Genomic DNA, 57,671 nt, shown 5'->3' on the forward strand with positions numbered 1-57,671 from the left:
GGGAACGTGGGAGGGCAATTTGGAGCAGATGCGCAGTCTATGAATGAGCCGTTAATTTTTGATACCTCTGTTTGGATTGATTTTCTCAACAAAAAGGAAACACACGAAGCGAGGTTATTGGAAGAATATGTTTTAGCTGATGACGAGGTGCTGCTTACTCCAACCATCCTACAAGAAATTCTCCAAGGGATCCGTACAGACAGTACCTATATTGACGTTAGAGAAACACTGTCGTATTTCCGATTATTAGAATTGCCAGCTTATGAAGCTGCCGTTGGGGCGGCCGATTTATATCGCTCGTTACGAAAGCGAGGGGTTACTATTCGTAAAAGTAACGACTGCTTAATTGCTTATTATGCAATTTGGTTTTCGACTCCGCTTGTCCACTCGGATCGCGATTTTGGCAAAATTGCAAATTATAGCGAATTGGAAATGTGGAAATAAGTGTGATAATGCGACGGCTGCTTTTACAGCCACAGGGTGAGATCGGGTTGACACTCACCGAATACTTTTTATTGAAAAAGGTTACGAGTTGAAAGTTATGTACAACACGCTGAGACTTGTCTATAGCGAAACAATTTGAAAGATATATACAACTATTTGCTGTGTCAATCAACGATTGATAGGCGTTACTGATCTCAATTTGAAGGGTATATACAACCCGCTTAGCGTTTAACAATCATTTTTAATGTTGTTACAGACCACAATTTGGAATTTTAGAGGCTGCTTGTACAGCCGTAGGGTGCGGTCAGGATGACACTCACTGAATACTTTTATAAACAGAGTCTCGACTGCGAAAAAAAAAGGTTTATGTAATGTAAATTGGTTTTCTTCCTTGGATAAAATATTGTTGCCGTCCCAATTTGAAAGGTATGTACAAAAGGTTGTAGTCTTCTAATGAGAATATTAATGGTATTACTGACCACAATTTGAAGGGTATATACAATTAAATGTCAAATCGATGCTAAAAAGCCGGTGTTACAGACCCCTAATCTGAAACGTATTTCAACCTTCCATTCCTTCATCGCAAAAAAAGTTAATGGAATTAAAGTATTTAATAAAGATAGAATTTCCGGAATTAATTGATGAGTATCCGTGCTTCGGCAATAGCCGCAAGTGCTCCTTTCCAAAAGTAGACGCATCAATGATATTTTGAATGAAAAGCGAGCTTTCGGTTCTTGCCAGTTTAGTCATTGTTTTTTTCTAAATCAGTCAGTCCTGGGTAGTACTGCCTCAACAGATAGCGGTAGGTTTTCGGGTTGTGATGATAATAAGGCCCTTGTTTTGCAAGGCCCCGGAATTCGTTGAAATATGATTCGTTGACAACCAAGGTTATGGGTACTCCCGGCCGGACAAAGTAGGTGGTGTTGGCGGTTTCCGGAAGGGCCAACCCGGGCACAAGGTTTTGGATGAGCTTACCCGTGTAACCTCCGAGGTACCTCTGGTAGGCTTCAGACGATTTGGCCGCTGCCTTCCGCATGCGGTTGAATGCACGCTTCAATACGATCCGTTTGAAAAAGGGTAGGTCATCAAAGCGCTTCATGAGGGCGAGGATGGGGTTCGGCTCATTCATGTCTACGTCTACCTGTTGCGTAGTAAGTGGCATTTCCGGAACAGCGTCGGCGGTGTTTACGATACTGAACGCCCATTGCGAGCGCATAATATTGTCATAGTCGTACGCGAAATACATATTGCCTACCTTTGGTGCTGCACTTGCGTAGGTTTTCACCCGAAGTCCCGGATATCGGCCGTTCTTTTCGAGATAGTACAACCACGCGCTTACATAATAGCAGAGCGATCCGCCCTGACTATGCCCGGTGACCAAAAAATTGCGATAGCCTGCGCGGTATAATGAGTCGACTTTCGGCTGCATGTCCAAGGCAGTATAGCCAAACCCAATCAAAAATCCGGTATGCACCGCGGCTTTTTCGTGCGCTGCCAACTGATAGTTAAAGGTATCTGTTGTCGATAACACCAATTGGCCCCGTGCCGGCGACATCGCGCAGAAAAAGTCGGCAAGTATAGATTTAGGGTTTGCGGTAGTCCCCCTGAGCGTGATTGCCACAATTGAGTCGGTCCTTATCCAGAGGTCCCAGGCGTTGTCCAGCCCGACATTTTCAGACCGATAGACAAAGCGATAGCCCGATAGGAAGTGCTCAAACCGATTCCCTTTGACTGTATCCAGAAAAGCGGCATTCAACTGTAACAGGTCGTCGCATTCCCGCGGGTCAAATCCGGGCTGGAGGTGATGGCTTGTGCCAGATTGGGCGGAAGATACCGAAACCCAGAATAAATGCCATACAGCCAAAGCAATAACATGTTTCATACACTTATGTCTTTATTTGTACAACCGTGTAATGCAACCAATGTTTATTTCGGCACGGTATTTCCTTGATAAGCTATGCGACCAAATTCCGTCACAGCACGGGATAGCTGACGCTGTCAATCTTTTCAGTTACATGCTGCTGTTTTACCGCCAATTAATTGCAGGGCAGGGCAGGTTTTGGTAGCTTTGCAACTTGATACCAAAAAGTTATTAGCATGTTAAAAGGATTTTTCAACGTTCCCCAACCGGTGAATGAGCCGGTGTTGTCATATGCCCCCGGCAGCAAGGAGCGCAAGCTGCTCCAACAGGCACTTCAAACAGCACTCGAGCAGCAGCGGGATATACCGATGTATATCGGAGGGGAGGAGGTGCGTACGGACAAAAAGGTCACGATTCGCCCGCCGCATAAGCATAAGCATGTACTGGGCTACTACCACGAGGGAGATGCGAGCCATGTAGAAGATGCCATCGGTGCGGCTTTGGCAGCAAAGGAAGCATGGGAAGGCTTGCCTTGGGAGCAGCGGGCAGCAATATTTCTGAAAGCAGCCGATTTAATCGCTGGGCCATACCGTTACCGGCTCAACGCCGCCACCATGCTGGGGCAATCGAAGAATGCATTTCAGGCGGAGATCGATTCGGCTTGTGAAATCGTGGATTTTCTGCGCTTCAATGTCAAATACATGTGTGAGATCTACGAGCAACAGCCTCCAGTGTCTCCACCAGGTAACTGGAACCGGGTGGAGCAGCGACCACTGGAGGGGTTCGTGTTCGCGCTTACACCGTTCAACTTTACCGCAATAGCGGGCAATCTACCAACGTCGGCCGCGATGATGGGCAATGTAGTGGTGTGGAAGCCCGCTAATACACAGATCTACTCGGCACACGTACTGATGGAAGTGTTCAGGGAGGCAGGTGTGCCGGATGGTGTGATCAACCTGGTATACGTTGATGGTCCGACAGCGGGCGACGTCATCTTCAACCACCCGGACTTTGCGGGGATACACTTCACCGGCTCGACAGGGGTTTTTCAGCATATTTGGAAAACCATCGGCAATAACATCCACCGGTACAAATCTTATCCCCGTATCGTCGGCGAAACCGGAGGTAAGGACTTCATTCTGGTACATCCGTCGGCGGACATCAAGGCCTCCGCTACAGCTATTGTCCGCGGCGCATTTGAATATCAGGGCCAGAAGTGTTCTGCGGCATCCCGTGTGTATATCCCCAAGTCGCTTTGGCCGGAGCTGAAAGAGTTGATCGTGCAGGACATTAAGTCGTTCAAGATCGGCCCGGTTGACGATTTTAGCAATTTTATCAATGCAGTAATCGATGAAAAGTCATTCGACAAGCTGGCAAAATACATTGACGCAGCGAAACAGGACGACGACGTTGAAATCATTGTAGGTGGCGACTATGATAAGTCAGAAGGCTATTTTATCCATCCAACGGTCATCGTTGCCAATCGTCCGGATTATGTGACGATGTGCGAGGAATTGTTTGGTCCGGTTCTAACGATATATGTATATGATGATGGTCAGTGGACGGAAATGCTGGATGTGATAGACAAGACGTCGATCTACGCACTGACAGGTGCTATAATTTCGCAGGACCGCTACGCCATCACCCAGGCCACCTATGCACTGCGCAATGCTGCGGGCAACTTTTATATCAATGACAAATGCACGGGTGCGGTGGTAGGCCAGCAGCCATTCGGCGGCGCGCGAGGCTCAGGCACAAATGACAAAGCGGGTTCGATGATCAACCTGCTGCGATGGGTGTCGCCCCGAACCATCAAGGAAACGTTCGATCCGCCCAAGGATTACCGTTATCCGTTTCTGGAACAGGATTAAAAGGAAAGGGCATCCACTGACGGATGCCCTTTCTTATTGATTAAATAGGCAAAAATTATGCGTATGCAAATACTTCTTTACCCAGGTCTTCGCTTTTTGTAGCGGCGATATCCAAATTAACGATCTTGCCCGTTGCAATATCGATCACTACCCCATGCACAGCGAGATCATCGCGTTCTTTCCATGCATTTTGTATGATGGAGGTGGTGCATAGGTTAAATACTTGCTCGGCCACGTTGAGTTCCACCAAGCGATTCACTTTTTGCTCCTCGTCTTCGATAGCATCAATTTCCTCGCTATGAAACCTGTATACATCCTTGATGTGGCACAACCAGTTGTCGATGATGCCGAATTGTTTGCGGCTTAAGGAAGCAGCCACGCCTCCACATCCATAGTGTCCAGCTACGATCACATGTTTGACCTTCAGTACGTTGACTGCGTAGTCTAATACACTGAGCATGTTCATGTCCGAGTGTACGCACATGTTGGCGATATTCCGGTGAACAAACACTTCACCCGGCAAGGTATTGGTGATTTGGTTGGCCGGTACGCGGCTGTCGGCACAGCCGATCCATAAGATCTCCGGGCTCTGCCCTTTGGCAAGTTGCTGGTACCTGCCAGTGGTGTCCTCGGATACCAGTTTCATCCATTCTTTGTTTCCTTCTAATATTTTCTCAAAGCCAGCTTTTAACACAGGGTTTTCTAATTGTTTCTTGTACATAAGATATTAGTTTATTTTTCTAGTTCTATGGTTTCAGATGTTTGTTTAGTCGCTTTTTTGTTCAACGCATCATTTTTAAGAATGTTTTGCGTAAAGCGTTTAATGTTCGGTACATTCTTCCTATTCACAATGCCTACCAACTCAATGCTTTTTCCTTTGGCTACGGCATTTTGTTCGAAATCCTTGATCACCTCGATGACATCTTTGTCGATAAAGCGGCTATGTGAGCCGTCGATGACGATCTCATTGATACGCTTTGGCAGGTCGTAAAGTGCTTTCTGTATCGCCGCTTTGTTCAAGAATGTTACTTCTTCCGCTAAGGTAAACGTTATTTTGGCTCCATCCTCGTTTTCCACAATCTCGTATTCAAACGCATTGGTGAGGTTGTTTTTGAGGATGTAAAACATCGCAACCAATAGCCCAATTCCGACACCGGTGAGCAGGTCAGTGAAGACCACTGCTAAAATCGTCACAACGAAGGGGATGAACTGGTCGAATCCTTTGTGCCACATTCTTTTGAACGAGGCCGGATTCGCCAATTTATAGCCGGTGTGTAGCAGGATTGCCGCCAAACAAGCGAGCGGTATGAGGTTGATGATTTGCGGGATGGTCACTACGGCCAGCAAAAGCCAGATGCCGTGCAAAATGGCGCTCTGCCTTGTACGGCCTCCAGCATTGACGTTTGCCGACGATCGCACGATGACCGCAGTCATCGGGATACCGCCCAATAAGCCACTCGTGGTATTACCAATGCCCTGGGCGAAAAGCTCGCGGTTTGTCGGCGATACCCGCTTGAAGGGGTCGATTTTGTCGACAGCCTCGAGACTCAGCAATGTTTCCAGACTGGCGATGATCGCAAGGGTAGCTGCTATGATCCAGACATCCTTATTCAAGATCTGGGTGAAGTCTGGAAATGTGAACAGTCCCAAAAACTCGCCGAACGATTGTACGACTGGGATCAATACCAGGTGATCGGCACTCAGCGCAAGCGCTGTGCCTTCAAAAGCCCGGCTCAAACCTACCGCTAAAAAGACCACGACCAAAGGTGCGGGGACCACTTTCAGTTTCTTAAACTTTGGCCACAGGATCAGTATCGCCAAGGAAAGGAGACAGATAATGGTAGCTCCATAGTTGATCGCGCCGAGCGCGTTCTGCAGTGCAGAAAATGTATTCTCCTGGTTTTGCTGCAAAAAGCTTTCCTCACCGAAATAGGCCGCATCGTAGCCGACCGCATGCGGCAGCTGCTTCAGTATGATGATCACACCGATACCGGCGAGCATCCCGATAATGACCGCTGATGGGAAATAGTTGCCGATCATTCCCGCCTTGATGACACCGAGGACCAATTGCATCAGTCCCGCAACCACTACGGCCAGCAGGAATGTTTCATAGGCACCCAACTGCTCGATTGCACCTAATACAATGACGGTCAATCCCGCAGCTGGCCCGCTGACACTCAGCTGAGAACCGCTAAACGAAGCTACGACGATACCGCCGATAATGCCGGTCAATAATCCTGCGAACAGTGGAGCACCCGAGGCCATCGCAATTCCCAAACACAACGGCAGAGCAACGAGGAAAACTACTATACTTGCCGGAAAATCATATTTTAAATCCCGCTTCGATAACTTAAAAAAAGCGGATGTACGTGTACCAAACATATGGATAACTGTTATAAACTGTATTGAATTAGTTGATTCATTAACCACGGCATATACTTGCTCCAGGCAGTGTTCCTGAATACTTTCGGACACGCGAGAACAGCACTCAAACGTCGATTAATTTCCACTTCCGATGAGAAATCCCATCGGACAATAGATCACGTTATTAACAGTTAGGAGGGGGGGTAGGTACAGCTGGATAAAATGCGCGGATATGCCGTGCATCGTCCGCAATGAAATTCAACTGGATAATACGATGAGTAGGTGGCTGAAGACCGAAATATGCGGTCGACTTAGAGTAATCCTTGGCAAAGATATCCTTGACCTGATCACTGCCGCCGGATTTGCCGTTGTTATTTTCGATTTCGAGCTGCAGCACGACCTGTAGCAACGCATCTCGGTCAAATTGATGACCAAAGACAGGCGCAACGGAAATGAACATCTTCGCAAAGAAGATGGCAAAAAACAATTTTGCAAATATTTCCCTCGTTTCTTTAGTTGACATGCCTGTATCTTGACTGCTGAAGCAAAATAAATAAAAAACAGTTGAAAATTGTAACTATTTGCCAAAAATGTTACAAAAGGTGTTCCTAATATAACGTTATGTTAACAAATTGACATTTTTATGATTGTAGACGTCGCGGTATGGGTGGTAAGTAAAAACTATGAAACAGAAACTGTGAATTTTGTCCATATATTCGTCAGTGAAGATTGCCAATAGGTACATACAAATAGTACATACAATTTCAATCACTTTAAGCGTTAACTCTTTATGAAAAAACCAAAGAACATGAAGCATGTGTTATTATTGCTGGGTTTGGCGTGTATGCAAACCGGACAGCTTACCGCGCAGCAGCAAGCCAAGGCTGATTGGCAGCCGGTTGGCGACAAGATCAGGTCGTCGTGGGTTGAAAATATGGATCCGGCAAAGCCGCTTCCTGAGTATCCGCGGCCACACTTGGTGCGTGATGGCTGGCAAAACCTCAATGGCTTGTGGGAATACGCCATTGTGCCGGGCAAACTCGGAACTGCACCATCAGACTACGAAGGGCAAATACTTGTGCCCTATGCTGTGGAGTCGGCGCTTTCCGGCGTGGGTAGAACCGTCGGGAAGGATAGCTCATTATGGTATCGCAGGACAGTAGCCGTTGATAAGGCGATACGCAAGCAACGCTTATTGCTTCATTTCGGAGCTGTCGACTGGCAGTGCGAGGTCCATGTGAATGGCCAGAAGGCGGGATCTCACAAGGGCGGTTTCGACCCGTTTTCCATCGACATTACTCCTTACTTAGCCAAAGGCACCAACCAGGAGATTGTGGTGGGCGTGTGGGATCCCACCAACGAGGGCCCTCAGCCCAATGGCAAGCAGGTAGTAAATCCGCATGGCATCTGGTATACCCCCGTGACCGGCATCTGGCAGACGGTATGGCTGGAAGGCGTGCCTGAAACTTACCTTGCAGCCACAAAGCATACCCCGGACATCGATCAGCGGCGCCTGCTCGTACAGGCCTCAGTGGAAGCCGCCAAGGAAGGCGACCAATTGCGGGTTTCTGCGTGGAAAGGGCGGGAAAAAATCGCTGAAGAAACAGCGGCTGTCGGCACAAACGTATTGCTAACAATCGACGACGCTGAATTGTGGTCACCGTCGAATCCGTTTCTTTACGACCTCAAGGTTTCGGTGATGCGCAAGGGGAAAGTGGTCGACGAGGTGTCTTCGTATTTCGCAATGCGCAAGATCTCCATGGAGAAAGATGCCAAAGGCATACAACGAATGCTCCTCAACAATGAGTTTGTATTCCAATACGGCCCGCTGGATCAAGGGTGGTGGCCCGATGGCCTATATACAGCGCCTACAGACGAAGCCCTGCGCTTCGATGTGGAGAAAACGAAGGAAATGGGCTTCAACATGATCCGTAAACATATCAAAGTGGAACCCGCGCGGTGGTATTATCATTGCGACCAGCTGGGGCTGCTGGTGTGGCAGGATATGCCCAGTGGCGATCTTGGGGGCAATCATTGGGATATGCGGCCCGGCATCACTTCGGGGCGCAAGCATGACAAGGACCGAAGCGCCGAATCAGAAGCCATTTTCCGCAAGGAATGGAAAGCCATCATGGATGCGCTGCACAATTTTCCAAGCATCGTCGTATGGGTGCCTTTCAATGAGGCGTGGGGGCAATTCAAGACGAAAGAAATCACCGAGTGGACCGTCGACTACGATCCTTCGCGGTTAGTAAACAGCGCAAGCGGGGGCAACTTCTTTCCCACAGGGCACATCATGGATATCCACAACTATCCGGATGCTGTGATGCCACGGCCCGAACTGTTCGGCGATAAGCAGATACTGACGCTGGGCGAGTTCGGGGGGCTGGGACTACCGGTAGAGGGGCATACCTGGCAAAATAAAGACAATTGGGGATACCAGAGCTTTAAGAGTGTAGATGAGCTGAAACGCCGCTACCAAGGCTTAGTGAACGATTTGGCTCGGCTTATACCGCTGGGATTGTCGGCTGCCGTTTATACTCAAACCACTGATGTGGAAGTGGAAACCAATGGTCTGATGACTTATGACCGTAAGGTGGTAAAAATGCCAGAAGAAGAACTGAATGCGTGGCACCAGGCGCTCTACCAAACCAGCGTGGATTAACAAACATTATAAGGGGGTGTCAAGCCCCCTTATTTTGCGCCATGTATTCGCTTGGAGACATACCAAATTGCTTCTGGAAATTTCTGCCGAAATGGGTCTGCGAGCTGTACCCCACCATGTCCGATACCTCATAAATTTTGTAGTTGCCCACACTCAGCAATTGGGCTGCTTTTTTTAGACGCGCCACGTTGATCAGGTCATTAGGCGTCAGGTCTGATATTGCTTTAATTTTGCGGTACAGCGTAGGACGGCTCATATTCATCTTATCGGCGAGGTGCTCTACATCGAAACTCGTCTCTGCAAGGTGATCGTGGATCACCTCATTCAGCCTTTCGAGAAAGCGTTCGTCTGCTTTGGTGTGCGCCATGGTTTTGATATGGGCCAGCGGCGAACTCGCAAAATATGCACGGACTTTGTCCCGGTTTGACAAGAGGCTATTGATCTGTGCTTGCAGGTACGCTGGCGAAAAAGGCTTTTCAATATAGGCGTCCGCACCTTGCTCTAAGCCCCGTATTTTTGATTGGAGCGTGTTTTTAGCGGTCAGCAGAATCACGGGGATATGGCTATGCTCCACGTCCGACTTGATGAGCCTGCACAGCTCATAGCCGTCCATCTCGGGCATCATTACATCGCTGACGACAAGCTGTACTGGATGGCCGGCTAGCGCTTCGATGGCGCGGTGCCCATTTTCAGCAGTTAGCACGTCATAGTCGTCGCTGAGGTCATCTGCAATGAATTCCAGTAATTCCCGGTGGTCATCCACGACCAATATCGTCGGTCTTTCAGCTTTCGGAGATATCTGTTCCATTTTGAGTTCCGTTTTGTTGTTGTTCAAGGGGCAGGGTCAATATAAATACATTCATGCCGTTTTCCGGCGCGCCCAGCCTCAAGGTGCCGTTATGCAATTGCGCCAGTGAACGGGCCAGTGCAAGGCCCAGCCCTGTGCCCTGTTGGCTGCCCGTTGCCTTTAGCCTGACAAATGTTTCGAAGATCTTTTCCCGCATCTCAGCGGGGATGAGGTAGCCGTCGTTTTTAACAACCACCGTGAAAGTGGTGTCGGCCGGTGTCTGTTTCATTAGCGAGACATAGATGGTCCGTTCGGCATATTTGAGCCCGTTGGTCAACAGATTGCCGATGATCTGTGTCACCGCTTCTTTGTCGACGAACGCTACGCAAGGTTTAGCCGGCAGATCGAGTTTAAGGCCGATCTTTTTCTGTGACGCTACCAGCTTGAAACTTCGGCAGTTTTCCGCGAGCAGCTCATTGATGGAAACCGGAATAAAGTTCAATCGGTAGCCGGTTACTTCGGTTTTCCTGAAATCGAGCAACTGGTCGGTCAACTCCAGCAGCCGCTCGGTATTGCGTTCCATCGTTTGCAGGTGCCGTTTTACCGTTGGCAGCTCTTCTGCCTTTTTCATCACCTTTTCCAGCGGGGCTTTTATGAGTGTAAGCGGAGTCCGGATTTCATGAGTCACGTTCGTAAAGAAATCGATCTTCGCCCGGTATAGTTCCTCCTCCTTACGGTGCCTGATCAGTTCCAGCTTCCGTTTGTTTTTTTCCTTGACCCTGTGGTGGTAGCTTCTGATGCTATACCACGTCGCTATGAGGACCAGTAGGCCATACAGGAGGTATGCCGGGAGGCTAGCCCAAACGGGGGGAAGTACGGTGATGCGAAGGTTCGTCTCTTTTCCTTTAAAACCGCCCCAGCTGTTCGCCACATTTACCCTGAATACATAATCCCCGGGTGGCAGCTTGGTAAAGTAGGCTTTTCGATTGGCGCGGATGTGCGTCCATTCCTTATCAAGCCCTTCCATCTTATAAGCATATTCCGTCATGCGGGGCGAAACGAAACTCAACGCGGCAAAGTCGATGCTGAAAGACGACTGGTTGTGTTTGAGTTCTATATGGTCGGTGAATGTGATGGATTGCCGCAGGGGCGATGCCTTTTTATTGATTTCCAGTTCGCGGTTATACACCTGTATGCCCGTAATATATACCGGCGGCTGGAAACTACTTTCCCGGTAGTTGGCCGGATTGAATCGCACCAGCCCTTTTACGCTGCCGAAATACAGTGTGCCGTCGGGTGCCTGGTATGCCGAATTGTAATTGAACTGGTCGCTCAATAGTCCATTGGCTTGGGTAAACACCTTGATTTCTTCCGTTGCTATGTCAAAGCGTACAAGCCCTTTGGAAGTAGTTACCCAAAGTTTGTTATCGGCGTCTTCGAGCATGGCCAATATCAGATTGCTTGGCATTCCCTGTGCTGTGCCAAACCGCCTGAAGGTGTCGTTGACGGGATTCAGGCGGCATAGCCCGCCTTCGGTGGCTACCCAGATGGTTCTACTGCTGTCTTCGAATATCCGGTTCACGCGATTACTGCCGATACTGCTCGGTTCATCGGCACGATGGACAAACAGCCCCTTTTCACCCGTCTTTGGGTTGAAATAATACAGCCCGTCACGCCAGGTGCCTGCCCATATCGTCCCTTGGCTGTCCTCAAACAGCGTGGTATAAAAGATGTGACCCGGAAAACCGGTAGCAAGACGGAAGCCGTTACCTGCCCCTGCGTATTCGTACAGCCCTTGGCCTGTTGCCAGTAATATTGCTCCTCGGCTGGTCCGGTAGATATTGAATATGAAGTTATTTTTTAATGCGCCTTTTTTGCCTTCCGCATTGAAATGGCGGATGACTTTTCCGGTGTTGATGTCCAGAAGGTCCAGCCCATGTTCAAATGTTCCTACCCAGAGTGTGTCACCCGTGATGAGCAGGCCATGGATATTTGAATAGGCAAGACTGCCTTGATGCCCAGTGGGGTGGTAGCTGATTATCCGACCGTTAGCAATATCCATTTTATTCAATCCGGCATCTTCCGTGCCGATCCATAAATGGCCCCGTCCGTCAGCACATATTTCCCTCACGGCGTTGCCTGAAATGGTGTTCGTACCATCACCCAGCGGAAAAAATTTTTCGAAAAACGTATTATTTAGTGCATAATGATTCAGCCCGCCGAAATATGTGCCTGCCCAGATATTATGTTCGCTGTCTTTGCACAGCGTATAAACTGCATTATCCGACAATGCCCAGGGGTTGCCACGTTGCTTTCGGAGGTTGGTGTACTGCCCCGAGCTATATTGATAAATGAAAATACCCGATTCGGTGGCGATCCAGTATTCGTCGTCTCTGTTTTCGATAATATCCCTCACGAAGATGTCCGATCCATATTCGTCCTGGGTCACCAAATCCCGGTATGTCGCCGTTACCGTATCGAAAGCTTTCAGTCCCTGTTTGGTGGTACCCACCAGTAGGAAGCCGTTATTGCTGCAATGTATCTTTTCCACCCATTGCGAAACCACCGGCGGCGATCGGTCAAACAACGAATGCCTGCTCTGTATGCCATCAATTGGATGGTAATGAATCAGCTCGCCGTGAATGGTGCCTAACCAGACCTCTCCGGTTGCCATTATGCCAAAAGATGTTACAGGTGACTGCAAATCGGAAACCTGTGTTAATCGGTCTGTCGCCGCAGCATACCGATAAAGCATGAGGTTGTCGATAAACCAGATATTGCCAGCACGATCACACTGAATGTCAAGTATTTCATTGGTAATGGACGGATGGAACAGCGAAAAGGTTTCCGATTTCGGATCGAAGAGGTAGATGCCCTGGTCGGTGCCCACCCAAATATGGCCGGTATCGTCGGCAAGCAGTGCCCTGACGAAGTTACTCCCCAATCCGTTGAGGTTGTCCGGATCGCTATGAAATACCTTAAATGAATAACCATCGAAGCGGTTAAGGCCATCCTTGGTGCCAAACCACATAAAGCCCATCTCATCCTGCACACTGCATAACACAGCGTTGTTTGATAGCCCTTGCTCTACCTGGTAGTGCGAGAAGTAAAAAGGCTGGGCAAAAGCAGAGCTTACGGATGCGCACGCACACAAAAGATATTTCAAGACATACGACTTCATCTGCAACAAGGCCCCTGCGGTTATTATCCAAATATAGCGGTAAAATCCGCAAATTTGCAGTATTTGTTTTATATTCGGTCAACCAACCTAATCCAGTTTGCTTATTGCGGCATCACCTGTTATTCAAGCGGAGCGGTTCAACACTGCTAACTACCGCAATCCATTGAGACAAAATAGCTAAAAATTGAAACAAATTGGTGCCGTGCGCTGCGGTTGTAATGCCGTTATTTGTGATGAGGGAGGCCAAGCGCCTATTTGATAACCAATAGATGAGACCAATTACTATGCGTATTTTCAGCAATTTTATTTTTATTTCGTTATTACACATTGTTTTATTAACCAGCTGCGACAATAGCCGTGGAGACACCACCACCGTTTCAGAAAGAACAGTCTGGACGGCCGAAGAGGCTAATGCGTGGCAAGCTGAGCAGGGATGGCTGGTGGGGCCTAACTATAACCCGGCCACAGCTATCAATCAGCTCGAAATGTGGCAGGAAGACACATTTGATCCCGAGACAATCGACAAAGAGCTGGGCTGGGCGGCGGACCTGGGCATGAATACGGCCCGCGTTTACCTCCATGACCTGCCGTATGAGCAGGATTCGGCGGGCTTCATCGCCCGAATAGATCAGTTCCTCGATCTGGCCGACAAGCATGGTATTCGGCCGTTGCTCGTTTTCTTCGACTCCTGCTGGGACCCCTTCCCGGTGGCGGGCAAACAGCGCGAGCCCAAACCGCACGTACACAATTCCGGATGGGTACAGAGCCCAGGGCAGCATGCGCTCAAAGACAGCACACAGTATCCGCGGCTGGAGCGATACGTAAAAGGGGTAGTCAGCCATTTTGCGGATGACGAACGGATTTTGGGATGGGATGTGTGGAACGAACCTGACAACATGACGGGGCCGTCTTATGAAGCCGTCGAAATAAAAGATAAGGTTGCCTATGTATTGCCCCTGCTGGAGCAGTCGTTTGAATGGGCACGGTCGGCCAATCCGTCCCAGCCGCTGACCTCCGGCATCTGGGTGGGCGACTGGTCTACGCATGAAGGACTGAAGCCTATTGAGAAACTGCAGATCGAGCAGTCGGATATCATCAGTTTCCACAACTACGACACACCAGAAGATTTTGAAAAGCGTATTCAGCAACTCCAACGGTATGGCAAGCCGCTATGGTGTACCGAATACATGGCGCGTCCCAATGGCAGCACCTTTGAAGGATTCCTTCCGATTGCCAAAAAATACAACGTGGCGATGTTCAACTGGGGGTTCGTTGATGGCAAGACGCAAACCATTTATCCCTGGGACAGCTGGACAAAGACCTATACGGCTGAGCCACCATTGTGGTTCCATGATATCTTCCGGGGCGATGGCACACCTTACAAGCAAGAAGAGGTGGAGCTGATCAAGTCCCTTACAAAGGCAGAGTAACCAGTAAATAAAGAATAGGCTAAATTATTAACGCTATGATACACCGTATTTTCGAAACAACAGAAAGTGCCTGTATCCGTCGACTCCGCATTTGCGGCGCATGGTGTGTACTCATGATGGTTCTTCATGTAAACGCATTTGCCCAGCAAGTACTAAGCGGACGGGTGCTAGATGAAAACGGGCAGCCGCTGCCCAATGCGACCATCACCGTCAAAGGCACACAGCAAGGGACCGTCTCTGATGACGATGGAAGGTTTCGACTGGAAGTCAAGGACGGCTTTGCTGTGCTGGTCATCACTTACCAAGGTTATTTGCCTTTGGAACAAGTGGTCGGCAATGAGCCAGACCAGACCTTCAGGCTCCAAGTGGATGAGGCGCAGGCCATGCTGGATGAGGTGGTGGTCATCGGTTATGGCACCGTTGCCAAAAAAGACCTCACCGGAGCGGTGTCTGTCATTGATCCGGTAGAGATGAACAAGACGGGAGCCAGTACGATCGGCCAATCTATCCAAGGGCTGGCGACCGGGGTGAGTGTACGAAATACCGGCAACGCGGGAGCGGATGCGAACATCGTCATACGCGGTGTGGGTAACCTGACTAATAATGATCCGCTGTGGGTAATCGATGGAATGATCACCACCGGCGGGGCCGATTTCAACCCGAACGACGTGGAGTCTATCCAGGTATTGAAGGATGCATCGGCAGCGGCCATCTACGGATCGCGTGCGGCCAACGGGGTGATCATCGTTACCACAAAGAGCGGCGGCAAGGGGCCGATGAAGGTAGACGTATCAGTCAGGGAATCGTTTGACTGGTCGCCGAAATATGATCTGATGAATGCCGAGGAATACAAGAAGTACAACGATATGGCCTATCAGGAAGGGATCAATGACGGTGTTTGGAATGGAGGGTTGCAGAACCACGCGGACTTCGATACAGACTGGCAAAAGGAAACCATGCAAACGGCATTGGTTCAGGATTATAATGTTTCCTTATCGGGTGGCGGCGAATCGGGCAACTATTTCGTCTCAGGAGGCTATTACAACAACGAAGGTATGATGTACGGCAACTCGTTTGACCGGTATACGTTTCGTGTCAATACCAGCGGAAAGCGGGGTATTTTTTCATTCGGTGAAACCTTTAATTTTGCCCAGACCAATCGGGACCCCCTGCAGACATCGCCTTATGTTGATGTAATCCGCATGCTCCCCACCATTCCCGTCCGGGAACCTAACAACCCTGGCGGCTATGGCTACGGCAACGAGGCCAATGCCCGTACTTTCGGTACCAACCCCATCGCCCGGGAAGACTTGGAAGCGACCAATACTCAGATTTACCGGCTGAGGGGCACTTTATGGGCTGAGGCACGGATCACCGATTTCCTGACCTATAGGATTAATGGTGGTATTGATTACATTTTTGACGACTACCGCTACTTCCGCGGCGAGGGCAACTGGTCGATGAACCAGGAATTCAGGGATCCGACGGGTAGCAAAAACCGGATCAAAGAAACCAATGAACTCATTGAAAATACACTGAACCTCAACAAAGATTTCGGAAAGCATCACGTCGATGCGGTTGCGGGGCTGACGTACCAGCACTTTTACTGGGAAGATGTCGGCGCGCAGCGTCTCCGTTTTCCGCTGTTGGGCGGGGATTATCTGACGGTATTGAGTGCGGGGCAAGCTAACCAGACCAACTGGAATACGATTGGGGAATATGCGCTCATCTCTTACCTCGGAAGGGCTAATTATGTGTACGATGACAAATATTACCTGACGCTGACCTACCGGCGCGACGGCGATTCCAAGCTGTCGGAACAACACCGGTGGGCCGATTACTATTCCGTGTCCGGCGCTTGGCGCATCAGCAATGAACCTTTTTTCCAGGCGTCATGGATCAACGACCTGAAGCTACGGGCAAACTACGGGCAGCTCGGTAATGCAGCAATCAGCCAGGGAAGTAGCGGCCACTGGGCTTACATGAACACGATCAATTCCAACATCGTTACGGTGTTTGGCATAGACCAGCGGCTGGTCAACGGTGCTACCCAAGTGGCCATTCGGAACGAAGACCTTCGGTGGGAACGGACCGAGCAGGTGAATATCGGAGCGGACGCAACGTTTTTATCCAATAGGCTGAGCGCCACTGCTGAATACTACCGCTCAACCACCTCCGATGTGCTCACCGCCATGCAGATATCAATGACCACCGGGCATAGCGGCGATAACCCGCTGGCAAATGCGGCCAGTTTGCGCAACAGCGGCTTTGAGCTGTCTGCCAACTGGCGGGACCGCGCGGGGGATTTCAACTATTCGGTGGGAGCTAACGTGACCACCCTGAGTAATAAAATACTGGCACTTGGCTACGGCAACCAGGTGTTCTATACCGGGCAGACCCGCAGCGAGGTCGGCCGGTCCCTCGGTGAGTTCTTCCTGCTGAAAACGGACGGATTGTTCCGTACACAGGAAGACATCGACAACTATGTGAACTCTCAGGGGCGGCCTATTACGATAGAAGGAAAGCGCCCGCAACTAGGAGACCTGAGGTATGTAGACACCGACGACAACGGGGTGATCACCACCAACGACCGGCAGATCGTAGGCGACCCGTGGCCGGATTTCCAACTCGGGCTGACCGCCAGCGTTGCATGGAAAAATCTGGATTTTTCCATGCAGTGGTACGGACAGTTCGGCAACGACGTTATCAATGGGGCGCTGCGTCAGGGAAGGCTTTTCTCCGACAATTCCAATTACATCCGGTTTAGGCCGGGCAATGAGCCTTATCAGGAAAACCCCAACAGCAATTTTCCACGGGTTATTTACGGCGACCTCCGGAATACGCGGGGCGATACCGACCTGTGGCTGGAAGATGGTTCATTCTTCCGCATGCGGAATGTGCAGCTCGGCTATACATTTCCACAAAGCTGGTTGACTAAGGCCGGGCTGAATACCCTCCGCGCCTACGTCAGCGGCAATAACTTAATTACGCTGACCAACTATACCGGGTTGGATCCTGACTTTATCAATACAAGTGTGTGGGACCGGGGTACGGATAACATGGCCTTTCCAAACGCCCGGACCATTATGCTGGGGCTACAGGTTAATTTTTAAGTGATGGAATCTTTAAACATGCAGACGAAATGAAGACGTATCAATTGATAGCACTGGGTGCGGTGATTAGCCTGTTTGCAGGAGCCTGCAACAAAAACCTATTGGACATCGATAACCCCAACGAAGCGCCTATACATACGTTTTGGCAAACCGAGTCAGATGCGCAGATGGGTGTTAATGCGGCTTATAGCAGCTTGTACAAAGAGGGTACATGGATGCGCTGGCTGTCGTTCCGCTATGACCTGTCGTCCGATGAGGGCTGGAGCTCCAGCCCTTGGAACGAATTGGGCGACTGGACCCGGTTTAATTATGTGAACTACAATTTCTTTGAAGGCAATAATGTACACTGGTCCCACTTTTATACCGGCATCTTCCGTGCCAACCAAGTCCTGACTTATGTTCCGGATATCGAGTTCGCAAATCAGGAAGCAAAAGACCATGTGTTGGGCCAGGCGGCTTTCCTGCGGGCATTGTGGTATTTCCAGATCGCAACGCTTTGGGAAAAGGGGGCGCTCGTATTGGAGCCCAAAGGGCCGGACTATGTGCCCGAAGAGGTGCCGGAAGAAGCGATCTGGGCGCAGGTGGAGGCGGACCTCAAGGACGCCATAGCCAAGCTGCCGGACGCCTGGGATAATAATAATGTAGGACGCGCCACCATAGGCGCTGCCAGGGCGCTGCTGGCGAAAGCCTATATGCAACAGCACCGGTATGGCGATGCCAAAACGGAACTGCAATGGCTGATCGACAGAGAGGGGTCAATGTACGGACTCGTAGACAATTACCTGGATAACTTCACGCACTTGCGTGAAAACAATATCGAGAGCGTGTTTGAGATCCAGTTTGACGACGAAAATAAAGGCGGTACCGGCGACGATATTGCCATGGCCACGGGCTTGCAACGCACGCAATTTTATGCACCCGGCGGCATCGGCTGGCAGGACGGAAAGGCCCGTGCTTGGCTGGTGGCAGAGTATAAGAAAGAACAGAACCTCGAGGGCGCCAACGACATCCGTTTGTACCACAACCTGTATTACAGGGATAGCCCAGCGGACTTCCCCGATGAGGATCCGTTGGTGTATGGCCGGCAGTGGAACAACGCCGATTGGGGTAATGACCTGTTTATCCGGAAATATTCAACGGGGTATTACCGCAATTTTGAAGACTATTTTGCGCCCAACAACTACCGCATCATCCGTTATGCGGACGTGTTGCTGATGTATGCGGAATGCATATTGGAAACAGGCGGATCTCCAACCGAAGCAGCTGTGCATATCAACAAAGTGAGGCAACGTCCATCGGTCAATTTGCCGGCTTTGGAGAGCAGTGTGCATGCCACCGCGTTGTCCTCCGGCGAAAGCCTCCTCAAGCACTTGCAGATGGAACGTGCGCTGGAGCTTTGTTTTGAAGGTTGGCGCTGGGCCGACCTCAAACGTTGGGGGCTACTGGACAACCAGGCGGGTATCGATGAGTTGAAATCGCGGGATCCCGATTTCAATAACTTCATTATCGGCAAACACCGCCGCCTGCCGATCCCGCAGATCGAAGTGGACAACAGCGGCGGAAAACTGACGCAAAATCCAGATTATTAAGCCATGCGTTACATGATTAAAACAAAGGCTGGAGCGGTAATGCTGTTGCTGGTGTCCGTCTGGATAGCCGGCATAGGGCAACAGCCAAACCCTCCGGGGCAGGTAGAACGTGCCGAAGATGCGGTCAACCAAGCGTACTTATTTGCGCATATGTTGCACGAGGATTATGGTAGACTGTATTACTCGGTCAGTACGGATGGTTTGCATTGGCACGCGTTGAACGGGAAGAAGCGGGTATCCGAAGCCTATAGAGGACATCCAGATATTTGTAAGGGCCATGACGGAAGGTATTACCTCGCGGGTAATACCAAAGACGCATCACCGGATATCGACATCTGGGTTTCGGCAGACCTGATCAGCTGGGAGAAATACCATACGTATACTCCTGATCTACAGCGCACCCCAGACTATGCAGATGCGCTGCAACGGATCGGTGCGCCCAAGTTGTTTTTTGATGAGGCATCCGAACAATACATCCTTACCTGGCATACGCCGCATAAGGAGGGCACCAAGGAAGATCCGGAGCGCTATTGGGCAAGCCAACGAACACTGTATGTGCTTTCAAAGGACCTGAAATCGTTTTCGGACCACCCGACCAAACTATTTGATTGGAACATAGGTACGATCGATGTGTTCATCCGTCGGGTCGGCGATCAATATTTTGCGGTCATCAAAGACGAGGCCTACCCCACGCTGTATTGGACTACCGGTAAGACTATCCGTATTTCACGGGCGCCTGCCCTCACAGGCCCTTACTCCGAGCCGTCAGCTCCCGTGAGTCCCAATTTCCGGGAGGCGCCAATGCTGATCCCGTCACCCGACGATCGGGCGTGGTACCTGTATTATGAACAATATCCTGGCGTGTCGTATGGTTTGTCCATCGCCGACAACCTGAATGGCCCATGGTACCAGGCGTCAGGGTATACCTTTCACGCAGACTGGGATAAATACAGTTTGCCGGCGTCTGTGCGCCATGGGTGCATGATCACGATATCGAGAAGCGAATACGATGCATTGGTGAACCGGTTTGGCATTGATGACGAATAAATATGATTACCAACGAACAAGTATGTTGACAGTAACTATGAAACCTTTTTTTTTAACGACCCTTGCTATTGCGTTCAGTATATTATCTTGCTCTTCGGGGCGTTCTGATGTCCCCCCGGAAGCATCCACCGATCCGGAAGCATCCAACGTATATTTTGGAGACCCGTTCATCATGCTTCATGACGGTACATACTACGCCTACGGTACTGAAGCCGCAGACGGCATTGCAGTTTACGTATCGGATGATTTGCTGACCTGGCAAGCTGCACCGGATAATCGTTTGGCGTTGCATAAAAACGATTCGTGGGGCGACCGTTGGTTTTGGGCACCTGAGGTATATGCGATCGATGACAAGTTTTATATGTATTACTCTGCGGATGAGCATATCTGTGTGGCAACAAGTGACAGTCCGCTGGGGCCTTTCAAGCAGGAGATCCAAAAACCTATGCTGGAAGGGGAGAAATGCATCGATAACTCCCTGTTTATCGATGACGACGGCAAGCCATACCTGTATTTTGATCGCTTCAATGACGGACTCAACATCTGGGTGGCGGAACTCGAAGACGACCTGGTGACCATACGCACCGAAACGATGGAAAAATGCATCAACGTCTCCCAGGAATGGGAGGAAGTCTGGCCGAGGGTCAATGAAGGGCCGTTTGTGCTGAAGCATGGCGATACGTACTACATGACCTACTCAGCCAATAGCTACGAGAGTCCGTTTTACGGCATAGGCTTTGCCACGGCGCCACGCCCGACAGGCCCCTGGACGAAGTATGCGGGGAATCCGATTTTCCAGAAACCCGGCGATCTGGTAGGGGTGGGGCATAGCGCCATGTTTACCGACAAGGACGGAAACCTCCGTATCGTGTTCCATTCGCATCACAGCGAGACGGAGATCCATCCCCGCATTATGCACATCAGCTCGGTTTCATTTACCGAAAAAGACGGCGAAACCATTATGCAGATTGATAAAGATTACATTACACCGGAGAAAAAATGAAAACGCTGATATGCAACTCCGCTCTGTTAATCTATGTTATGTCAATGCCTGCCATGCCGCTATCAGCGCAGGAAAAGCGGGAGCTGTTTTTTGCAGATCCAACGATCTATGTTGAGGGGGGCAAATATTACTTGACCGGGACCGGAGGAAGCGGGAAGGGGGCCGCTTCGGGCTTCGCGGTTTTGGAATCGAACGACCTTCAAACGTGGGCTCCGCCTACGAGGGCTGATGGCCAGGCGCACATGATCCTAACCAAAGGGGATCAAGCCTTTGGCACCGAAGGGTTCTGGGCACCGCAACTGCTCAAGGAGAAGGATACCTATTACCTAACCTACACAGCCAATGAACAAACCGTATTGGCGCAGTCACAGACGCTGTTGGGTCCATATCGGCAACAAGAAGTTGCGCCCATCGACGGCTCGGAAAAGAATATCGATTCTTACATTTTTAAAGACGATGACGGCAAGTATTACCTGTACCATGTACGGTTCGCCAACGGCAATTACCTGTGGGTAGCCGAGTTTGACATGGGAAAAGGAGAAATTAAACCCGAAACATTAAAAAAATGCTTCGGCCAGACCGAGCCATGGGAAGCCACCCCTGCTTATGAGTCGGCACCCATCATGGAGGGTCCGACGGTGATCAAATTAAAAGATAAATATTACCTGTTCTACTCAGCCAACCATTACCGGAACATTGACTATGCTGTTGGGTACGCGGTTTCTGATTCGCCATACGGACCTTGGGTCAAGCAGAAAAATAGCCCAATCATCCACCGTTCCATTGTCGGCGAGCATGGCGCCGGGCATGGCGATTTATTTGAAGGATTGGACGGACAATTGTATTATGTTTACCATGTTCACTTCGACCAGCAACAGGTAACACCCCGGAGGACACGGATAGTCCCCATAATCAAGCAGTGGGATGGCGAAGCTGGCTGCTATACATTCAGTGTAAATAGTAATGAGGTCATCAAGCCGACGATGACCAATAAAAGATAATAAGCGATGATATTACACCTATTATTTTCCCAGATTTTAGTAGTCCTGCTGGCGGTTGCCGGCTGCGGAAGATCGGCGGATGGCCAGCATCCGGATGATCAACAGCCGCCCACCGATAAGGCTGGTACCTATACTAACCCCGTTTTCGAACCGATCCTTGCTGATCCTACAGTGATCCGGGATCCACAATCCGGTTTTTTTTATGCCTACGGTACGCAAGACGACTGGGGCGATGGGCAGGGGAGCCGGTTGATACCCATTTTGCAGTCGGCCGATTTGGTGGACTGGCGGGTGGTGGGACAGGCGTTCTCCAGCAAACCCGCATGGAAGAACAACGGCGGGCTTTGGGCGCCGGACGTAAACGTAGTAGATGGTAAGTACTACCTCTATTACGCCTATTCTACTTGGGGCGACCCCAATCCGGGAATCGGCGTGGCCGTCGCGGAGAAGCCGACAGGCCCGTTCGTTGATCATGGCAAGTTGTTCACGAGTGAGGAAGTGGACGTACCCAATTCCATCGATGCCTTCTATTTCGAAGAGAACGAAGAAAAATACTTATTTTGGGGTAGTTTCAGCAATGCGCCTACGCAAGGCACTTATGCCGTGAAGCTGGCGGATGACGGGCTTTCCGTGCCCGACTTATCACAAAAGGTAAAGATCGCGGCCGGGGACTACGAAGCGGTGATGATCCATAAACGAGACGGATATTTTTATTTTTTCGGCTCCAAGGGCAGCTGCTGCGATGGCGCCAATAGCCAATATCACGTGTTAGTAGCTCGTTCCAATCACTTGATGGGACCGTACCTGGATAAAGAAGGGAATGCGATCACTGACCGCGGAAAGGGGACGCTATTACTCAAGGGCAACGAAAAGATAGCAGGCCCAGGACACAATGCGCAGCTGATCACTGATGATGACGGAACGGACTGGTTCATTTATCATGGCATCGACAGGTCCCGCGGTAAGGTTTCAAGCGGCGCCAGCCGACGCATGCTGATGCTTGACCGCATTTCTTGGAATGACGGCTGGCCGGAGATAGCGGGTGGCGTGCCCAGTACCACGCCGCAGCAAGCGCCGGTGTTTCGGTGAAACACTTCAATTTGTCAACAATTGCCAGCGGATTATAACCGATATTCTGATGCCGAACTGGTAGATAAGCTTGCCAAAGGAAAGCAGCAGGCACTGGTTGCTTTATATAATTGGATACGTTAGCAGATCTATTGCGTAAAAGACTTTAACTGTCAGAAACGTTAGGGGCAATAAGTAGTTCAGAAAACAGCAAAGTTGTTTCAATGATACTGATGATAAGCCTCCACGGCCATCTTTTGGTATTCATTCCGGTACTGATGCGGCTGTTTTCCCGTTACTTTTTTAAACTGCTTATTGAAGTTGGTGAGTGACTGGAAACCGCATTCATAACCGATACGGTCAATGTTCATCTTGTCTTCTTTGAGCAGCTTGCAGGCGTATTCGATGCGGATTTCCTTCAGGAAGTCCGAAAAAGACTGATTGACACGGGATTTGAAATACCGGCTGAATGACGTGCAGGTCATGCTGGCGATGGAGGCAACTTCTTCGAGGTGGATCTTGCGGTGAAAGTTTTTCATGATAAACTCATATACTTTGTTCATCCGGTCCGTTTCGGCTTCCGTGTTATAGGATTTTGAGTGCGTATCGGTGATCAGATGGCACTCGTCAGACAATGCGATGATATTTAATATTTTAAGTAGTTGTATGATGCTGTCGGTTCCTTTCAGGTCCAGCAGCTCAATCATCAGTTGGCTCACCAACACCTGGGTCTCCCCGGTGATCTCGATACCGCATTGCGATCGTTGAAATAGGTGTTTGATGCTTTCAAATTCCTCCTTATCGTGGATTGTTTCGCCGAGGAAATGGTCATGAAAATAGACGACAACCACCGTGGTGCTCAATCCGCTGTCTTTTTCGAAATAGTCGTTGTGGCTGCGCCATACGTGGGGGAGATAGGGGCCTATCAGGACTAGATCGTTTGCTGTAAACGGCTTAATACTGTCGCCGACAAAGCGGTTTCCATCGCCTTCTATAACATAAGAAAGCTGAAATTCTGGATGCAGGTGGAAGGTCGGATCGAAGTAAGGCTCGATCTGTTTCCGTACGACAAAAGACCGGTTTTCGGGGATGAGTGCCTTCGGTATGACGTGATGTTTCTTCATGATTTGTCTTATGGAGGTTTCAAATATAATATATAATGATATAATTTGACTATAAAGTGATAACATATCGCGGTTTTATTGTAGATTTCCGGCCTAATTTTGCGATCACAACGGTTATAGAACTATATTTATGCGGATCATTTCCTATTTCTCTGTTGCCTTTTTTTGCCTTTTTTTTATTCAATGTACGGGTGTTGACCGTCCAAGACGGGCCGAAGTGCTGTTCTTTGGGAGTTCTGATGCATCGGTTGAGTCAGGGAAATATGCAACGTGGCTTGCCATTGAACTTTTTAAAAACGGAATTAACCTTACCTATACGATCGACGGGGATGATTGGAATGAACGTTACCTGAATCAATACGATGGGGTCATCCTGTTTTCGCAGCTGGATTCGACTTCCAACGGTCAGCGAGATGCGTTGGACGACTTCGTGAGAGGCGGCAAGGGGTTGATTGCCCTGGGAATCGAACCGCCAGTACAAGGCGAAGCATCGCCCGAGAATGCGACCGGTAGTGCTTCCACAGATTCGGCCCGCCGAATGGTAAGGGGCAAAGGGCGAATCTTCCATACGCCTTACGGCACGGATGATGCGACGTGGAAGCAACTTGATTTTCTGAGGTTGGTCAGCAACGGTGTGCAATGGGCCATCGGAGACAACGTGATGGGATTGGTGGCAGCGCTAGAAATCCCCAATGTCAGTATCTACGAAGATACCATCGCTGATTTCACGGCCCGTCATCTGGTGCCGAAGGTGCAGGATCCACTGCCACCCGAGGAATCAATGAAGTTAATGCAGGTGCCGGTTGGATTCGAACTCCAGTTGTTTGCATCTGAGCCGGATATCATGAATCCGATTGCCATGAGCTGGGACGAACGGGGCCGCCTGTGGGTTCTCGAAACGGTGGACTACCCCAACAACTTTGTGGAAGTGAAAGGGGAGCAGAACGACCGGATCAAAATCTGCGAGGATACCAACGGGGATGGTGTAGCCGATAAATTCACCGTGTTTGCCGATGGGCTGAACATCGCGACCAGCCTCACTTTTTCGAATGATGGCGTTATCTTGGCGATGGCACCAGACATCCTATTCCTCAAAGACACCGATGGCGATGACGTGGCCGATGTCCGGGATACGCTGATGACCGGATGGAGAAAGAACGACACCCATGCCGGGCCGTCAAACCTGCAGTATGGATTCGACAACAAGATCTGGGGGGTTACGGGGTATGCAGGCTTCGATGGACACATCAACGGCAAACGCCAGACTTTTGGCCAAGGGGTGTACCGCTTCAACCCGGATGGTACCGATTTTGAATTTTTGGCCACCACCAGCAACAATACCTGGGGGCTGGGTATGATGGAAGACAACAACGTGTTTATTTCCACAGCTAACAATACGCACAGTGCCTATTATTCCATGCCGGAAAAGCTTACCACCCGGAGGATCAAGGATGAAAACCGCAGGCCGCAGGTCAATGCGGTGCAGAAAATCGATGGCCACTATGACGTGCATGCCTTGACCCCCAATTTGCGACAGGTAGATGTGGTGGGCGGTTTTACTTCTGCGGCAGGTCATCAGCTTTACACGGCGCGCGATTATCCAGAACGTTATTGGAACAAGGCCGCCTTTGTGACCGAGCCCACTGTGCGCCTCGTGCATCACGCCATCATCGAACCTGATGGTGCCGGATTTGCCGAGCGGGACGGATGGAACCTGGTAGCCAGTTCGGACGAGTGGTACGGCCCGATCCACGCCGAGGTCGGACCTGACGGTGCCGTGTGGATACTGGATTGGTACAACTTCATCATCCAGCACAACGTGTTTGTACCCGCTCAGGCGCCATCGGATAAAGTGCTGCCGTTTACCGAGCAGCCTCATGGTCCGGGTAATGCCTTTGAAAGTAACCTGCGCGATAAGAAACATGGCCGGGTATACCGGTTGGTCTATAAGGACGCGAAGCATAAAACACCGTTCAAGCGACTGTCAAAAGATGATGCCAGTGGTTTGCTGAAGGCATTGAAAAGTGACAATAAGTTTTGGCGAATGCATGCACAGCGCTTGCTGGTTGAGCGCGGACAGGATGATGTGGTTCGCGACCTGATCATGCTCACGGCCGACAACAAGGTAGACAAAATCGGACTGAATACGGCAGCCATCCATGCCTTATGGACATTGCAGGGGTTGGGATCGGTTCAAACAAATCAAGAGGTGTTTGACGCAGTGGTTGCTGCGCTGCGCCATCCCTCGGCCGGCGTGCGGAAAGCTGCTTTACAGGTGCTGCCGCTGGACGACCGATCACGCGATGCATTGCTTACAAGCGACGTGTGGAAGGATAGCAACTTGAATACCCGGCTCGCAGCGTTCCTGAAATTAGGGGAGTACCCTGCATCGCCGCAAGCCGCAAAAGCATTATGGGAGGCGACAGCCGATCCGGAGAATGAGCGCGACCGTTGGCTGGCGCAAGCTTTATTTGCCGCTGTTGCGCAGCATGAGGATCCGTTTAGGGATGACGCATCCGGCCAGCCGGCCAACAGTTTTGCCGCGCGCATTTTGGAGTCGCTTGCTGATGAGCATTATGTGCTGGGCCGCCGGACGCGGTTGCAGTTTTCCCCGGATGTCGCCAACAAAGAAATACGCATCGAAACTGAAGTGAGCAAGCGGGACAACCAGCCCTATCGTGGGCTGATCGTCGGTCAGGGCGACAAAAACGATGGCTATGCGCTATACGTGATGGATGGGCGGCTTCACTTTGCGGTGTACCAGCATGGGCAATCTACCGTGGTGTCAAGCAGGGGAAGGGTGCCGGACCGGTTCACGGTGGATGCACGTATCTCCGCGGACGCTACAGTTACATTGGCGGTAAATGGTGCGCTGGCCGGCGAAGCCAAGCTCATGCACCTGTTTACGACCCCATTGGGCCTTTACCTGCGCTCGGGTGAGGATTTTAACGATGCTTACGCCTTTACGGACTACGGCGGACCATCGGAGTTTACCGGCAATGTAAGCAACATTACCGTACGGCTGTCGCGCGCCGGTGCACGGCCAGCCATCCATGCGGATGCCGGAGCAGAAGATGGGGAAAGTACGGTGCCAGCTGATCGCATTGAAATAAAAGCAGTGAAGGACATTATGCAGTATGACAAGAAGCGCTTCACGGTGCAGGCGGGTAAGCCGGTAACGCTGGTGTTTGAAAATCCTGACGGCATGCAACACAACCTGCTGATCGTCCAACCGGGCACATTGGAGATCGTGGGCAAGGCCGCAGACGACATGCTGCGCTCGTCGGAAGCATACGACAGGCATTACATTCCGGAAATTCCCGAAGTGCTGCATGCTACACCCTTGGTGGATCCGGACGGAAGTTATACGCTTCAGTTTACCGCGCCAACGGAGCCGGGAGAATATCCGTATGTATGTACCTTTCCAGGTCACTGGCGGGGGATGAATGGGGTTATGACCGTAGTTAAGTAGAGATAAGTTTAAAATGTATACAAAGATGAAACACATGATGAAGCTATTCCTAGGCCTTGCCTTGTTGGTAACGGCTGTTAGCCCGACGGTGGCGCAAACCAAATCGCTTCGGGTGCTGATGGTGGGCGGCGGCTCATCCCACGATTTCGACCGGTGGTACCGGCAGGAAGATGTAAAGACCATTGAACAGGGCGGCGCGTTCAACGTGCGCTACACAGACCGCACAGACTCTGTAGCCCACTACCTGAAGCAAGCGGACGTCCTCGTCCTGACCAACAACCAGCCAATCCCCGATGATGGCAAGCGGGCCATCACCAAGTTCATTGAGAAAGGAAAAGGGGTGGTGCTGCTGCACGCTGCGGTATGGTATAACTGGGAAGACTGGCCGGCGTATAACCTCAACTATGTGGGCGGCGGTAGTAAGAGCCATGAGAAATTTCAGCCGTTTAAAAATTATGTAGTAAATGCTGCGCATCCCATTACGCAGGGTGTACCGAAAAAGTTCGAGTTCGCCGACGAATTGTACCGGCACGTATTCGACCCCAATGCAAAAGGGATCTCTGTACTGGTCATCGGTCAGTCTAAAGAGACCGATGAAGTCTATCCGGTGGTGTACACCGTCAAACACCGGAAAGCGAAGATCGTCGGCATTACCCTGGGCCATGATGAGCACAGCCACGAGCATGAAGCGTACAAGAAGCTATTAATCAATGCCATCAATTGGGTCGCAAACTAATCGAATGTCTAACTAAATACTATTAAATTAAATCAAGTATGTCTAAAATCACAGTCGTAATCGTAGGTATGGGATTCGGGAAGGAGTTTATTCCCATTTATCAGAAGCACCCGGATATCAAAGCCGTTGGTATCTGCACGCGCAACGTAAATACGCTCAACGAATTGAAAGCTAAGTTCAATCTGGACGAAAACCTTATTTTCACGGATTATGATGAAGTGGTAAAACGGGACGATGTCGATGCCATTCATATCGTTACGCCGGTGCCTGAACATGCCCGGATGACGCTTGCTTCGCTGAATGCCAATAAACACACCGCCTGCACGATACCCATGGCTATGACGGTCGAGGATTGCAAAGCTATCGTGGAGGCAAAGCGCCGCGCAGGGAAGGTGTACATGATGATGGAGACTGCGCTATACACACGTGAGTTTTTGTATGGTTTGAAATTGGCCGAAACAGGCCAGCTCGGTAAAATACAGTTTGTACGCGGTTCGCACATACAGGACATGAGCATGGACGGATGGGCAGAATACTGGAAGGGTTATCCGCCAATGCTGAATGGCACCCACGCGATATCTCCGTTGCTGCGTATCAATAACACGATCGCGGAGTCTGTGGTATGCCACGGTTCGGGCAGGCTATCCGACGACCTGGCCAGCCGTTATAACGCGCCCTATGCGGTGGAAACGGCGACGTTTAAGTTGAAAGGCACTGACGTGGTGGCTGAAGCTACCCGTTCGTTGTTTGATGTGGTACGGCAATACCGTGAAAGCTATGATGTATATGGCACCAAAATGTCGTTCGAATGGGAACAACTGCAGGATGAACTCCATGTGGTTTTTGACGGGGGCGAAAATGCTGAGCGCATCGATGTGCCTGATACGGATGAACTGTTGATTCCTGAGATTGCTGATTTTACTAAGCGCGAAAAAATCGACGACCCTAACCACGTGTCGTTCCTCCAGGGCGCAGGGCACGGTGGCTCCCACCCACATTTGGTACAGGAGTTTGTTGCAGCGATCGTAGAAGGACGGGATTCGGCTGTGGATGCGGCTTTAGCGGCAAACTACACGTGTGCGGGTATCTGCGCACATGAGTCGGCTATGAAGGGCGGCGTCCGGATTGAAATACCAAGTTTTGAATAATTTGATAGGGGTGAGCTGATGGATATAGGAGTAAGTACGTTTGTTTGGGTTTCACCGTTCTCAACGGCATCTTTCGACGTTTTGCAAAAGGCCAAGGACATCGGATACGACGTTATCGAAATTGCGGTGGAAGACCGGCAGCTGATTGATTGGCCGGTTTTGAAGAAAACATGCCGCGATCTGGAACTGAACGTGACGGTCAGTGGTGCGTTCGGCATGGACCGGGATATTTCCAATGAACGGCCCGAAATCCGGGCAAACGGGCTTTCTTATATTGTCGACTGCCTGGAGATAGCCAGTGAGCTGGAAAGCCCGATCTTCGGTGGGCCTTTGTATTCCGCGGTGGGTAAGACCCGCCTCGTTCCGGAAGCACAGAAGCAGCAGGAGCGGCAATGGTGCCTGGAAAATCTTCACCAGGCTACCCGCCGGGCGGAGGAATTGGGCGTCACCTTGGCGTTGGAACCGCTAAATCGTTTTGAGACGGACATGGTGAATACCGTTGATCAAGCCATTTCCCTCGTAGACGAGGTGGGCAGCAGCTGGTTGAAGATCGCATTGGATACCTTCCACAGCAACATCGAGGAAAAAAATATTCCCGCCAGTATTGCTAAACTGGGCGACCGGCTCGTACATGTCCAAGCCAATGAAAACGACAGGGGTACGCCGGGTACGGGTCACCTCGACTGGGCTGGTATCCGTGAAGCATTAGATGCGATCGGCTACCGGGGCAGCCTGGTCATCGAGACCTTCGGCGCGCCGTCCAAAGAACTGGCGAGAGCGGCAAGCATTTGGAGACCGTTGGCAAACAGTGCCGATGAATTGGCAACAGAGGGGTATGATTTTCTGAAGAAAACATTTTGCAATTAACTGGAACACGCCTGTGGTTAGGCAGGCGTGCTCCATAACCGATTATCTAGCTTAATTTATGGACGCTACAACCATACAGACTACCCAGCACCCAGAGGGACCCAGCAAAAAGCTTTTTTGGGGATGTTTCATCGTATTAGTCGCTACGGCCTTCGGGTTCGTTTTCCGGTCTTTTTTGATGCCGGAATGGGGCGTTCAGTTCGACCTCAGTAAAACCCAGCAAGGACAGATTTTTGGGGTGAGCTTTTGGCCCTTTGCCTTAAGTATCGTCCTCTTCAGCTTGGTGATTGACCGGATCGGCTACAAAAAGTCCATGATTTTTGCGTTTCTATGCCATGTCAGTTCGGTCATCCTGACGGTATTTGCAACCGGGTACTGGATGTTGTATTTCGGGACCTTCCTATTTGCACTGGGCAACGGCGCTGCCGAAGCGGTCATCAATCCGGTGGTGGCAACTATGTATCCCAAAGAAAAAACAAAATGGCTCAATATCCTGCACGCCGGATGGCCATTGGGTATCGCCGCAGCGGGGCTGTTGGGGATCACATTGCTGCATTTTCAGGTCGACTGGAAAATCATGATGGGTTTTATTCTTATCCCTGCCATTGCTTATGGCGCATTGATTTTTAACGAAAAATTTCCCGTCAACGAGCGCGTAAAGGCCGGTGTGGGTTATTTAGAGATGCTGAAAGAAGTAGGTGTACTCGGGTTCCTCATCATCGTCAGTTTGTGCACCTTTGAGTTGGGCAATCTGTTGGGGTGGTCAACTACCGTAAGTGTGGTACTGATTGTCGTCATCATGTCGATTATCGGTTTTGTGCTGAAAACACTGGGTAAACCGTTGTTGGTCCTGCTGCTGCTCATCATGATTCCCCTGGCCACTATGGAACTCGGGACAGATAGCTGGATTACCGATCTCATGACTCCGGAGATGCGCAAACTTGGGTTTCAGGGAGGATGGGTTTTGGTGTTTACGGCCATCATTATGGGTATACTCCGTATGTACACCGGTGTATTCACGAGCCGGATGTCGCCACTGGCCATATTGGCCATCAGCGCGCTGGTTTCCGCCATCGGGTTGCAGTGGCTTTCCGTATCGGCGGGCTTCGCCATCCTCATCGCTGCAGCGTTTTATGCATTGGGTAAGACCTTTTTGTGGGGCACGATGTTGGGCGTCGTGTCCGAACAGTTTCCCAAAGGCGGTGCCTTGGCATTGAATGTCACCAGCGCCGTCGGGCAACTGGGTGTCGGAATCATCGGAGCAGTATTTTTAGGCTCAATACAGGATAATCAGATCGATAAGAAACTGCAAGACTATGATTTGGAACACCATACCACCTACCACGGTGAGTATGTGACCGAAGTCAAACGCAGCATCTTCGGAGAATACAAAGCAGTGAACCAAGACAAGCTTACCCAGGCAGACGAGGAGACACAGGGGGTCATCGCCGAAGTGGAGAACGAAGCGAAAAAATCGGCATTATCGACGGTATCGATATTGCCGGTCTTTATGTTCCTTTTCTACGTAGGACTCATCTTATACTTCCGGTCCAGAGGCGGATATAAGCCAGTCGTTCTAAAAGACGCACCGGAAAGTCTCCATTAAGGAAAGTAAATAATTTGTGATAAACCAATGGTTAAAACGACTCGATTATGATGAACAGAAGAAAATTTATCCATGCGCTGAATGCCGGGGCAGCATTGAGCCTGGTATCAAAGCCAGCATTTGCAGGACTATTTCAAGGCGGCCCGTCCGCACGCATGCAGGACGAACTGGCATATCACACTATCCAAGCGGTGACATTCGGAGACGTAAGGCTGCAATACCCCCGGCTGGTAGGGAAAAACGCCCGGCTGGATCTTCATGGTTACGGGATACGGAATGAGATATGTACCATCACCACCGACAAGGGAGCCAAAGGCTGGGCGTCGCTGCGCGGCGGCAAGGGCGGAGCCCAGCGGATCGTATCTGAACTGGTCGGCAAGAAATTATCCGACGTATTCCAAGTGTCCGTGGGCATTACGGACGATCGCTATCTCCCGTTCGACATGGCGCTGCATGACCTGGCCGGAGTCGTACTGAACAAGCCGGTATATGCGCTGCTTGGACGTGAACAGCCGTTCACCACCAAGTATTACAGCGGCATGATCTATTTCGATGACCTGGAGCCCGCACATGCGCCCGGAGGTATCGATAAAGTCTTGGCGAACTGCCGCTATGACTATGACTACGGCTATCGGCAATTCAAGCTGAAAATCGGGCGTGGCCACCGGTGGATGTCGCAGAAGGATGGGTTAGCCCGGGATATTGAGATAACCAAAGCTATAGCCGCTGCGTTCCCGGACTGCGATATCTTGGTAGACGGCAACAACGGATTTACTGTTTATGAGTTTATTGACTACCTCAAGGGAATCGGAGACATACCGCTGTTTTGGATTGAGGAGCCGTTTCATGAAACCGTTGACGACTACCGGAAGCTCCGCGATTGGATGACACAGGCGAATGTCAAAAGTTTGCTTGCCGATGGGGAGGCTGATCCAAACCCTGCGTTGCTGGATGAGCTCATGGAACTGAAGCTTATGGACGTTCATCTCACGGATATCGAAGGGCTCGGGTTTACCAATTGGCGGAAGCTCATGCCGAAGCTGGTTCAATACAAAGTGCAGTCGTCGCCTCACGCCTGGGGTTCGCTGCTTAAAACTTACTATACAGCCCACTTGGCGGGTGGTTTGGGGAATACCGTTACGATTGAGGGCGTAACCAGTACGTCTGACGACGTAGATTTGAGCGGCTACCGGATCGAGGATGGTAACCTAATACCGTCGGATGGACCCGGATTCGGGATGAAGTTGCTGCGAGGATAGGATGTTGTGGATAAGCACGGCAAGGGCCGTGCATTCAGTAAACAATTAAAAAGAAAATTTATGATGACGATGAGTAGAACGTTACTTGTGACGTTGCTATGGTGTGTAGGATTATCCATAGCAATGGCCCAAACCCGTACCATAACCGGAACGGTGAGGGATGCAGTGGATCAGTCGCCAATCAGTGGGGCTACTATCCGGGTGTTGAGTAGTCAGCAGACGACCTCGTCTGGGGCGGATGGCACCTTTTCCATTGCGGTAAACTCAGGGGCAGATTCCCTGCAGGTCTATTTCCTTGGGTATGAGGATGCGCGGGTTGCGGTTGGGGCCGGCCAAAATACCGTATCAATCCTGCTAACTTCGTCCGCCGAAGCGTTGGACGAGGTAGTGGTAACGGGGTTCGGTATGCAACAGAGGAAGGAGTCATTGACTAGCGCAATTTCCACTATCGGAGCTGATGATATCAGCCGTTCGGTGGCGCCGAACACCTCGGGTGCATTAGTCGGAAAGATTGCGGGGTTGAACTCGCGGCAGACAGACGGCCGGCCCGGAGCGGGGACCGCACTCCAAATCCGGAACATGGGTGCGCCCCTATATGTGATTGATGGGGTACAGATGGATGCTGGACAGTTCAATAATATTGACTTCAACGACATTGAAACGATCTCTGTATTGAAAGATGCATCGGCGTCTATTTATGGCGTGCGGGCGGCAAACGGCGTAATTGTAGTTACTACGAAGCGTGGTAAACTCAATACCGCCAATACCGTAAGTGTGACGGCTAACTATGGATTGCAGGAAATATCTGCTTTCCCCAAGCCAGCCGACGCGTTGACATATATCGAAAACTATATTCAGTCTGAAACGGTACAGGGCGCCAGCAATTACCGGTTTACCCCCGAGGATCTGGATAAGTGGCGTCAGGGGACGGAGCGAGGTTATGTACCGTTTGATTGGTACGACTATATCTGGGATACCGCGCCCCAGCAATACATCAATGCCAACGTTTCGGGGGGGTCGGATAAGATAAACTACTATTTCAGCTTGGGTCACCTGAACCAAGATGCGGCGATCGTCAATTACGGTGGTTTTAAACGTACGAACGTGCAGATGAATCTCACATCGCAGATATCTGAAAGGCTTAAGGTCGGAGCGAGTTTCAATGCACGGCATGAGCAGACAAGAAATCCGGGGGTTCCTGGCGGAGATGACCTGTGGTTGCCCCGTTTTGCAACGTACCGCAACTTGCCGACGGTCCGGCCTTTTGCCAACGACAACCCCAATTACCCAACCTTGACATCCAATGACCCAGGTACAAATTTCGGTTGGCTGACCTACGATTTGGCAGGTAAATTCCAAGATACTTGGCGCGTAGGCCAACTTAATTTCGATGCGGAGTACAATATTGTGGATGGGTTAACCGCCAAGGCATTGGTAGGATACTACTATGCGGCCCAACGTTTGGATAACCACGAGTATACCTACAAATTGTACGGGTATGATGAGGCGACCGATACTTACCCGGTAATTTTCGAGAACAACAACCCGTGGCGGGAACGGCGGACAGGGCATGTGGAACGCATGAACTCGAACGTGCAGCTTAATTATAACAAAACGTTTGGGAATCACCGTGTATCGGCTATTGCCGGCATGGAAACGATGCTGATCAATGAACCGACCACCTGGGTGCATTCCATTCCGGCTTCCAATAATTTGGGTCTGATCGATTTCGAAGATATGGATACCTATAACGATGATGGAGATCGCCCCCAGGCGCGTTTAGGTTATATTTTTAAGGCGAACTATGATTACGCCAATAAATATTTGGTGGAATTTACCGGAAGGTATGATGGTTCATGGAAATTTCCACCGGCTGATCGCTGGGGCTTCTTTCCTGGTGGATCTGTCGGATGGCGGATATCCGAAGAGCGTTTCTGGAAAGACGGTAAGCTCGGCAGCATAGCAAATGACTTCAAAGTACGGGCATCGTATGGGCTTGTCGGAGATGATGACTTAGGAGATATTTACTCAGCTTTTGACTACCTTGGTGGATATAACTATAAGCAAGGTGGATCGGTCATTGATGGTAGGTATGTATTGGGAACACAGCCCCGGGGGCTGCCCGTGCGGACCCTATCTTGGTTGCGTGCGCAAATGCTTGACATCGGGCTGGATGCTGCTTTCCTCAATAACCGGTTAACCGTTACCCTCGATTACTTCCGCAGGGAACGCACAGGATTGCCAGCCGCGCGGTACGACGTGCTAATTCCCGGCGAGGTAGGTTTCGGGCTGCCGCAAGAAAACCTGAATTCTGATCTGCGCCGCGGTTATGACGGGATGGTGCGCTGGACGGACCGCATCGCGGAGTTCAGTTATTCCGTAGCAGGCAATATCACCTATTCCCGGTTTTACGATTGGGACAGGTACCGTCCAAGGTTTAGTAACTCCTGGGATGAATACCGCAATTCCCTAGTGCGCCGCTTCGGTCACTTGAACTGGGGGCTCGAATCCGAGGGTCAATTCCAGAGCTGGGAAGAGATTGCGGCATGGCCGATCGACAACGACAGGCAAGGCAACCGCACCTTGCGTCCGGGCGATGTGAAGTACGTCGATCAAAACGGCGACGGCGTCATTAACCATTTGGATGAGCGGCCTATTGGTTATCGCCAAAATGAAACCCCTATTTTAAATTATGGGCTAAACTTTGTGTTCGGTTATAAAGGGTTTGACCTGGCGTTCGACCTGACCGGCGGCGGGCTGTTTACGTTTTATCAGGAATGGGAACAACGCAATCCGTTTCACGACGGTGGTAATAATCCGCAATACCTGATGGAGAACAGTTGGCGCCTTGCCGACATCTGGGATGCCAACAGCGAATTGATTCCCGGTAAGTTTCCGATGATGCTCATCGGCAATAGTCCGCATAGTAATTATTGGAACAGTTCATTCTGGAAGCACAATGTTCGGTATCTCAAGCTGCGGAATCTTGAATTCGGATATTCGCTTCCTGCGCGGATTCTCGACCCCATATCGTTAAAAGGGGTGCGCGTCTATTTTTCAGGCCAGAACTTATTTACCCTCACCAATATTGTGGGCGTGGATCCGGAGGGAGACGCTACCAACGGGTTGGGGTATCCAACCATGACCATCTACAATTTTGGTGTTAACCTGAGACTTTAGTGATTAAGGCATAGTGAAAACAAAAAGTAACATGAAACAGTCAAGTATATCAATATTCAAAGCATCGCTGCTGGCGTTCTTGATGACGGCATTCACCGGTTGCTCGGACTTCCTCGACCGCGAACCCGACCGCATTGTCGACGACGAACAGGTATTCAGCGATCCAGCGCTGATTCAATCGGTCCTAGCCAATTTTTACGGGCGATTATTCGTGGTGCCGAACACTAACCCCGCCATAACATGGGGGCAGCACATAAATAATTCGTATCAGTACACCATATTGGACGAAGCAGGTAAGTCCGACGGTGGCCCGGACAATATGCAAACGTTTAGTGACACTCAGTGGCGCGTTTATAACTACGAGCTGATCCGGAACATCAACCAATTCCTGCAAGGGCTGCGCGGAAGTGATGCTTTGGGTGAAACGGAAAGGCAGACCTACGAGGGAGAAGCGCGCTTCATCCGGGCATGGACGTATTTCAACATGTGCCGCGGCATGGGCGGTATGCCCATTGTAGGCGACGAAGTGTTCGATTACCAAGTGGGTATGGACGTTACGGCGCTGCAGTACCCCCGGTCTACCGAGGCCGGTCTGTACGATTACATCATCGATGAATGCGACGCCATAGCCGGGTTACTTCCGGACGCACCCACCATCAATGCGGCGCGGGCCAATAAATGGGCTGCACTGCTGTTGAAAGCCCGTGCAGCAGTTTATGCGGGATCGCTGGCGAATTATAACAATAAAATGCCCAGCCCCATCCGGACTGCCGGCGGGGAAGTGGGCATCCCGGCCGAACTGGCAAACGGCTACTATGAAACAGCGCTGGCCACAGCGCAGGAAATCATCAGCAACAGCCCTTACCGGCTGAACATGACGCAACCGGATAACCTGGAACGGAATTTCTATGAAGCGTTGAGTTCCAAAGTTAATAATAACGAAGTCATCTGGGCCCGTGACCATATTTATCCAGGCGCCGGTCAGCAAACCGGCTTCACGCGGGAAAATATTCCGGGCTCCCATGCGGAGGATATTGATCGGGCGTATGCTGGTCCCCTTCTTAACTTGGTTGAAGATTTTGAATACACGGATGACCGCGACGGAACCATCCGCACCCAGGACGGGTCGGGCAATTATATTTTCTACGACAACCCCCAAGATGCCTTCGCGAACAAGGATGCCCGTTTGGGTGGGTCGGTGATGGTCCCCGGTTCGTCGTTCAAAGGAGAAGTGGTGGAGCTCCAAGCCGGCCAGAAAATCTGGAATAATGGTTCTTGGCAGACCCGCACTGGCCAACCCGGCGATCGCGATGGGAATGGCCGCTTGATTACGTCTGCAAACGGGCCCAATACATCCAACGAGCAGTTCATCAATAAAACCGGATTCTTCTTCCGGAAGTTTATGGACGAGGCTCAGGGAGCATCTACGCGGGGACGTAACAGTGAAATGTGGTTTCCCCGTCTCCGTTATGCTGAGGCGCTGATGATCGGTGCAGAAGCCGCCTTCGAACTGGGGCAGCAATCTGCCGCCGTCGAATGCATCAACCAGATACGTGAGCGTGCAGGAATACAACCGTTGACCGCCGTGACACTGGATGATATCATTCAAGAACGGCGTGTAGAATTTGCCTTTGAAGACCACCGCTATTGGGATTTGAAGCGTTGGCGGCGGGCACATATCGTTTGGAATGGCGTGCAAAATAGCCCTACGGCTACACAGTATGCGTTGTTCCCCTACCTTGTGGTAGCACCGGGAACACCGAACGACGGCAAATATGTGTTTGACAAGCGGACATTTAGTAATGCGCTGCATCCGCGGTTTTTCCAGTTGCGGCATTACTATAATTTTATTGATTTGGGATGGCGCAACGCTAACCCCAAGATAGTGTTGAATCCGTTCCAATAGACAGAAATGAAGATGAGCAGAGTTTTGAATTTGGTGCTGCTTGCGGGCGTATTGGTCGTGAGCAGCTGTGGGCTTGATAACTATGATGCCCCTGAGTCGAAGTTATACGGAAGGGTTACCTACAATGGTGAGCCTGTTGGTGTGCGAGGAACCGGAGAAGCTGTACAGTTACAGCTTTACCAAGATGGATATGAGCTAAGGGATCCGATACCGGTGTATGTTGCCCAAGATGGGTCGTTTGAAGCGACTTTGTTCAATGGGGAGTATAAACTGGTGACACGGGACAATAACGGGCCTTGGGTGAATAACCGCGACACGACGGTAGTGAACTTGAACGGAACGGCGAATGTGAATATTGAAGTCACCCCGTACTTCACGCTATCTGATGTATCGTTGTCGCTTAGCGGCAGTCAGGTCAACGCGTCGTTCCGGATCAATCAGATCGTGGATGATGCAGCTATCGACCGTGTCATGTTACTGGTTAGCGCCACGTCATTTGTGGACGACGTAGTGTATATTTCGCGTTTAGACCTCAACGATGTGGAAACAGGCGTTAATCTTACTGGAAGCCTTGATTTATCGGGTAACAGCAATTTCGAGGCGGGACGGCCATTGGTGGCCCGCATAGGGGTGCATCCCGCAGGAAAAGACCAGGCGATTTATTCGCAGGTGGTGAGATTACGATAAGCAACAGTGTTGTGTCATTAACCGTCATCCTTCGCAAACGATGGGTGACGGTTATTTGCTTTTAATGTAAGCCGCGAGTGAACATGACCCATTGTTAGGCGACATGTATTGCTCTTTCTGATCGTTAAGCAGCCGCAACTAAAAGGTTCGGGGCTATGGCCGAAGATGTCAAGGTGTTTCTTGGGCTGGAACCTTAATCGTCAAAGTTTTTGATGTTATACTGAATTTCGTAATTTTGCTTAGGCAAGCATCCTCCCCGGATAACGATACTTACAACCGCTGCTGGAAAAGCCAAAGTCCGTTCTTACTCCGTTAAAGTCCGTTGAACCCCGTTCCAACTCCGTTGCATCTATTGCATCCCTACACTGTATCTTTACTACCCCTATATGAGACCCACGCCATATCGCACCCATTCATGCCACTCGTATGTATGATGAGGAAGGCTAAAGACATTCGGATATGAAGTGCTTATGGTGTGTATAAGGCCCGAATAAGATAAGCTTATCCGTACTGCACTGCACGGCGATGCTATTCCGCGCTGACCTAGCCAAGAAGAAGAAATATCGGTAATCTAGTCTTTTGTTATACCCCTTGAGTCCCATTACCATATGTCCCACATGTATTATACTTGGTTAAAAAGTCCGAAAAGGTGATTTATCCAAGATATGTCAGAACCTTACCCAAGGAATACACAGCCCCCTAAAGGTGCATAATGGGTACGGATCAGGTGTGTACGCCGTGCGGAATACACGGATGGAAGGGGAGATGGCTTCGGGACTTGGTACTAGCTCAGAGCGAGCTCCTATTGGACTCGTATTAGTCCGACCAAACCAAGGTACGACTGAGTCCAAACCAAGACCAGACCAAGACCAGAAGGAGCTCCGAAGCCATACCGAAAAAAGTCCCAGAAAAGGGGATCGCAAACGGCATGGTAGCGGGTGGGCAACCATCCAGAACTGGTTCGACCATGGCAGACCTTCTTCTACCAACTTTACAATCTCTTTGATCAACCGCCTATCAAAAGCTTGCCTTTTGTTCTCTCGTTTTACAAACGTTTCTTTCTTTTCCATACACTGTTTTTAGTGTATAGCTTTTTTAGGAAGTGACACAAGGGCTCCAGCGCGTGGCGGGCTGGGTATCGCCGTTAATCTGGGGGAGGCGCCCCTTGTTGCTGCTGGGTGTATGCGGCCAGCTCGAACTGACACTATTGGATGACAGCGTAGCGGTGGTATCCGTTGACTATGCACGTCAAATCGAACATTGGGTACTCGGTAGGATCAGCATCGAGTGGGAAGCAACGGGGTTACGGCAGGTGTAGCAAAGCCATGATTTGTCATATTTTTAATTGATTCGATCGACTTAAAGATATAATTTGATTACAAAAAGATAATATATCGTGGTTTTAGGGAAACGTTTTGGGCTACTTTTGTGTTGCGGACGATTATAACCATAAAGTATTAGCATGTTACCTCGCTTCTTTCCTACCAAGTAAGTGTTTGCAATTATCGAACTATTATGAAACGCATTGTCAAAAGTATACTTTTAGTCGGATTAGTACTGCAGGCTTTCGTCACACGGAGCCAGGAACAACCCAACATCATTGTTATCCTCACCGATGACATGGGATTTAGCGATATCGGAGCGTTCGGCGGAAGCTTCGTGCCGACTCCGCAATTAGACAAGTTTGCGGAAGAAGGTACCCGGTTTACCCAGTACTACACCGCTTCTCCGATTTGCAGTCCTTCCCGCGCGAGTATCCTTACGGGTATGTTTCCGGCCGAATGGAATTTTACAACCTTTCTCAATAATAGGCGGAGCAACGAATTGGCTGAACAAGCCAACTACCTCAATGTTCATGCACCCTCCATCGCCGAGGTGCTGAAAGATGCGGGCTACGCAACGGGCCATTTCGGTAAGTGGCATATGGGTGGCGGCCGCGATATCAAAAATGCGCCTAAGTTTGAAAAATACGGGTTTGACGAGCATGCCAGTACCTATGAAAGTCCTGACCCAGATCCGGCGTTAACGGCTACCGACTGGATATGGTCTGACGTGGATAGCATAAAACGGTGGGACAGGACGGCTTATTTTGTGGATAAGACGCTGGATTTTTTGCGGCGGCATCGGGGTACGCCGTGTTTTGTGAACCTATGGCCTGACGATATGCATGATCCATGGGTGCCCGAGGAGAACCAGCGGCAATCGGGCCAGTTTCCGATGAACCCCAAGGAAGAGGCCGCTTTCAAGCTGGTGCTGGCCGAGTTTGATAAGCAGATGGGCAGGCTCTTCGACGGGCTGAGCGAACTGGGTATCGCTGAAAATACATTGGTGATCTTTACCAGTGACAACGGCGCACTGCCGAGCTTCAGAGGCAGCCGCAACGGCGGACTTCGCGGCACGAAGCTTTCGCTCTACGAAGGCGGCATACGTATGCCGTTCATCGTCCGGTGGCCGGGCCATGTGCCCGCCGGCGTCAAGGACAGTGTCTCGGTACTGAATTCGACCGATCTGTTCCCTACGCTGGCCAGCATCGCATCGGCCGATCTGCCCGCCAATTATAAAGGTAACGGCGAAGACCGGACGTCCGTATGGCTGGGGACGCCCGCTCCGCGCACCAAGGATATGTACTGGGAATACGGCAGGAATGATTATGCGTTTAACTATCCGCCGGGCAGAGACCGGAGTCCCAACTTGGCCATCCGGTCCGGGAAATGGAAACTGCTCATCGATTACCGCAAGAACAATCCCGAACTGTATAACATGGAACAGGATCGCTTTGAAACGACCAATTTAGCCAATGCGCACCCGGATATTGTCAAAGCGCTGCGGGCGAACCTGACCACGTGGCGGATGTATCTGCCAGAGTTGACCTCCGGCCGCGCTAATCCGCCGGTCGATTGATATACATTGACTTCACAGAATAGGTTTTCATTCGCGGCTCGTTCAGATCTGCGCGTGCGCCTATGCACCTGCTGCCAGACCGCTACCGGACTGCTACCGGACTGCTGCGCTTGGCTTGGCGGTCTGCCTGCTGTGAGCCAGGTGTCAGCTGGGTGTTTGCAGCACCCTTACAGCAAGGCGACCGCAGCCAGACAGCCAGCTGACCCGTCCGAGATGCGGTGCCTTCGGGCAGTAGGTTCATGCTTTCCGTCTCTGCCAACGTGAGACAAAATCGATACTTTTTGACTGAAATTCCTAAGCCTTATTCAATTACTTTGTATTTAAGGTAAACCAAGTATTAAATCATTAAGTAGACCAAATACTAACTAATTATGATGAAACTTTTAATCAGGTTTTGTTTGCCGGTAATCATGCTGTCCTGTTGCGTTGCGTACGGCGGTACCGCAAGGTCAGCTGACCTGCACCGGGGCAGGCTGTTCCAAGATAGCCTGGTGACAGGCGTCGTTTCCTCGATAGCGGGGCAGCCAATCAGTGGAGTAACCATTTTGGTCAAGGACTGGGGGCGGTCGGTTTCTACCGATGCGGAAGGCAAGTATACGATCCGCGCCAGTGGGGCCGATGTGTTACGCTTCTCGTCGGTGGGTTATGAGACGCTGGAAATACCGGTCAGCAACCGAACGGTGGTAGACGTACAGCTTAGCGCCGTTTCGCAATCGCTGGAAGAAGTAGTGGTGGTCGGCTATGGTGAACAGCGCCGGGCAAACTTGACGGGTGCCGTGTCTACCGTTGGCTCGGATGAACTGACCCAAAGTCCGGTACCTACGGTTTCCCAGGCGATGGTCGGTAAAATTGCGGGCGTCACCTCGCGTGCGCCGGACGGACGGCCCGGCGCGGAAGCCCGGATACAGATCCGCAACATGGGCACACCGCTATATGTGATTGACGGCGTCCCTTCTGGTGCCCAGCAATTCAACAATTTGAACCCCGAAGATATTGAGAGCCTGTCGATATTGAAGGACGCTGCCGCGGCGGTATATGGCTTGCGGGCGTCAAACGGCGTGGTGCTGGTGACGACAAAAAAGGGCGGCCTGAACCGCGAAAACCGGATTAACGTCAACAGCTATCACGGGTGGCAGAGCTTATTCAGGTTTCCTACCCCGGCCGGTGCGGCCGACTTTGTGCGGGCCAATGCCGAAGCGGATATGAACGAATATGGGAGGTCAAACTGGACGCGCGAAGAGGTTGAAAAATGGCAGCGCGGGGAACCCGGATACGAGGGGTTCGACTGGTCGACCTACCGGAAAAGCAACGCGCCGCAGTACTATGTCAACCTGAATACTTCGGGCGGCGGCGAGAAGACGACCTACCACCTTTCAGTAGCTCGGTTTAGTCAGGACGCTATTTTTGATGGTTATAATTTCAACCGGATGAACCTGCAGACCAATGTGGAAACGCGCATCGGCAAGCGGCTGAAAGCGGGCGTCCGCATAAACGGAAAGGTGGAAGTAAGGGACTTGCTGGGGCTTCCGGGAGAGGATGATTATTTCCAGGCATTGCTGGGGCAGTTCAGGAATCTTCCCACCGAAGGCCCTTATGCCAATGGAAACCCGCGCTATCCGGCTACGAACAATAACTTCGCGAGTAATTATGCGACGTTTCCATACTCCGGCTATACCAAAACGGAGCGCCGGACGTTGCAGACCAGCTTTGACGTCGAGTATGATTTTCCCATAGAAGGACTCACCGCTACCGGGATGTACGCGTTTTTCTATAATAATTTATTCGAAAACATCTTTGAAAAAACGTTCGATACCTATACCTACAATACGCTAACTGAGGAATACGAGGTTACCGGCGGGCAGCAAAACCCCTTTCGGTCACGGAGCAACGGATACATCACCGACAATGTGTACCGGGTGCAGTTAAACTACAAACGTACCTTCGGGAAACACGATATCAGCGCGCTGGCTGCGATGGAAGCCCAGGAGCGCCTGGATAACCTGTTTTTTATCCGCTCGCAACCGGAAACGAACTACATTGATCTGATCAATAGTTTCAATGAATTGCGGGCGGTCAATGACCGAGTGCTTGAGGAGGCGCGTGCCGGATTCATCTTCCGTACCAATTATGGCTTCGATAACAGGTACCTGCTGGAGCTGGGCGGCCGCTATGACGGTTCGTGGCGGTTCCCTAAGGGCAACCGTTGGGGCTTTTTCCCGTTCGTGAGCGCCGGTTGGCGGATTTCCGAGGAAAAATTCATGCAAGGCGCCGGGATAACGAAGATCCTGACAGATTTAAAAGTCCGCGGTTCATACGGACAGACAGGAAGCGAGGATAATGGGGTGGGGCCGTTTGCATACCTGCCGGGTTACAACTGGAACGCGGGCAATGCTTACCTCGATAACCAATTGATCACCGGCATCGCATCGCGTGGCCTGCCCGTAACCACGCTGACGTGGGTGAAGAGCACGGTCATGAACGTCGGTATTGACTTTTCGCTGTGGCAAAGCAAATGGAACGGTAGCTTTGAAGTGTTCAGGCGCGACCTCACCGGTATTCCGGCTTCTCGCTACGACCTCTTGCTGCCCTTGGAAGTCGGCTTCGGCCTCCCGGCAGAAAACCTGAATGCCAACAAAATGCTGGGCATGGAAACGGCCTTGAGCTATTCCAATAATACAGGAAAGGTATCGTATAGCATCGGTGCCAATGCAACGCTGGCCAGGCTGAAAAACTGGTATTCGTATAAGCCGCGGTTTGGCAATTCGTGGGACGAATACCGCAACTCTTCCGAAAACCGCTGGGCGCGGATCAACTGGGGCTACGAGTACATCGGCCAGTTCCAATCGGAAGAGCAAATTGCCAACTACCCCGTAAACGTGGACGGGCAGAACAATACGACGCTGAACCCGGGAGACTTCATCTACAAGGATCAGAATAACGACGGGGTCATCGACGAATTGGATGTGCGGCCCAACGGATATGCTGAAGGTAACCTCCCGTACCTGAACTTCGGGCTGAATACCAGCGTGGCCTATAAGGGCTTTGACCTGGCCATGAATTTTACGGGAGCAGCCATGCAAAGCCGCGGAAGGGCTGCGGAAATCAAAAATCCGTTTCAGAACGACGCCAACTCTCCGGACTACCTGTTCAATGACCGGTGGCATCGGGAAGATATCTTCGACCCGACGAGCCCCTGGGTGCCCGGTACGTATCCGGCACTCAAGAAGTCGAACAACGAAAGTAACATGCGTGCGTCGTCTTTTTGGTTCATGAATACTGCTTACCTGCGGTTGCGCGATATCCAGCTGGGCTATAGCCTGCCCGGCACGATCCTTCGGCGCGCCGGCATTTCCAAGGTGCGGATTTATGCCAATGGTTTTAACGTATTTTCGATCGATAATACCCGCGATTTGGGGATTGACCCCGAAACACAGCTCAATACCGGCCTGGACTACCCGTCCGTACGTGTCTATAACGTGGGTGTAAACTTAACTTTTTAATAGCGATGCGCATATATAAGAATATTTTGAAAAGTATGGGAGCCGCAGTGCTGGTGATGCAACTCTTCGGCTGTGAAAAGTGGCTGGACCGGAATCCAACAGATATCCTGCTGGATGAACAGGTATGGGGAGATCCCAGGATGGCACGTGCCTCGTTGGCCAACCTGTACGATCGGCTGCAACCTACGGGCGGTCTGCAGGGCGGTCTGTTGTCGCCCACGGATGTGGATGAAGCGATGTGGTCCGGCGGGCTCGGCGCCAATAATGGACGGAATACACGGGTACAATATGCTTATGATACAAAACGGTGGTGGGATTATGGCCTGATCCGGGACATTAACTTATTTATCGAAAACATTGAGGCGTCTACGGTGATGGATGCGGGCGATAAGCAGCAGTTGCTGGCCGAAGGGCGCTTTATCCGGGCATATGTTTATTTTCTTCATGTCCGGACAATGGGTGGGGTTCCGCTGATTTTTAAGACGTATCAATATGACGGGCCCGACGGCGTGCCAAACATGCGCGAGCCCCGGGCTACAGAGGCGGCTATATACGATTTTATTGCAGCTGAGCTGGACGAAATCAGATCCCAGCTGCCCCAGACCGAAGGTAGCAGAACCCGGGCAAATCGGTGGACGGTGCTGGCACTGAAATCACAGGCCATGTTGTATGCCGCATCCATTGCCAAGTACAATAGTTTGATGACCGACCCTATCCGGACGGCCAACGGCGAAGTGGGCATCCCGGGCGAGCGTGCACAGGGCTACTATGAGCAGTCGCTGGCCGCATCGCAGGAAATCCTTACCGAAGGGCCTTTTGCACTGTACGAGGAAAACCCGGATAAGGCGCAGAATTTTTATGAGCTGTTTACCAGCAAAACCAACAACCGCGAAGTTATCTGGGCGTTCGACTATACGCTTGAGGGCAAATACCATAATTTCACGGTCGAGAACATTCCGCGTTCGCTGCGGGAAAGCGCGAGCGGTGGGGCAGGTGTAACGCCGTCGCTAAACCTGGTCGAAGCGTTTGACTACCTCGATGGCCGTCCGGGAACATTGGCCACACGTACACCGGATAATTCGGATTATATCTACTATGATCAGCCGGAAGCGATCTTTAAAGGAAAGGATTTCCGGATGGCAGGCAGCATCATTACCCCCGGATCGACATTCCGCGGCCAACGCATCGATATACAGGCCGGCGTGATGGAATGGAACGAAGCGACCAACCAGTATGTTATCCGGACCAATAATAATTTGGGCAGTACTTTTTCTGACGGTGGGCTGTTGGTGGGGCCTGACGGTCCTTTGCCCAATGCAGCAAACGTCACCAATTCGGGCTTTTATATCCGGAAATACCTCGACTCCAGGGTGGGGTCAGGACAGATGGGGCAGGGCAGTGATGTCTGGTGGATCCGCTTCCGGCTTGGGGAGATTTTCCTGAATGCCGCGGAGGCCGCATTTGAGCTTGGAGACGAACCGCAGGCCCTCACGTATATCAACCGGCTAAGGGAGCGGGCAGGGTTTGAGCCGAATAGCTTGCAGGAGCTCACCATCGAGAAGGTCAGGGAGGAATTCCGGGTGGAACTCGCCTTTGAAGAACACCGCTGGTGGGACCTGAAACGCTGGCGCCTTGCCCACGAGGTATTCGACGGCAACCGCCAATCTCCGAATACGCTTGTCCATGCGCTGTGGCCTTACCGCGTAGTACGGCCCGGCGATCCTGACAAGCATAATAAGTACATCTTCGAAAAACGCGTGGCGCCGCGGTTTACGCAACCGCGTTTTTTCAGACTGGGAAATTATTATTCATCCATTGCCGACAATGCGCTGAACGGAAACCCGTTGCTTGTTCGCAATCCATTTCATTAATCTAATACGAAGATGAGTCGACAAATTTTATATCGCTTACTGCTGTTTTCCGTTGTGCTTTTTGGGGGGTGTGAACTGGATAATTATAATCCGCCAGCATCTCCGTTGACCGGCAGGCTGGTTTTTGACGGTCAGCCGGTTGGAATCCGCCAGGGTATCAATGTGTTGCAACTTTTTCAGCCCGGCTATGAAAACACGAACCCGATCCCGGTGCGGGTTATGCAGGACGGGAGTTTTTCCTCCATGTTGTTTGATGGTTCCTATCGGCTGGTGCGGATCGCTGGCAACGGCCCGTGGGATCATCGTCCGGATACCATCTTGGTAGATGTGCGCGGTGCGACAACGGTCGATGTGCCGGTCACCCCTTATTTTTCCGTTTCCGACGCCGAATTTACGGTAGCCAACGGGGTGCTGACTGCAAGTTGCCAAGTGATCAACAATGTCGCCGGGCGGCAACTCGAATCGGTCGTATTGCTGGTGGGCAAAAGAACGCTGGTGGATCATATTTACCGCCTAACTCCGGCCGATCCGGGAAGCAACAAGCCGGGAGCGCAGGTGGATTTAGCAGATCGGGTTGTCCTGACCCAGTCGCTTGAAGGCGAACCGTTTGCCTCAGAGCCGCACCTCTTTGCCCGCATCGGCGTTAAGGCGGTTGGCCATCCTGAGTACATCTATTCGCCGGTGTGGAAAGTTGTTCGCTAATCAGTATATTTGGAAATGCCTAAGTATGTGCTCCCTTTGTTGCTGCTGGTCTTTTTTGCCTTAGCGCTTAACGGACAGCCACATTACTTCAGGCATTTTCAGGCCGATCAGGGACTATCGCACAACTCGGTAAACTGTATCATCCAGGACCGCATGGGGTTTATCTGGATCGGTACAAAAGGGGGATTGGACCGATTCGACGGCAATGATTTCAAAAACATCGTCTTGGACCCGCAAAAAGCGGGTGCAAATAACGTAACCAGCCTGCATGAAGATCACGAAGGCAGGATATGGGTAGGGACGGCATCGGGGTTGTACCGTTTCGACCCTGATGCCGAACGCTGCGAGCAGATACCGCAGGTCCCCGGTTTGCGGATTGGCGACATACGGGAAGACCCGGCAAAGCGGGTTTGGTTTATCGCCGGGGGGCACCTGTACCAGTACGACCGGCGGACTTCGCATGTCATCGGGCTAAACGTACGGGGTTCAGCCATCGAAATTGACGAAGACGGTGGTATCTGGATAGGAGGGCCGCAGGGCGTGGTGAAAAAGGTAGATGCCAGCACCAACCAAGCGGTTCCGTTTGTGCAAATAGGGGCACCTGTGGCGAGCCGTGGATTGGTTACGTGCATGGCATCTGCTGCCCAGTCTTTGATCGTGGGCACGACAAAGGGGCTTCACCGGTTCGATCGAAATACGGGCGCGTGGCACCCGTTGTTGACGACCAATAGCCAGGGCGCCGATCTGTTCGTGCGGGATATCAAGGCGATGGACGGCGAACGGAAATGCTACATCGCCACCGAGTCGGGGCTTTTAATTTACGATTACGACAATGAGCGGTTTGAGTCCATTGAAAAGGTGAGAGGAGATCCGTATTCGCTGAACGACAACGCGGTTTATACGGTATGTGTAGACAACCGCGATGGGGTCTGGGTCGGTACCTTTTTCGGAGGCATCAATTACTATTCGCGCGAGAACAGCAGTTTCGAGAAGTACGGCCCAGTCGGCGCGAATACATCCATTTCAGGAAACGCTGTCCGCGAAATCTGCGGCGACGGCGACGGTAATATCTGGATCGGGACAGAGGATGCCGGCATCTCCAAGTTTAATCCACGGGCTGGTTCGTTCGAACACCTCGCTTTTGGCAATCCCGGCACCGGGTTTTCGTACCCCAACATCCACGGGCTGCTGGTGGATGAGGGATACCTGTATGCCGGCCCCTTTGTGCATGGCTTTGAGGTGATGAACCTCGGCACGGGAAAAGTTGTCAACCGTTACCCGGTCATCCATACGCGGGACAGCTTGTTTTCCAGCAATTTCGTGATGTCAATATATAAGACCGCGGGCAATCAGATCTTGGTCGGCACCATGGGGGCGGGGTTGCATCGATACGATCCGGTGTTAAAGACATTAGCCCAGGTGCCGGAAATTCCGGGAAACTCATACGTGTATGCGATTTTTGAAGATCATGCCGGAACCATTTGGACCGGAAGCCTTTCGTCCGGTGTTTTTTACTTCAACCCGAAGACAGGCGACCGGGGCAACGTCAACTTCAGTACCGATAGTGCCGATCGGCGGTTTTATATCGTCCAGGGCATCCACGAGGATCGTCATCATGCCTTGTGGTTTACCTCCGAAGGGGGTGGGCTGATCCGGTTGGACAGCAGCCGAACCCATTTCAGCCGGTATACCAAGGCTGATGGACTGCCTACGGACTACACCTACCGGATACTGGAAGACCGTGCCGGCCTATTTTGGATCAGTAGCCTGAAGGGGCTGATCTGCTTCGATCCGAAGACCGGAAGTGCCAGCGTATACACACAGGCCAACGGGCTGACTACCGATCAGTTTAACTATAATGCCGCTTATAAGGCACCGGATGGAAAGCTGTATTTCGGTACGGTAAAGGGAATGGTTGCTTTTACACCGGAAAACCTCGTGGCGAATAGGCAACCCCCGCCGTTGTATATCACCGGCCTGCAGGTCGGCGATACGAAGGTAACGCCCGGCGACAGCTTGTCCATATTGCATAAGTCTACACGCTTTACCGATTCGATCACGTTGCATTACAGTCATTCCAGTTTTGAAATAGCGTTTGCCGCATTGGATTTCGCTGCTCCGGCTGCCATCCGCTACCGCTACCGGATGGAGGGTTTCGACGACAAATGGACCTATTTATCCTCAAACCGGAAGGCCTATTATACGGGCCTGCCGGCGGGCACTTATCGTTTTATTGTGGCGGCGGAAAGCAATGTCGGGTATTGGGAAACCGAGCCGAAGGTGCTTGTCGTTACCGTGTTACCTCCCTTTTGGAAGAGTTGGCCTGCTTACATCGGCTATGCATTCGCTTTCCTGCTGCTTGTTGCCACCACAATATTTTATTACCACCGAAACATCAAGCGACGGAACGCGAGACGGCTCAAGCTCTTCGAACTGGAAATGGAGAAAGAGGTCTATCAGTCCAAAATCGAGTTTTTTACCAATATTGCCCATGAAATCCACACACCGCTGACCTTGATCAAAGGCCCCGTTGAGTGGGCGTATGACAAAGCTGAAGATGCCATTGCGGTAAAGCGGAATCTCAGGTTGGTCAAAAATTACACCGACCGGCTAATCACGCTGACCACCCAGCTGCTTGATTTCCGCAAAGCAGAAATCAACCAGTTTACGCTCAATTTTGTGCTCACGGACATCAGCCAGGTGATGAATGAGTTGATTTTGGACTTTAAGCCTGCCGCAGAAAAGCGCGATATCGCGCTAAGGATCTTCGAGCCGGCAACGCCGCTGACCGCGGCGGTTGATCCAGAAGCCTTCGTTAAGATCGTGGGTAATTTATTGTCCAATGCCATCAAATATGCCGATCGGTACGTCTCCATCGAGTGGGAAGAGGATGCCGGGGCACAGCGGTTTTCCGTGACGTTGGCTAACGATGGCAACCTCATCCCGCGGGGATATGAAGAGAAGATATTTGAACCGTTCTTCAGGATTCCCGCTCACAACGAAGTGCAGGGAACCGGTATCGGGCTCTCGTTGGCGCGTTCGCTCGCCGGCTTACACAACGGCACCCTGGATTTTATAGCCGATGAAACCGCCCTGAACGTCTTTGTATTGAAGCTGCCCGTGAGTCAGCAGGGTTCATTCCAGTTAAGTCAGCAGATAAAGGAAGTTAGCGATGAAGGAAACACTGCTCATAATCGATGATCAAGAAGATATACTGCATTTTCTTGACGAGATCTTGGCCGACCGGTACCGGGTGATCACCGCGCGGAATGCCGATGAGGCGTTGAAGGTACTGCAGGATGATGTGGTACAGCTGATTATCAGTGATGTGATGATGCCGGGAATGGATGGATTCGCACTTTGTGACTTACTGAAAAGAAATGTCGATTATTGCCATATCCCGATTATTCTCCTGACGGCAAAGAATTCATTCCGCTCCAAGATTGAGGGATTGGAGATCGGCGCCGACGCATACATCGGAAAGCCGTTTTCTCCGGAACTGCTGTTGGTGCAAGTGTCTAATCTGTTGAAAAACAGAGATAAAGTAAGGGAACATGCGGCGAATGCGCCATTTGATCACCTGCATTTGCAGATGCAGTCCAAATCGGACGAACAGTTTCTGGAGAAGCTGAATAGCTGCATTCATGAGCATATCCGCGACCCGAATCTCAGCGTCGACCTCCTTGCCGATTACATGGGAATGAGCAGGCCAACGTTTTACCGAAGGGTGAAAGCAGTTGCCAATCTTTCGCCAAAAGAATTGGTTGATCAGGTGCGGTTAAAGAAAGCGGCTGAACTCATTGCGGAAAACGATTTGAAGATATTTCAGGTAGCCAACAAAGTTGGGTATAGTTCGCAGACGGTGTTCGGCCAGAACTTCCACAAATATTTTAAGCGCACGCCGAAAGAATATATGGCGATGCTGAAAGCTAAACTCAGGAACTGATTACGATAGAAAAATAAATGATATTTATGAACAAAAGAATGATGTTGTTAGCCGTTTCGGCGCTGTGTATGGGAGGGGGCGCCACGGCGCAGGAAGCAAAACTGAATCCGGTGAACATGATGACGGAATGGGGCGAACAGGTTACGCCGGAGAATGCCTGGCGTGAATATCCGCGTCCGCAGCTGAAAAGGGACCAATGGGTGTCGCTCAATGGCTTATGGGATTATGCGATCGCGTCGCGTGATGCAGCTAAGCCTGAACATTTCGATGGAAAGATCCTGGTACCGTTTGCTCCCGAGTCCGTACTCTCCGGCGTACAGCAAGCGGTAACGCCAGAAGAAAAGCTCTGGTACCGCAAAACATTTCATGTTGCGGACAGCTGGAAGGGCAAAACCGTATTGCTGCATTTTGATGCGGTTGATTGGGAAGCGGAAGTCTGGTTGAATGGAAAGAAACTCGGCGTGCACCGCGGAGGGAACGACCCTTTTCATTTTGACATCACCAGCGCCCTGAAAAGGGGTGAGCAGCTGCTGGAGGTTGCCGTGTGGGACCCCACCGATACCGGCACGCAGCCCCGGGGAAAACAGGTGCTCGATCCCAAAGGGATTTGGTACACGCCGGTAACGGGTATCTGGCAATCGGTGTGGCTGGAGCCGGTGGAAAAAACACATGTCACGGCGATCTTGCCCGAGCCGGATATCGATAAAGGCATTGTTTTATTGAAAAACAAGGTAAACGGAGCTTTGGGTGGAGAAAAGCTTGAAATCAAGGTGCTCGATCGGGGGAATACCATCGCGGCAGCCACGGCGGCTCCGAATGAACCGGTTTCCCTGGCCGTACCGAATGCCCGCCTCTGGTCGCCCGCAGACCCGCATCTATACCGGCTGGAAGTCCGCGTCGTAAAAGGCGGCCGGGTGCTGGACCGGGTGGAATCTTATTTCGCCATGCGTAAAATCTCAAAGGGTAAAGATGCGCTGGGCTATGAACGAATGCTGTTGAATAACAAGCCGCTGTTTCAATACGGACCGCTTGACCAGGGATGGTGGCCGGACGGCCTGCTGACACCGCCCTCCGAAAAGGCCATGTTGTACGACATGGAGGTGCTGAAAGAAATGGGCTTTAATATGCTGCGTAAGCATATAAAAGTCGAGCCTTCCCGGTATTATTACTACGCCGACTCCATCGGACTGCTGGTATGGCAGGATATGGTCAGTGGATTTGCCACGGCCGAGCAGGAGGTGCAGCATGTGAAAGCCAACGCAGAAAAAGATTGGGACAGGCCGGCAGCGTCTGCCGAGCAGTTTGAAGCCGAATGGAAAGCGATCATGGATCACCTGCGGTTTTTTCCGTCTATTGTGGTTTGGGTGCCTTTCAATGAAGGGTGGGGACAATATAACACCAAGCGGGTCGTGGAATGGACCATGGCTTATGATCCATCGCGGATCGTCAATGGCGTGAGCGGTTGGACCGACAGGGGCGTAGGGCACATGAACGATGCGCACCATTATCCCGGCCCAGGCATGGAGCCGGCGTCCGAAAATCCCGGCCGGATCATCGTTTTGGGAGAATTCGGAGGACTGGGGTGGCCCATGGAAGAACACCTTTGGAATCCCGGTATGCGGAATTGGGGTTACCGCACGTACTATAGTGAAGGGGAACTGGTCAAAGAGTACGCCGATCTGTTGCATAACCTACAGCCGATGATCGGGCGGGGGCTGGCAGCCGCGGTTTACACGCAGACCACCGATGTGGAAGGGGAGGTCAACGGGTTGATCACGTATGATCGTAAGCGGGTGAAGATAGTTCCCCACCTGATGCGCATATTGCATGAACCGTTGTTCAGGCAGCCACAGCAGTGGCAGACCGCGGCTGAAGACAGCGAGCTGGCGCCACAAGACCTACAGGTATACCGCCAAAAGCTCAGCGAAGCTCAGTTGCTGGCGCCTGATCCGGCTATTTTTTCGGTAGAGCGTGGTCCGGTGAAGTTCAAAAAAGGCCAGCAAGGGGCATTGCTGCGGGTATTTACGCTGGATCAACCCGGTGAACAGCTGCAGCTCCGGCTACTGGCGCATGCCGACATACGGATCTTCCTCAATGGAAAAGAAGTGGTATCGAAATTTGTGAATACCCGGCGTCACTACGACGAAATCAACCTGAGCGCGTTCAGGGATTTCCTGATCGATGGAAAAAATACCCTGTTGCTGGAAGTCAGCGACGCAAGGGGTCCGGCTGATGTGGATGTAGGACTATTTGTACGTTAAACTGCTTGTCATGATGAAGCCATGACAGCTTCATCACCGATAAAGAACAAAATGCAAAGCATTCATGAATACAATTGAGTGCAAACACATATGAATAATTGAATCGAATGAAACTAAGATTAGCGCTTTTTGCATTTTTTGGCTGTTGGTTTACAGCTGCTGGTGGGCAGCAGCCCCCGCTCCCGAATATGGTGATCTTCATCGGAGATGACCTGGCGGTGTGGGATATCGGGCCGTATGGAAACAAGGTGGTCCGCACCCCTTACTTGGACAAACTGGGCCGCGAATCGATGGTGTTTGACAATGCGTTTGCGGCTTCTCCGACATGTGGGCCCTCCAGGAGCTCGCTGCTTACGGCGATGTACCCCATGCGGCATGGCGCTCACGGCAACCACTCCGGGGTGAAGGAAGGAACACCTTCCATGGTGCAGCTGCTTTCGGCCTTGGGCTACCGGGTGGCAATCGCGGGGAAACTTCATGTCGGTCCGCGCGATGTATTTCCATTAGAATATATTGCGGGGACCAATGTCCCCGAACCGGGGTATGAGCAGGCTCCTGGATTACACTACGACCTAAATCTGGCTCCTGTCGATGAGTGGCTCGGACAGCAGAAGCCGGGCAAACCGTTTGTGTTGATTGTGGCCGACCACAGCCCGCATGTGGTTTGGCCGGAAAAGCCGACGTATCAACCTGATGAGGTGGATATTCCGCCCGTCCACATTGATACCGACGATGCACGGCGTGCCAGGGCCCGGTATTACACCGATGTGACGAAGATGGACACCAACGTAGGTACATTGATGGACTTGTTGGATAAGCACGGAGTGGCAGCGAACTCGATATTGATGTTTACCTCAGACCAAGGGCCGCAGTGGGCATTTGGAAAATGGGGGCTATATGACTACGGTGTCCAGGTGCCTTTCATCGTGCGGTGGCCCGGACAGGTCGAGGCCGGCAGCCGGACGGACGCGCTGGTGTCGCAGGTTGATATTTTGCCGACGATGGTGGGAATCGCCAACGGCACCGTTGCGCACCGGATCGATGGCAAGAGCTTTCTGCCCGTACTGAAAAATCCCGGCGCCAAACACCATGACGCCGTTTTCGCCTCCCATACGGGAGACGGAAAGATGAACCGTTCGCCGATGCGCATGTTGCGGACCGACCGGTATAAATATATCCTGAATCTGGCGCCGGAGATCACATACACCACCCACATGGACAGGGCGACTGATCACGATGGGGGGCGCGAGTACTGGCCTTCATGGCGTGCCGCATCATTCCAGGACCAGCACGCCGCCGCGGTATTGTGGCGGTACCACCATCGCCCGGCGGAAGAGCTTTATGATGTTGAGGCCGATCCCTGGGAGCAGGTGAATCTTGCCGCAGATCCCGCGTACGGCGATATGTTGGAGCGCTTTAGGGCGCAGATGAAAGCGATAAGGGCGGAACAGGGCGATCATGAAACCGGTCCGGAAGATTTAAGCGCGCCCAACAGAAACCAGGGCAAAGGGAAGGGACCCGTTGCTCCTTATGTCTTCTGATATGTCATTTTTTTTCTTGGGAATGAGTAAATAATGACATAATTTGATTATAAAGAGATAAGATATCGCGGGTTTGCGGTGAGGTTCTGAATTACTTTTGTAATACGAACGATTATTAACCGTAGGGATGGGTTGTCATCCTTTTGCTGTATACGCGTATTCATTTTTGTTAGTTGAGGAGGATAATCATGAAAAAGCATGTGTACCGGATATTGGCGGTACTGTTGGCAGCTATGTTCATTAACGGCATTGATGTTTCCGCTCAGTCACCACGGAAACCGAATGTCATCGTCATCATGGCAGACGATCTGGACTCGCGTCAGTTGAGCTGTTATGGTGGAGAAAACCTGGAAACGTCGCATATCGATCAGTTGGCCGCCGAAGGGATTAAGTTTAATTCCCTCGTTGCTTCCGAAGCGATGTGCGTACCCACGCGGGCGTCGCTGTTTACCGGGTTGTACCCCGCCAAACATGGTGCCTATCAGAATCACAAGCCGGTTTACGGTCACTTGAAGAGTGTCGTACATTACCTTAATGATCTGGGATATCGGGTCGGCCTCACCGGCAAAGATCATGTTACCCGGCCGACGGCTGTTTTTCCGTTTGACCGGATTGACGGCTTTGAACCGAACTGCGTAGCGCCAACGGACGAGTATTTCCTGGACAGTGTACGGAACTACATCCTTCAGGACCAGCCTTATTGCCTTTTTGTAATGAGCGTTAATCCGCATACGCCATGGACAGTAGGCAACCCAGATCAATTTGACCCGGACAAACTTATACTTCCTGCACATTGGGTCGATACGGAGCTGACGAGAAGGGAGTTCTGCAAATACCTTGCTGAGGTACGCCGGCTGGACGATCAGGTAGGGGATGTCATGAACCTGCTGGAGGAAACCGGCACCGAAGAAAACACCATCGTCATTTTTTTGGGGGAGCAAGGGCCCCAATTCCCCGGAGGAAAATGGACGCTGTATGACAACGGACAGCTGAGTTCCATGATTGTGAAGTGGCCGGGTGTCGTGCAACCGGGTACGGAAACCGACGCCATTGTACAATATGAAGACCTGATGCCGACATTTGTGGATATTGCGGGCGGAAACGCCATTACCGGCTTGGACGGCATGAGCTTCAGGGCGGTGCTTGAAGGAAAAAAGCCGGAACACAGGGATGTGGCTTATGGCATCCACAACAACATCCCCGAAGGGCCGGCATACCCTATCCGCAGTATACGCGACCACCGGTATAAACTGATCTGGAACCTTACGCCGGATTCGGCCTACTACATCAAATACATGCTGAATACGGAAAATAGGAAACTAGCTTGGACCAGTTGGGTAGATCGGGCAGCCGGTGATGATGAAGCTAAGAAACTGACGCAGCGGATCGTCCGAAAAACGGAAATAGAACTTTACGACATCGGCACAGACCCGTATGAGTTGGAAAACCTGGCCGGAAAGCCGGAGTATCAAACGGTGGTTCAACGTTATATGGACAGATTAAAGGAATGGATGGAGGAACAGGGGGATGCAGGAGCTGC

At 51.2% G+C, this 57,671-nt stretch carries 38 protein-coding genes (2 of these 38 cut by a window edge); 30 read left to right on the forward strand and 8 right to left on the reverse strand.

Annotated features, from left to right (window positions below; all coding sequences use genetic code 11):
• Together ACFOET_RS15580 and vapC are read left to right on the forward strand one after the other, a co-directional pair.
• Window positions 1-43, forward strand: the 3' end of a protein-coding gene (locus ACFOET_RS15580; RefSeq protein WP_079718164.1) for a type II toxin-antitoxin system VapB family antitoxin. It extends 149 nt beyond the left edge of the window; the window shows 43 of its 192 coding nt (coding positions 150-192); the start codon falls outside the window, past its left edge; the stop codon is at window positions 41-43.
• A complete protein-coding gene (gene vapC, locus ACFOET_RS15585) occupies window positions 40-444 on the forward strand; it encodes a type II toxin-antitoxin system VapC family toxin (RefSeq protein WP_379024315.1) in 405 nt (134 codons plus the stop codon). The genes ACFOET_RS15580 and vapC overlap by 4 nt, the downstream gene beginning before the upstream one ends.
• 742 nt (window positions 445-1,186) lie before the next feature.
• On the opposite strand, the gene ACFOET_RS15590 is transcribed toward vapC, so the two are convergent.
• Window positions 1,187-2,326 (reverse strand): lipase family protein, encoded by a 1,140-nt coding sequence (locus ACFOET_RS15590; RefSeq protein WP_379024317.1) that lies wholly within the window; start codon window positions 2,324-2,326, stop codon window positions 1,187-1,189.
• Window positions 2,327-2,541: 215 nt separating this feature from the next.
• On the opposite strand from ACFOET_RS15590, the gene pruA reads away from it, so the two are divergent.
• Window positions 2,542-4,176 carry an L-glutamate gamma-semialdehyde dehydrogenase gene (pruA, locus tag ACFOET_RS15595; RefSeq protein WP_379024319.1) on the forward strand — a complete coding sequence of 545 codons (1,635 nt, stop codon included), beginning with the start codon at window positions 2,542-2,544 and terminating at the stop codon, window positions 4,174-4,176.
• 55 nt (window positions 4,177-4,231) lie between these two features.
• Here pruA and ACFOET_RS15600 read toward each other — a convergent pair whose 3' ends face one another.
• The 3 genes from ACFOET_RS15600 to ACFOET_RS15610 form a co-directional block, all read right to left on the reverse strand.
• A complete protein-coding gene (locus tag ACFOET_RS15600) occupies window positions 4,232-4,897 on the reverse strand; it encodes a carbonic anhydrase (protein ID WP_379024321.1) in 666 nt (221 codons plus the stop codon).
• Window positions 4,898-4,908: 11 nt separating this feature from the next.
• Complete coding sequence (locus ACFOET_RS15605) at window positions 4,909-6,558, reverse strand: SulP family inorganic anion transporter (protein WP_379024323.1); 1,650 nt, start codon at window positions 6,556-6,558, stop codon at window positions 4,909-4,911.
• Between the two features lie 166 nt (window positions 6,559-6,724).
• A complete protein-coding gene (locus tag ACFOET_RS15610; protein ID WP_379024325.1) occupies window positions 6,725-7,063 on the reverse strand; it encodes a hypothetical protein in 339 nt (112 codons plus the stop codon).
• A gap of 267 nt (window positions 7,064-7,330) precedes the next feature.
• Here ACFOET_RS15610 and ACFOET_RS15615 point away from each other — a divergent pair, with 267 nt between their 5' ends.
• Window positions 7,331-9,205 (forward strand): glycoside hydrolase family 2 protein, encoded by a 1,875-nt coding sequence (locus ACFOET_RS15615; RefSeq protein WP_379024327.1) that lies wholly within the window; start codon window positions 7,331-7,333, stop codon window positions 9,203-9,205.
• A gap of 19 nt (window positions 9,206-9,224) precedes the next feature.
• Here ACFOET_RS15615 and ACFOET_RS15620 read toward each other — a convergent pair whose 3' ends face one another.
• A complete protein-coding gene (locus tag ACFOET_RS15620) occupies window positions 9,225-10,013 on the reverse strand; it encodes a response regulator transcription factor (protein ID WP_379024329.1) in 789 nt (262 codons plus the stop codon).
• The gene (locus ACFOET_RS15625) at window positions 9,988-13,173 is read right to left on the reverse strand and encodes a ligand-binding sensor domain-containing protein (RefSeq protein WP_379024331.1); all 3,186 of its coding nucleotides are present in this window, start codon (window positions 13,171-13,173) and stop codon (window positions 9,988-9,990) included. Before ACFOET_RS15625 ends, ACFOET_RS15620 begins: the two co-directional genes overlap by 26 nt.
• Window positions 13,174-13,442: 269 nt before the next feature.
• Between ACFOET_RS15625 and ACFOET_RS15630 the strand changes: the two genes are divergently transcribed.
• From ACFOET_RS15630 to ACFOET_RS15660, 7 genes are read left to right on the forward strand one after another with little or no spacing between them, the layout of a single operon-like run.
• Window positions 13,443-14,603, forward strand: coding sequence for an endo-1,4-beta-xylanase (locus ACFOET_RS15630; protein WP_379024333.1), 1,161 nt, complete (start codon window positions 13,443-13,445; stop codon window positions 14,601-14,603).
• A 35-nt stretch (window positions 14,604-14,638) separates the two neighbouring features.
• On the forward strand, window positions 14,639-17,716 hold the full coding sequence (locus tag ACFOET_RS15635) for a SusC/RagA family TonB-linked outer membrane protein (RefSeq protein WP_379024335.1): 3,078 nt from the start codon (window positions 14,639-14,641) through the stop codon (window positions 17,714-17,716).
• Window positions 17,717-17,745: 29 nt separating this feature from the next.
• Window positions 17,746-19,305: a RagB/SusD family nutrient uptake outer membrane protein gene (locus tag ACFOET_RS15640; RefSeq protein ID WP_379024337.1), complete on the forward strand. Its 1,560-nt coding sequence runs from the start codon at window positions 17,746-17,748 to the stop codon at window positions 19,303-19,305.
• 12 nt (window positions 19,306-19,317) lie between these two features.
• Window positions 19,318-20,352, forward strand: a complete 1,035-nt coding sequence (locus tag ACFOET_RS15645) for a glycoside hydrolase family protein (RefSeq protein WP_379024339.1) — start codon at window positions 19,318-19,320, stop codon at window positions 20,350-20,352.
• A gap of 37 nt (window positions 20,353-20,389) precedes the next feature.
• Window positions 20,390-21,355: a glycoside hydrolase family 43 protein gene (locus ACFOET_RS15650; RefSeq protein WP_379024341.1), complete on the forward strand. Its 966-nt coding sequence runs from the start codon at window positions 20,390-20,392 to the stop codon at window positions 21,353-21,355.
• Complete coding sequence (locus ACFOET_RS15655) at window positions 21,352-22,356, forward strand: glycoside hydrolase family 43 protein (protein WP_379024343.1); 1,005 nt, start codon at window positions 21,352-21,354, stop codon at window positions 22,354-22,356. Before ACFOET_RS15650 ends, ACFOET_RS15655 begins: the two co-directional genes overlap by 4 nt.
• A gap of 6 nt (window positions 22,357-22,362) precedes the next feature.
• A complete protein-coding gene (locus tag ACFOET_RS15660) occupies window positions 22,363-23,445 on the forward strand; it encodes a family 43 glycosylhydrolase (RefSeq protein ID WP_379024345.1) in 1,083 nt (360 codons plus the stop codon).
• 200 nt (window positions 23,446-23,645) lie between these two features.
• On the opposite strand, the gene ACFOET_RS15665 is transcribed toward ACFOET_RS15660, so the two are convergent.
• Window positions 23,646-24,548 (reverse strand): AraC family transcriptional regulator, encoded by a 903-nt coding sequence (locus tag ACFOET_RS15665; RefSeq protein WP_379024347.1) that lies wholly within the window; start codon window positions 24,546-24,548, stop codon window positions 23,646-23,648.
• A 130-nt stretch (window positions 24,549-24,678) separates the two neighbouring features.
• Here ACFOET_RS15665 and ACFOET_RS15670 point away from each other — a divergent pair, with 130 nt between their 5' ends.
• The 11 genes from ACFOET_RS15670 (at window position 24,679) to ACFOET_RS15720 (ending at window position 42,310) form a co-directional block, all read left to right on the forward strand.
• Window positions 24,679-28,020, forward strand: a complete 3,342-nt coding sequence (locus tag ACFOET_RS15670; RefSeq protein ID WP_379024349.1) for a PVC-type heme-binding CxxCH protein — start codon at window positions 24,679-24,681, stop codon at window positions 28,018-28,020.
• A 34-nt stretch (window positions 28,021-28,054) separates the two neighbouring features.
• Window positions 28,055-28,756, forward strand: a complete 702-nt coding sequence (locus tag ACFOET_RS15675; protein WP_379024351.1) for a ThuA domain-containing protein — start codon at window positions 28,055-28,057, stop codon at window positions 28,754-28,756.
• A gap of 38 nt (window positions 28,757-28,794) precedes the next feature.
• A complete protein-coding gene (locus ACFOET_RS15680) occupies window positions 28,795-29,904 on the forward strand; it encodes a Gfo/Idh/MocA family protein (protein WP_379024353.1) in 1,110 nt (369 codons plus the stop codon).
• 18 nt (window positions 29,905-29,922) lie between these two features.
• Complete coding sequence (locus ACFOET_RS15685; protein WP_379024355.1) at window positions 29,923-30,771, forward strand: sugar phosphate isomerase/epimerase family protein; 849 nt, start codon at window positions 29,923-29,925, stop codon at window positions 30,769-30,771.
• A gap of 58 nt (window positions 30,772-30,829) precedes the next feature.
• The gene (locus ACFOET_RS15690) at window positions 30,830-32,377 is read left to right on the forward strand and encodes an MFS transporter (protein WP_379024357.1); all 1,548 of its coding nucleotides are present in this window, start codon (window positions 30,830-30,832) and stop codon (window positions 32,375-32,377) included.
• Between the two features lie 47 nt (window positions 32,378-32,424).
• On the forward strand, window positions 32,425-33,636 hold the full coding sequence (locus ACFOET_RS15695) for an enolase C-terminal domain-like protein (protein ID WP_379024359.1): 1,212 nt from the start codon (window positions 32,425-32,427) through the stop codon (window positions 33,634-33,636).
• Window positions 33,637-33,705: 69 nt separating this feature from the next.
• The gene (locus ACFOET_RS15700; RefSeq protein WP_379024361.1) at window positions 33,706-36,816 is read left to right on the forward strand and encodes a SusC/RagA family TonB-linked outer membrane protein; all 3,111 of its coding nucleotides are present in this window, start codon (window positions 33,706-33,708) and stop codon (window positions 36,814-36,816) included.
• 31 nt (window positions 36,817-36,847) lie between these two features.
• Window positions 36,848-38,722 carry a RagB/SusD family nutrient uptake outer membrane protein gene (locus ACFOET_RS15705; RefSeq protein ID WP_379024363.1) on the forward strand — a complete coding sequence of 625 codons (1,875 nt, stop codon included), beginning with the start codon at window positions 36,848-36,850 and terminating at the stop codon, window positions 38,720-38,722.
• Between the two features lie 12 nt (window positions 38,723-38,734).
• Complete coding sequence (locus tag ACFOET_RS15710) at window positions 38,735-39,409, forward strand: DUF3823 domain-containing protein (protein ID WP_379024365.1); 675 nt, start codon at window positions 38,735-38,737, stop codon at window positions 39,407-39,409.
• Window positions 39,410-40,511: 1,102 nt separating this feature from the next.
• Window positions 40,512-40,727: a hypothetical protein gene (locus ACFOET_RS15715; RefSeq protein WP_379024367.1), complete on the forward strand. Its 216-nt coding sequence runs from the start codon at window positions 40,512-40,514 to the stop codon at window positions 40,725-40,727.
• 197 nt (window positions 40,728-40,924) lie between these two features.
• Complete coding sequence (locus ACFOET_RS15720) at window positions 40,925-42,310, forward strand: sulfatase family protein (protein ID WP_379024369.1); 1,386 nt, start codon at window positions 40,925-40,927, stop codon at window positions 42,308-42,310.
• Window positions 42,311-42,392: 82 nt separating this feature from the next.
• Here the strand turns inward: ACFOET_RS15720 and ACFOET_RS15725 are convergent, their stop codons facing one another.
• Window positions 42,393-42,551, reverse strand: coding sequence for a hypothetical protein (locus tag ACFOET_RS15725; protein WP_379024371.1), 159 nt, complete (start codon window positions 42,549-42,551; stop codon window positions 42,393-42,395).
• A gap of 130 nt (window positions 42,552-42,681) precedes the next feature.
• Between ACFOET_RS15725 and ACFOET_RS15730 the strand changes: the two genes are divergently transcribed.
• From ACFOET_RS15730 to ACFOET_RS15765, 8 genes are all read left to right on the forward strand, one after another.
• Window positions 42,682-45,810, forward strand: coding sequence for a SusC/RagA family TonB-linked outer membrane protein (locus ACFOET_RS15730; protein WP_379024373.1), 3,129 nt, complete (start codon window positions 42,682-42,684; stop codon window positions 45,808-45,810).
• 5 nt (window positions 45,811-45,815) lie between these two features.
• A complete protein-coding gene (locus ACFOET_RS15735) occupies window positions 45,816-47,681 on the forward strand; it encodes a RagB/SusD family nutrient uptake outer membrane protein (protein WP_379024375.1) in 1,866 nt (621 codons plus the stop codon).
• 12 nt (window positions 47,682-47,693) lie between these two features.
• Window positions 47,694-48,383, forward strand: coding sequence for a DUF3823 domain-containing protein (locus ACFOET_RS15740; RefSeq protein ID WP_379024377.1), 690 nt, complete (start codon window positions 47,694-47,696; stop codon window positions 48,381-48,383).
• Window positions 48,384-48,398: 15 nt separating this feature from the next.
• The gene (locus ACFOET_RS15745; RefSeq protein WP_379024379.1) at window positions 48,399-51,584 is read left to right on the forward strand and encodes a ligand-binding sensor domain-containing protein; all 3,186 of its coding nucleotides are present in this window, start codon (window positions 48,399-48,401) and stop codon (window positions 51,582-51,584) included.
• Complete coding sequence (locus tag ACFOET_RS15750; protein WP_379024381.1) at window positions 51,556-52,329, forward strand: response regulator; 774 nt, start codon at window positions 51,556-51,558, stop codon at window positions 52,327-52,329. Before ACFOET_RS15745 ends, ACFOET_RS15750 begins: the two co-directional genes overlap by 29 nt.
• A gap of 26 nt (window positions 52,330-52,355) precedes the next feature.
• Window positions 52,356-54,590, forward strand: a complete 2,235-nt coding sequence (locus tag ACFOET_RS15755; protein WP_379024383.1) for a glycoside hydrolase family 2 protein — start codon at window positions 52,356-52,358, stop codon at window positions 54,588-54,590.
• 107 nt (window positions 54,591-54,697) lie between these two features.
• Window positions 54,698-56,131, forward strand: coding sequence for a sulfatase family protein (locus ACFOET_RS15760; protein WP_379024385.1), 1,434 nt, complete (start codon window positions 54,698-54,700; stop codon window positions 56,129-56,131).
• A gap of 188 nt (window positions 56,132-56,319) precedes the next feature.
• On the forward strand, window positions 56,320-57,671 hold the 5' portion of the coding sequence (locus ACFOET_RS15765; protein ID WP_379024387.1) for a sulfatase family protein. Its footprint extends 22 nt past the window's final position; only the first 1,352 of its 1,374 coding nucleotides appear in the window; its start codon is at window positions 56,320-56,322; the stop codon falls past the right edge of the window.

It is taken from the genome of Parapedobacter deserti, assembly GCF_042646065.1.
GTDB lineage: Bacteria > Bacteroidota > Bacteroidia > Sphingobacteriales > Sphingobacteriaceae > Parapedobacter > Parapedobacter deserti.

Coding starts and splice junctions, on each gene's coding strand:
- ACFOET_RS15680 (WP_379024353.1), top strand. CDS start 28,795: ATGTCTAAAATCACAGTCGTAATCGTAGGTATGGGATTCGGGAAGGAG.
- vapC (WP_379024315.1), top strand. CDS start 40: ATGAATGAGCCGTTAATTTTTGATACCTCTGTTTGGATTGATTTTCTC.
- ACFOET_RS15615 (WP_379024327.1), top strand. CDS start 7,331: ATGAAAAAACCAAAGAACATGAAGCATGTGTTATTATTGCTGGGTTTG.
- ACFOET_RS15755 (WP_379024383.1), top strand. CDS start 52,356: ATGAACAAAAGAATGATGTTGTTAGCCGTTTCGGCGCTGTGTATGGGA.
- ACFOET_RS15745 (WP_379024379.1), top strand. CDS start 48,399: ATGCCTAAGTATGTGCTCCCTTTGTTGCTGCTGGTCTTTTTTGCCTTA.
- ACFOET_RS15645 (WP_379024339.1), top strand. CDS start 19,318: ATGATTAAAACAAAGGCTGGAGCGGTAATGCTGTTGCTGGTGTCCGTC.
- ACFOET_RS15625 (WP_379024331.1), bottom strand. CDS start 13,173: ATGAAGTCGTATGTCTTGAAATATCTTTTGTGTGCGTGCGCATCCGTA.
- ACFOET_RS15620 (WP_379024329.1), bottom strand. CDS start 10,013: ATGGAACAGATATCTCCGAAAGCTGAAAGACCGACGATATTGGTCGTG.
- ACFOET_RS15705 (WP_379024363.1), top strand. CDS start 36,848: ATGAAACAGTCAAGTATATCAATATTCAAAGCATCGCTGCTGGCGTTC.
- ACFOET_RS15730 (WP_379024373.1), top strand. CDS start 42,682: ATGATGAAACTTTTAATCAGGTTTTGTTTGCCGGTAATCATGCTGTCC.
- ACFOET_RS15685 (WP_379024355.1), top strand. CDS start 29,923: ATGGATATAGGAGTAAGTACGTTTGTTTGGGTTTCACCGTTCTCAACG.
- ACFOET_RS15695 (WP_379024359.1), top strand. CDS start 32,425: ATGATGAACAGAAGAAAATTTATCCATGCGCTGAATGCCGGGGCAGCA.
- ACFOET_RS15760 (WP_379024385.1), top strand. CDS start 54,698: ATGAAACTAAGATTAGCGCTTTTTGCATTTTTTGGCTGTTGGTTTACA.
- ACFOET_RS15600 (WP_379024321.1), bottom strand. CDS start 4,897: ATGTACAAGAAACAATTAGAAAACCCTGTGTTAAAAGCTGGCTTTGAG.
- ACFOET_RS15720 (WP_379024369.1), top strand. CDS start 40,925: ATGAAACGCATTGTCAAAAGTATACTTTTAGTCGGATTAGTACTGCAG.
- ACFOET_RS15610 (WP_379024325.1), bottom strand. CDS start 7,063: ATGTCAACTAAAGAAACGAGGGAAATATTTGCAAAATTGTTTTTTGCC.
- ACFOET_RS15635 (WP_379024335.1), top strand. CDS start 14,639: ATGATACACCGTATTTTCGAAACAACAGAAAGTGCCTGTATCCGTCGA.
- ACFOET_RS15675 (WP_379024351.1), top strand. CDS start 28,055: ATGATGAAGCTATTCCTAGGCCTTGCCTTGTTGGTAACGGCTGTTAGC.
- ACFOET_RS15750 (WP_379024381.1), top strand. CDS start 51,556: ATGAAGGAAACACTGCTCATAATCGATGATCAAGAAGATATACTGCAT.
- ACFOET_RS15590 (WP_379024317.1), bottom strand. CDS start 2,326: ATGAAACATGTTATTGCTTTGGCTGTATGGCATTTATTCTGGGTTTCG.
- ACFOET_RS15605 (WP_379024323.1), bottom strand. CDS start 6,558: ATGTTTGGTACACGTACATCCGCTTTTTTTAAGTTATCGAAGCGGGAT.
- ACFOET_RS15740 (WP_379024377.1), top strand. CDS start 47,694: ATGAGTCGACAAATTTTATATCGCTTACTGCTGTTTTCCGTTGTGCTT.
- ACFOET_RS15690 (WP_379024357.1), top strand. CDS start 30,830: ATGGACGCTACAACCATACAGACTACCCAGCACCCAGAGGGACCCAGC.
- ACFOET_RS15700 (WP_379024361.1), top strand. CDS start 33,706: ATGAGTAGAACGTTACTTGTGACGTTGCTATGGTGTGTAGGATTATCC.
- pruA (WP_379024319.1), top strand. CDS start 2,542: ATGTTAAAAGGATTTTTCAACGTTCCCCAACCGGTGAATGAGCCGGTG.
- ACFOET_RS15710 (WP_379024365.1), top strand. CDS start 38,735: ATGAGCAGAGTTTTGAATTTGGTGCTGCTTGCGGGCGTATTGGTCGTG.
- ACFOET_RS15655 (WP_379024343.1), top strand. CDS start 21,352: ATGAAAACGCTGATATGCAACTCCGCTCTGTTAATCTATGTTATGTCA.
- ACFOET_RS15650 (WP_379024341.1), top strand. CDS start 20,390: ATGAAACCTTTTTTTTTAACGACCCTTGCTATTGCGTTCAGTATATTA.
- ACFOET_RS15665 (WP_379024347.1), bottom strand. CDS start 24,548: ATGAAGAAACATCACGTCATACCGAAGGCACTCATCCCCGAAAACCGG.
- ACFOET_RS15670 (WP_379024349.1), top strand. CDS start 24,679: ATGCGGATCATTTCCTATTTCTCTGTTGCCTTTTTTTGCCTTTTTTTT.
- ACFOET_RS15725 (WP_379024371.1), bottom strand. CDS start 42,551: ATGAACCTACTGCCCGAAGGCACCGCATCTCGGACGGGTCAGCTGGCT.
- ACFOET_RS15640 (WP_379024337.1), top strand. CDS start 17,746: ATGAAGACGTATCAATTGATAGCACTGGGTGCGGTGATTAGCCTGTTT.
- ACFOET_RS15660 (WP_379024345.1), top strand. CDS start 22,363: ATGATATTACACCTATTATTTTCCCAGATTTTAGTAGTCCTGCTGGCG.
- ACFOET_RS15630 (WP_379024333.1), top strand. CDS start 13,443: ATGAGACCAATTACTATGCGTATTTTCAGCAATTTTATTTTTATTTCG.
- ACFOET_RS15735 (WP_379024375.1), top strand. CDS start 45,816: ATGCGCATATATAAGAATATTTTGAAAAGTATGGGAGCCGCAGTGCTG.